Annotated in this window: 57 protein-coding genes, 1 tRNA gene and 2 pseudogenes; 29 read left to right on the top strand and 31 right to left on the bottom strand. The window is 72.6% G+C overall.

The window, feature by feature from the left end:
• Positions 1-117: 117 nt before the first annotated feature.
• Positions 118-543 (bottom strand): ATP-binding protein, encoded by a 426-nt coding sequence (locus ACL02R_RS25945; protein WP_412799390.1) that lies wholly within the window; start codon positions 541-543, stop codon positions 118-120.
• A gap of 152 nt (positions 544-695) precedes the next feature.
• On the opposite strand from ACL02R_RS25945, the gene ACL02R_RS25940 reads away from it, so the two are divergent.
• From ACL02R_RS25940 to ACL02R_RS25920, 5 genes are all read left to right on the top strand, one after another.
• Positions 696-1,472, top strand: a complete 777-nt coding sequence (locus ACL02R_RS25940; protein ID WP_412799389.1) for a helix-turn-helix domain-containing protein — start codon at positions 696-698, stop codon at positions 1,470-1,472.
• A 150-nt stretch (positions 1,473-1,622) separates the two neighbouring features.
• Entirely contained in the window at positions 1,623-1,829 is a 207-nt protein-coding gene (locus ACL02R_RS25935) for a DUF397 domain-containing protein (RefSeq protein WP_412799388.1), read from the top strand.
• Positions 1,830-2,145: 316 nt separating this feature from the next.
• Positions 2,146-2,526 (top strand): hypothetical protein, encoded by a 381-nt coding sequence (locus ACL02R_RS25930; protein ID WP_412799387.1) that lies wholly within the window; start codon positions 2,146-2,148, stop codon positions 2,524-2,526.
• Positions 2,523-2,771, top strand: a complete 249-nt coding sequence (locus ACL02R_RS25925; RefSeq protein WP_412799386.1) for a type II toxin-antitoxin system RelE family toxin — start codon at positions 2,523-2,525, stop codon at positions 2,769-2,771. The genes ACL02R_RS25930 and ACL02R_RS25925 overlap by 4 nt, the downstream gene beginning before the upstream one ends.
• Positions 2,772-3,146: 375 nt before the next feature.
• Positions 3,147-3,671 carry a DUF6879 family protein gene (locus ACL02R_RS25920; RefSeq protein WP_412799392.1) on the top strand — a complete coding sequence of 175 codons (525 nt, stop codon included), beginning with the start codon at positions 3,147-3,149 and terminating at the stop codon, positions 3,669-3,671.
• A 66-nt stretch (positions 3,672-3,737) separates the two neighbouring features.
• Here the strand turns inward: ACL02R_RS25920 and ACL02R_RS25915 are convergent, their stop codons facing one another.
• Genes ACL02R_RS25915 through ACL02R_RS25905 form a run of 3 tightly spaced genes read right to left on the bottom strand, consistent with a single transcriptional unit; the run spans position 3,738 to position 5,361 of the window.
• Positions 3,738-4,592, bottom strand: a complete 855-nt coding sequence (locus ACL02R_RS25915; RefSeq protein ID WP_412799385.1) for a helix-turn-helix domain-containing protein — start codon at positions 4,590-4,592, stop codon at positions 3,738-3,740.
• Positions 4,593-4,595: 3 nt separating this feature from the next.
• Positions 4,596-5,117 (bottom strand): DUF6879 family protein, encoded by a 522-nt coding sequence (locus tag ACL02R_RS25910; protein WP_412799384.1) that lies wholly within the window; start codon positions 5,115-5,117, stop codon positions 4,596-4,598.
• The gene (locus ACL02R_RS25905) at positions 5,098-5,361 is read right to left on the bottom strand and encodes a hypothetical protein (RefSeq protein ID WP_412799383.1); all 264 of its coding nucleotides are present in this window, start codon (positions 5,359-5,361) and stop codon (positions 5,098-5,100) included. The genes ACL02R_RS25910 and ACL02R_RS25905 overlap by 20 nt, the downstream gene beginning before the upstream one ends.
• Positions 5,362-5,771: 410 nt before the next feature.
• Between ACL02R_RS25905 and ACL02R_RS25900 the strand changes: the two genes are divergently transcribed.
• The gene (locus ACL02R_RS25900) at positions 5,772-6,227 is read left to right on the top strand and encodes an NUDIX domain-containing protein (protein ID WP_412799382.1); all 456 of its coding nucleotides are present in this window, start codon (positions 5,772-5,774) and stop codon (positions 6,225-6,227) included.
• 5 nt (positions 6,228-6,232) lie between these two features.
• Entirely contained in the window at positions 6,233-6,703 is a 471-nt protein-coding gene (locus ACL02R_RS25895) for a hypothetical protein (protein ID WP_412799381.1), read from the top strand.
• Between the two features lie 73 nt (positions 6,704-6,776).
• Here ACL02R_RS25895 and ACL02R_RS25890 read toward each other — a convergent pair whose 3' ends face one another.
• Positions 6,777-7,337 carry a dihydrofolate reductase family protein gene (locus ACL02R_RS25890; RefSeq protein ID WP_412799380.1) on the bottom strand — a complete coding sequence of 187 codons (561 nt, stop codon included), beginning with the start codon at positions 7,335-7,337 and terminating at the stop codon, positions 6,777-6,779.
• A 371-nt stretch (positions 7,338-7,708) separates the two neighbouring features.
• On the opposite strand from ACL02R_RS25890, the gene ACL02R_RS25885 reads away from it, so the two are divergent.
• On the top strand, positions 7,709-8,257 hold the full coding sequence (locus tag ACL02R_RS25885; protein ID WP_412799391.1) for a choice-of-anchor C family protein: 549 nt from the start codon (positions 7,709-7,711) through the stop codon (positions 8,255-8,257).
• 55 nt (positions 8,258-8,312) lie between these two features.
• Here ACL02R_RS25885 and ACL02R_RS25880 read toward each other — a convergent pair whose 3' ends face one another.
• The gene (locus ACL02R_RS25880; protein ID WP_412799379.1) at positions 8,313-9,125 is read right to left on the bottom strand and encodes a serine hydrolase domain-containing protein; all 813 of its coding nucleotides are present in this window, start codon (positions 9,123-9,125) and stop codon (positions 8,313-8,315) included.
• A gap of 70 nt (positions 9,126-9,195) precedes the next feature.
• Here ACL02R_RS25880 and ACL02R_RS25875 point away from each other — a divergent pair, with 70 nt between their 5' ends.
• Together ACL02R_RS25875 and ACL02R_RS25870 are read left to right on the top strand one after the other, a co-directional pair.
• Positions 9,196-9,672: a MerR family transcriptional regulator gene (locus ACL02R_RS25875; RefSeq protein ID WP_412799378.1), complete on the top strand. Its 477-nt coding sequence runs from the start codon at positions 9,196-9,198 to the stop codon at positions 9,670-9,672.
• A gap of 8 nt (positions 9,673-9,680) precedes the next feature.
• The gene (locus ACL02R_RS25870; RefSeq protein ID WP_412799377.1) at positions 9,681-10,700 is read left to right on the top strand and encodes an aldo/keto reductase; all 1,020 of its coding nucleotides are present in this window, start codon (positions 9,681-9,683) and stop codon (positions 10,698-10,700) included.
• A 41-nt stretch (positions 10,701-10,741) separates the two neighbouring features.
• On the opposite strand, the gene ACL02R_RS25865 is transcribed toward ACL02R_RS25870, so the two are convergent.
• The 3 genes from ACL02R_RS25865 to aceE form a co-directional block, all read right to left on the bottom strand.
• Positions 10,742-11,674, bottom strand: coding sequence for a DUF4429 domain-containing protein (locus tag ACL02R_RS25865; protein ID WP_412799376.1), 933 nt, complete (start codon positions 11,672-11,674; stop codon positions 10,742-10,744).
• 60 nt (positions 11,675-11,734) lie between these two features.
• Positions 11,735-12,991, bottom strand: coding sequence for an alpha/beta hydrolase (locus tag ACL02R_RS25860; protein WP_412799375.1), 1,257 nt, complete (start codon positions 12,989-12,991; stop codon positions 11,735-11,737).
• A 188-nt stretch (positions 12,992-13,179) separates the two neighbouring features.
• Positions 13,180-15,918 carry a pyruvate dehydrogenase (acetyl-transferring), homodimeric type gene (gene aceE / locus ACL02R_RS25855; RefSeq protein ID WP_412799374.1) on the bottom strand — a complete coding sequence of 913 codons (2,739 nt, stop codon included), beginning with the start codon at positions 15,916-15,918 and terminating at the stop codon, positions 13,180-13,182.
• A 553-nt stretch (positions 15,919-16,471) separates the two neighbouring features.
• Here aceE and ACL02R_RS25850 point away from each other — a divergent pair.
• The 5 genes from ACL02R_RS25850 (at position 16,472) to ACL02R_RS25830 (ending at position 20,932) form a co-directional block, all read left to right on the top strand.
• On the top strand, positions 16,472-16,906 hold the full coding sequence (locus tag ACL02R_RS25850; RefSeq protein ID WP_412799373.1) for a DUF3052 domain-containing protein: 435 nt from the start codon (positions 16,472-16,474) through the stop codon (positions 16,904-16,906).
• A gap of 147 nt (positions 16,907-17,053) precedes the next feature.
• Positions 17,054-17,512, top strand: coding sequence for a peroxiredoxin (locus ACL02R_RS25845; protein ID WP_412799372.1), 459 nt, complete (start codon positions 17,054-17,056; stop codon positions 17,510-17,512).
• A gap of 128 nt (positions 17,513-17,640) precedes the next feature.
• Positions 17,641-18,762: a DUF475 domain-containing protein gene (locus ACL02R_RS25840; protein ID WP_412799371.1), complete on the top strand. Its 1,122-nt coding sequence runs from the start codon at positions 17,641-17,643 to the stop codon at positions 18,760-18,762.
• 110 nt (positions 18,763-18,872) lie between these two features.
• A complete protein-coding gene (locus tag ACL02R_RS25835) occupies positions 18,873-19,625 on the top strand; it encodes a Tellurium resistance (RefSeq protein WP_362956502.1) in 753 nt (250 codons plus the stop codon).
• A gap of 185 nt (positions 19,626-19,810) precedes the next feature.
• A complete protein-coding gene (locus ACL02R_RS25830; protein WP_412799370.1) occupies positions 19,811-20,932 on the top strand; it encodes an NAD(P)-dependent alcohol dehydrogenase in 1,122 nt (373 codons plus the stop codon).
• Positions 20,933-20,953: 21 nt separating this feature from the next.
• Here ACL02R_RS25830 and ACL02R_RS25825 read toward each other — a convergent pair whose 3' ends face one another.
• Complete coding sequence (locus ACL02R_RS25825; protein ID WP_412799369.1) at positions 20,954-21,703, bottom strand: TerD family protein; 750 nt, start codon at positions 21,701-21,703, stop codon at positions 20,954-20,956.
• Between the two features lie 117 nt (positions 21,704-21,820).
• Between ACL02R_RS25825 and ACL02R_RS25820 the strand changes: the two genes are divergently transcribed.
• From ACL02R_RS25820 to ACL02R_RS25810, 3 genes are read left to right on the top strand one after another with little or no spacing between them, the layout of a single operon-like run.
• On the top strand, positions 21,821-22,993 hold the full coding sequence (locus ACL02R_RS25820) for an HpcH/HpaI aldolase/citrate lyase family protein (RefSeq protein ID WP_412799368.1): 1,173 nt from the start codon (positions 21,821-21,823) through the stop codon (positions 22,991-22,993).
• Complete coding sequence (locus ACL02R_RS25815) at positions 22,990-25,422, top strand: phosphoribosyltransferase (RefSeq protein ID WP_412799367.1); 2,433 nt, start codon at positions 22,990-22,992, stop codon at positions 25,420-25,422. The genes ACL02R_RS25820 and ACL02R_RS25815 overlap by 4 nt, the downstream gene beginning before the upstream one ends.
• A 41-nt stretch (positions 25,423-25,463) precedes the next feature.
• Positions 25,464-26,315, top strand: a complete 852-nt coding sequence (locus ACL02R_RS25810; RefSeq protein ID WP_412799366.1) for an HAD family hydrolase — start codon at positions 25,464-25,466, stop codon at positions 26,313-26,315.
• 25 nt (positions 26,316-26,340) lie between these two features.
• Here ACL02R_RS25810 and ACL02R_RS25805 read toward each other — a convergent pair.
• Positions 26,341-26,904 (bottom strand): annotated as a pseudogene (locus tag ACL02R_RS25805) (DUF4383 domain-containing protein); the annotation flags it as partial.
• A 55-nt stretch (positions 26,905-26,959) separates the two neighbouring features.
• Positions 26,960-28,312 carry a hypothetical protein gene (locus tag ACL02R_RS25800; protein ID WP_412799365.1) on the bottom strand — a complete coding sequence of 451 codons (1,353 nt, stop codon included), beginning with the start codon at positions 28,310-28,312 and terminating at the stop codon, positions 26,960-26,962.
• 111 nt (positions 28,313-28,423) lie between these two features.
• On the opposite strand from ACL02R_RS25800, the gene ACL02R_RS25795 reads away from it, so the two are divergent.
• Positions 28,424-28,495 (top strand) — tRNA-Val (locus ACL02R_RS25795).
• 136 nt (positions 28,496-28,631) lie between these two features.
• Positions 28,632-28,790 (top strand): hypothetical protein, encoded by a 159-nt coding sequence (locus ACL02R_RS25790; protein ID WP_412799364.1) that lies wholly within the window; start codon positions 28,632-28,634, stop codon positions 28,788-28,790.
• 59 nt (positions 28,791-28,849) lie between these two features.
• On the opposite strand, the gene ACL02R_RS25785 is transcribed toward ACL02R_RS25790, so the two are convergent.
• The 7 genes and pseudogenes from ACL02R_RS25785 to ACL02R_RS25755 form a co-directional block, all read right to left on the bottom strand.
• Entirely contained in the window at positions 28,850-29,167 is a 318-nt protein-coding gene (locus ACL02R_RS25785) for a hypothetical protein (protein ID WP_412799363.1), read from the bottom strand.
• Positions 29,164-29,688 carry a hypothetical protein gene (locus tag ACL02R_RS25780; RefSeq protein WP_412799362.1) on the bottom strand — a complete coding sequence of 175 codons (525 nt, stop codon included), beginning with the start codon at positions 29,686-29,688 and terminating at the stop codon, positions 29,164-29,166. Before ACL02R_RS25780 ends, ACL02R_RS25785 begins: the two co-directional genes overlap by 4 nt.
• Positions 29,685-30,107, bottom strand: coding sequence for a hypothetical protein (locus tag ACL02R_RS25775; protein ID WP_412799361.1), 423 nt, complete (start codon positions 30,105-30,107; stop codon positions 29,685-29,687). Before ACL02R_RS25775 ends, ACL02R_RS25780 begins: the two co-directional genes overlap by 4 nt.
• 91 nt (positions 30,108-30,198) lie before the next feature.
• Complete coding sequence (locus tag ACL02R_RS25770) at positions 30,199-31,047, bottom strand: helix-turn-helix domain-containing protein (RefSeq protein WP_362968823.1); 849 nt, start codon at positions 31,045-31,047, stop codon at positions 30,199-30,201.
• A gap of 14 nt (positions 31,048-31,061) precedes the next feature.
• Positions 31,062-31,607: a DUF6879 family protein gene (locus ACL02R_RS25765; protein WP_412799360.1), complete on the bottom strand. Its 546-nt coding sequence runs from the start codon at positions 31,605-31,607 to the stop codon at positions 31,062-31,064.
• Positions 31,594-31,839 (bottom strand): annotated as a pseudogene (locus tag ACL02R_RS25760) (hypothetical protein); the annotation flags it as partial. The pseudogene ACL02R_RS25760 and the gene ACL02R_RS25765, both read right to left, overlap by 14 nt.
• Before the next feature lie 287 nt (positions 31,840-32,126).
• Entirely contained in the window at positions 32,127-32,729 is a 603-nt protein-coding gene (locus ACL02R_RS25755) for a hypothetical protein (protein WP_412799359.1), read from the bottom strand.
• 124 nt (positions 32,730-32,853) lie between these two features.
• Between ACL02R_RS25755 and ACL02R_RS25750 the strand changes: the two genes are divergently transcribed.
• Together ACL02R_RS25750 and ACL02R_RS25745 are read left to right on the top strand one after the other, a co-directional pair.
• Positions 32,854-33,729: an NAD(P)H-binding protein gene (locus tag ACL02R_RS25750; RefSeq protein ID WP_412799358.1), complete on the top strand. Its 876-nt coding sequence runs from the start codon at positions 32,854-32,856 to the stop codon at positions 33,727-33,729.
• Between the two features lie 150 nt (positions 33,730-33,879).
• Positions 33,880-35,115, top strand: coding sequence for a PP2C family protein-serine/threonine phosphatase (locus tag ACL02R_RS25745; protein ID WP_412799357.1), 1,236 nt, complete (start codon positions 33,880-33,882; stop codon positions 35,113-35,115).
• A gap of 39 nt (positions 35,116-35,154) precedes the next feature.
• Here ACL02R_RS25745 and ACL02R_RS25740 read toward each other — a convergent pair whose 3' ends face one another.
• From ACL02R_RS25740 to ACL02R_RS25725, 4 genes are all read right to left on the bottom strand, one after another.
• Positions 35,155-35,319 (bottom strand): hypothetical protein, encoded by a 165-nt coding sequence (locus tag ACL02R_RS25740; RefSeq protein WP_412799356.1) that lies wholly within the window; start codon positions 35,317-35,319, stop codon positions 35,155-35,157.
• Between the two features lie 221 nt (positions 35,320-35,540).
• Entirely contained in the window at positions 35,541-36,416 is an 876-nt protein-coding gene (locus ACL02R_RS25735) for a helix-turn-helix domain-containing protein (protein WP_412799355.1), read from the bottom strand.
• Between the two features lie 21 nt (positions 36,417-36,437).
• Entirely contained in the window at positions 36,438-36,962 is a 525-nt protein-coding gene (locus ACL02R_RS25730; protein ID WP_412799354.1) for a DUF6879 family protein, read from the bottom strand.
• A complete protein-coding gene (locus ACL02R_RS25725; RefSeq protein ID WP_412799353.1) occupies positions 36,922-37,176 on the bottom strand; it encodes a hypothetical protein in 255 nt (84 codons plus the stop codon). The genes ACL02R_RS25730 and ACL02R_RS25725 overlap by 41 nt, the downstream gene beginning before the upstream one ends.
• Positions 37,177-37,423: 247 nt before the next feature.
• Here ACL02R_RS25725 and ACL02R_RS25720 point away from each other — a divergent pair, with 247 nt between their 5' ends.
• Genes ACL02R_RS25720 through ACL02R_RS25700 form a run of 5 tightly spaced genes read left to right on the top strand, consistent with a single transcriptional unit; the run spans position 37,424 to position 41,080 of the window.
• Positions 37,424-37,948 carry a DUF2243 domain-containing protein gene (locus ACL02R_RS25720; protein WP_412799352.1) on the top strand — a complete coding sequence of 175 codons (525 nt, stop codon included), beginning with the start codon at positions 37,424-37,426 and terminating at the stop codon, positions 37,946-37,948.
• Positions 37,948-38,790, top strand: a complete 843-nt coding sequence (locus tag ACL02R_RS25715; protein ID WP_412799351.1) for a cytochrome c oxidase assembly protein — start codon at positions 37,948-37,950, stop codon at positions 38,788-38,790. Before ACL02R_RS25720 ends, ACL02R_RS25715 begins: the two co-directional genes overlap by 1 nt.
• 53 nt (positions 38,791-38,843) lie before the next feature.
• Positions 38,844-40,010: a threonine synthase gene (locus tag ACL02R_RS25710; protein WP_412799350.1), complete on the top strand. Its 1,167-nt coding sequence runs from the start codon at positions 38,844-38,846 to the stop codon at positions 40,008-40,010.
• Positions 40,007-40,675 carry a transcriptional regulator gene (locus tag ACL02R_RS25705; RefSeq protein ID WP_412799349.1) on the top strand — a complete coding sequence of 223 codons (669 nt, stop codon included), beginning with the start codon at positions 40,007-40,009 and terminating at the stop codon, positions 40,673-40,675. Before ACL02R_RS25710 ends, ACL02R_RS25705 begins: the two co-directional genes overlap by 4 nt.
• 18 nt (positions 40,676-40,693) lie before the next feature.
• Positions 40,694-41,080 carry a RidA family protein gene (locus tag ACL02R_RS25700; RefSeq protein WP_412799348.1) on the top strand — a complete coding sequence of 129 codons (387 nt, stop codon included), beginning with the start codon at positions 40,694-40,696 and terminating at the stop codon, positions 41,078-41,080.
• Here the strand turns inward: ACL02R_RS25700 and ACL02R_RS25695 are convergent.
• Positions 40,969-42,075, bottom strand: a complete 1,107-nt coding sequence (locus tag ACL02R_RS25695) for a DUF5937 family protein (protein ID WP_412799347.1) — start codon at positions 42,073-42,075, stop codon at positions 40,969-40,971. The two genes, ACL02R_RS25700 and ACL02R_RS25695, sit on opposite strands and share 112 nt — an antisense overlap.
• 88 nt (positions 42,076-42,163) lie before the next feature.
• On the opposite strand from ACL02R_RS25695, the gene ACL02R_RS25690 reads away from it, so the two are divergent.
• On the top strand, positions 42,164-43,072 hold the full coding sequence (locus tag ACL02R_RS25690) for an oxidoreductase (RefSeq protein ID WP_412799346.1): 909 nt from the start codon (positions 42,164-42,166) through the stop codon (positions 43,070-43,072).
• On the opposite strand, the gene ACL02R_RS25685 is transcribed toward ACL02R_RS25690, so the two are convergent.
• A complete protein-coding gene (locus ACL02R_RS25685; protein ID WP_412799345.1) occupies positions 43,020-43,631 on the bottom strand; it encodes a TetR/AcrR family transcriptional regulator in 612 nt (203 codons plus the stop codon). The genes ACL02R_RS25690 and ACL02R_RS25685 overlap by 53 nt on opposite strands.
• Positions 43,632-43,664: 33 nt before the next feature.
• The gene (locus tag ACL02R_RS25680; RefSeq protein WP_412799344.1) at positions 43,665-43,862 is read right to left on the bottom strand and encodes a hypothetical protein; all 198 of its coding nucleotides are present in this window, start codon (positions 43,860-43,862) and stop codon (positions 43,665-43,667) included.
• 65 nt (positions 43,863-43,927) lie between these two features.
• Here ACL02R_RS25680 and ACL02R_RS25675 point away from each other — a divergent pair, with 65 nt between their 5' ends.
• A complete protein-coding gene (locus ACL02R_RS25675; RefSeq protein WP_412799343.1) occupies positions 43,928-44,707 on the top strand; it encodes an aminotransferase class IV in 780 nt (259 codons plus the stop codon).
• Between the two features lies 1 nt (position 44,708).
• On the opposite strand, the gene ACL02R_RS25670 is transcribed toward ACL02R_RS25675, so the two are convergent.
• The 5 genes from ACL02R_RS25670 to ACL02R_RS25650 all read right to left on the bottom strand — a co-directional run bounded on the left by ACL02R_RS25670 (position 44,709) and on the right by ACL02R_RS25650 (position 48,958).
• On the bottom strand, positions 44,709-45,464 hold the full coding sequence (locus ACL02R_RS25670) for a phosphotransferase family protein (RefSeq protein WP_412799342.1): 756 nt from the start codon (positions 45,462-45,464) through the stop codon (positions 44,709-44,711).
• A 77-nt stretch (positions 45,465-45,541) separates the two neighbouring features.
• Entirely contained in the window at positions 45,542-47,047 is a 1,506-nt protein-coding gene (locus ACL02R_RS25665; RefSeq protein WP_412799341.1) for a PH domain-containing protein, read from the bottom strand.
• Positions 47,048-47,139: 92 nt separating this feature from the next.
• On the bottom strand, positions 47,140-47,556 hold the full coding sequence (locus ACL02R_RS25660) for a hypothetical protein (RefSeq protein ID WP_412799340.1): 417 nt from the start codon (positions 47,554-47,556) through the stop codon (positions 47,140-47,142).
• 365 nt (positions 47,557-47,921) lie between these two features.
• Positions 47,922-48,143 carry a DUF397 domain-containing protein gene (locus tag ACL02R_RS25655; RefSeq protein WP_412799339.1) on the bottom strand — a complete coding sequence of 74 codons (222 nt, stop codon included), beginning with the start codon at positions 48,141-48,143 and terminating at the stop codon, positions 47,922-47,924.
• A complete protein-coding gene (locus ACL02R_RS25650) occupies positions 48,140-48,958 on the bottom strand; it encodes a helix-turn-helix domain-containing protein (RefSeq protein ID WP_412799338.1) in 819 nt (272 codons plus the stop codon). Before ACL02R_RS25650 ends, ACL02R_RS25655 begins: the two co-directional genes overlap by 4 nt.
• Between the last annotated feature and the right edge of the window lie 171 nt (positions 48,959-49,129).

Below are 49,129 nucleotides of genomic sequence, written 5' to 3'. Positions count from 1 at the left end.
TGTCCTCCCCCAACACCCGCAGCAGCCAGAGGAACAGGACGGTCATCCCGAGCAACACTCCCGCACCGACGAGCGCGACGGCTCCCAGCACGGTCCCGGTCCACCGAAGGACATCCGTCACCTGGCCTCCTCCGCACCGAGGCCCAGCGCGAACCACATCGCCTTGCCGCCCACTTCGAGCTCGCACCCGAAGTCCAGGCACAACGCCCGCAGCATCCACAGGCCGCGCCCGGCCTCGGCGTCCAGGGCCGGTTCGGCGACGACCGGCACACACGGGGACCGGTCCGCCACCCGCACGATCACCCGCTCACCGTCCGGCACCACCGACAAACGGCAGTGCGAATCCCCCACGTGCCGCAGCACGTTGGCGAGCAGCTCACTCAGCCCCAACCGGGCCACCTCCACCGTCACATCGGACGCCCCCCACGCCCGCAACACCAACGCAACCGTCCGCCGCCACGTCTCAATCCCCCGCGCATCGGCCAAGAAGTCCCACGCGTAGACGCACTGCCGCGCCTCGGGGAACTGCACCCGAACCGTCATCACACCTCCTGGGCCATCCACGTACGGGTCCGAACGCTCCGTACCCGCTGGTTGGCCGAGAGTGCCCGACCACGCCGGGCAGCGCCACTGCCACCCGTCGCCATAACCGTCCTTTCTTTGCTACCGTCCAAAGTGTCTGAAATGACGAAGGAGTGGACTTGAACGAGGCACTGAGGCGGGCTATCTCCGAAGCGGGAACTACCGCCCACATGCTGGCCAAGGCATGCGGTGTCGAGGATCGCACCGTCGATCGCTGGTTGTACGAAGGCCGAGTGCCGCGTCCAGGGACGCGCGTGAATGTTGCCGAAGAGCTGGGAGTTGATGAGGAAGTGTTGTGGCCCGGCGCGGCGAAGGCAGTGCTCAAGGTGGGAGCGGACCGGGAGGTCGTCTCGGTGTATCCCTACCGCTCCGCCTGCCCTTCGTCGGTGTGGCGGGCTCTGATCACCGACGCGGCCGAGGAGTTGACGTTCGCCGGGTACACCAACTACTTCCTGTGGCTGGATCACCCGAACCTCGCCGATGTGCTGAGGAAGAAGGCCCGCGCCGGTGTCTCCGTACGCTTCCTGCTGGGCGATCCCGACGCCGACCTGACCCACCGCCGCGAGGCCGTCGAGCAGACCGCCCTCACCGTCTCGACCCGCATCCGGATCACCCTGGAACACCTCCAGCGACTCACCGGCACAGCCGGAATCGACGCCCGCCACAGCGACCATGAAGGGCACATCAGCCTCTCAGTCTTCCGGTTCGACGACCAGATGCTCGTCACTCCCCACCTGGCCAACCTCGTCGGCCACGACTCCCCGATGCTCCACCTGCGCCGCCACCAGGACGACGGCATGTTCGACCGCTTCGCCTCCCACGTACAGACGCTCTGGGACGAAGGCCGCCCGGTCACCCACTCGGAAGAAGACCCCGCCACGCTCCCCTGACCAAGAGACCTGCCCCTGTCACCCACGGCCTGTCAGATCACCGCCGCCGGATCGCCCGCCTTCCGCACTTCTGCCGACGGCCTCCTTCTCGCGGCAATGGCAAGGACAGTTCATCGAAGCGGACGCCATCGATGACACAAGGAGACGACCATGGACACGCGGAACCCCAGCAGGGAATCAGCCCCCACCCACACGGTCTGGCGCGCATCACGTCGCAGCATGGGCAACGGTGAGTGCGTCGAGGTCGTAGACGGCATCCCCAACGTCGTGCCCGTGCGGGACAGCAAGAACCCCGGCCCGACCCTCCTGGTGCCCGGCGCGGCCTGGACGACGTTCGTGGATCACCTCAAGCGCTGAGGACGACATCTCCGCAGAAGAGGAGCCTCACCACCGCCACCCACGGCACAGGTCGGGCTCCTCCTTCACCCCGGCCCCCTCCACCCCTCCGCCCGAGTCACCACAATCGGTGTGACGACACAACGGCAACGGCAACTGCCTTGAAGTAGCCCGGTACGCGCTTCCGGCCTGATAGCGGCCTTCACCGAGTGGACCGGAAACGCCGGGCCCGCCTGACAGCCACCCGTCCGGGGCCGTCCAGCGGTCCCGGACAGCGCTACGCCGCGTCCGGAGTCGTAATTGTCCGCATGCGCAGCGTCATGCAAGGGTTACCGTCATGGACCCAGCGCAGTTTGATGGTTATGTCCGCCGTGGCTCGGTGGACACCCTCTCGGTGGCGGATGCGGCCCGCCAACTGGAGGCTGTGACCCGCTACGTCGCCCAGGACCGGGAAGTTCTTGCCGAGCGGGAGAAGCGGGGTGACCCGCCGGCCCTGGACGGGGAGAAGGCGTTGGCCTTCGCCTACGAGGCGCATTCCCTGTCTCTGACCGACGCCACGGGCGAGACGGTCGCCGTCCTCGTCTCCCCGGCCGTCCTGGAAGTTCTGGAAGACGCCGTCGGCCTGCTCCAAGGGGAACTGGACCGTCTGCGCGGCACCGCTGCGCCGGTGACCACCGAGGAACTCCGTGACGAGCTGAAGGGCCGGATGACCTCATGAGCCAGATCCACTGGGAGCCCGCTGCGAAGCGGGCACTGGCGCGGTTCGGCAAGGACGACGCAGCCGGTGTCGATCAGGTCCTCGACAGCGTCAACGCGCTCTCCCGCAACCCCCGGCCTTCCGGCGCGCTGGACTGCGGTGGTGGCAAACACCGCATCCACGTCGGACGCTACCGGGTCTGGTACACGATCAAGCAGGAGAAACCTGTCGTGATCGCCATCGACCTTGTCGGCCGCCTCCAATGATCCGTCTTCGGGTCGAGTGGCGCCGGGCCCCCGCCTCACACGCAGTACGGACACCGGACCCGCTCGCCGGACAGCGTGGCGGAAGGGCTCTCTTGACGTGGTGGACCACGGGAGGCGAAGGCCGTGGAATCTTGTAGAACTCGCCGCGGGCTGGAGGAAGCCATGGCATTACGGTTCATCGCAAAGGACCCGAACACTGACGGTGCGAACTGCCCCACGGTGTGGGTGGACGAGGAGCGACAGGAACTGGTGTTCCAGGGCTGGAAGGCGAAGGGGGAGGCTCGTGCCGACTGTCTGACAACCGGTCCGATCCCGGACAGCGAAGAGGCCGTACGGCTGCCCATGAGGATGGTGCCGCCATTCGGGAGGCATGTGATGTGGCGGACCGCTCCACCCTTCGGTGAGCTGCTGGCGGGATGCAGGCGGTCGGCTCTGCATCTCGAAATGCGTGACCATTACGACGACCCGGACGAGGCCCCGAGGGTCGAGGCGTGGAAGTCCGGGTACCGGCCGGACCCCGCCGACCGCGCGACGTGGTGGCGGCCGTGGCTGGACCTCGTGGCCGAGACTGTGGGCAGGGGAGTGGAGATCCGCCGGGGGCGCATCGTCTCGGAGCCGGTCAGCGAGTACACCCGGTACCTCCACGACGGGACGTTCACCGACATCGCGGCCGGTGAGCAGATCCGGTGGCTGCCTCGCAAAAAGGCGGCCGCCCTCGCGTTGCCTGGCAACGACTTCTGGCTGTTCGACGGACGCCTGGTCCGCTTCGGGTACTTCTCGGGCGAAGGCACCTACCTCGGCACGGAAGTGACCGACGAGCCCGCCATCGCCGAACTCTGTGCGACAGCCTTCGAGAACGTGTGGAACGAGGTCGCGCCCCACGCGGACCACACCATCTGACCGGACTGCACAAAGCATGTCAGGTGTGTTGTCCCACCGCGCCCTTCACAGGCGAACGCGTGCCGGTCACACGAGGGAGTCGCGGGCCCTGGACAGCAGCGCACGGGCCTTGTCGCCGTAGACGGCCATGTCCGCCAGCGTGGCGAACGTGGTGGCGTAGGCCGCTATTTCACTGGGCTGCGTGATGGTGAGATAGCCGGACACAAGCTCGACGTTCACCTGCGCGGTGTCGTAGATCCAGAACCCCTCGACGGGCATGCGCGCCCGCCCAAGCCGTGTGGGGACCACGCCCAGGGTCACGTTGGGCAACGCGCCCCCGGCGAGGGAGCGCAGCCGCTCCAGCTGTTCCACCTGGATGTCCGCGTCGGCATAGCCGTTCCTCAGCACGGCCTCTTCCACCAGCAACGCGAACGTGCGTCGTCCGTCGGCGAGCACCCGCTGCCGTTCCATCCGAACGGCCACCGCGTCGGCCACGTCATCGACGGGTACTCGGCGTTGCTGGACGGCGCGCAGGACGGCTTCGGTGTATCCGTGTGTCTGGATCAGGCCGGGCACGAGCCAGGAGGAGTAGGCCCGGAACCAGCGGGTGCGCTCGAACAGTGGCCGTACGGACTGCTGCGCCCCTCGCAACCCGGCGCGTTCCATCCGACGCCAGGACAACCACATGCCCTCGACGGCACGCAGGGACGCGATCAGGTCCGCCGCCTGTTCCTCGGCGCCGCAGGCCGCGCACCACGCGCGGATGTCGCTTTCGCTGGGCCGCGCCTTGGCTGTCGAGATACGGGACACCTTCGACGGATGCCAGCCGCACAGCGCGGCCAGGTCCTTGCCCTTCAGCCCGGCGTCCTTGGCCAGCTCGCGGAGGCGGTCGGCAAGGACCTGCCGGGCCTGCCGGACGCTGGATGACGCTGACGGTGGCATCGATCAGGGGACCGGCTCGTACTCCTCGTGCGGCGTGGCCCGTTCCCACACCGTCCCGAAGGCGGACGTGACCAGTCGGACCACTTCCGGTTCCGTCCGCCATTCGCGGTCCACGACTTCGCCGATGCCGGAGAAGTAGGTGAAGAGCACCGATTGGCCGTCGAACATCCACAGGTCGGTACCCGGCAGTGGGATGTCGGCGGCCCGGCGCCGGGGGAGCCAACGCACCAGCTCGCCCGCCGCGACGTTGGCGAACGTCATGTCGTGCTCGTACCTGATGTACTCCGTGACCGGCTCGGAGACGATCCGGGCCCGCCGCATGACGACGCCGCGCGTCGTCGTCTCCCGCACCAGGTCACGCCAGGGGGCCCACCACTCCGGCAGCCTGGCCGGATCGCCGCCGTACCTGTGGCCCGCGCGCCAGCGGGCGAACTCCGGATCGTCCGGGGTGTAGCTGTCGCGCATCTCCAGGTGCACGGCGGAGTGCCGTGCACGGGAAATTGCTTCACGCACGGGGTGCGTCACCGTCTCTGCCCTCCGGCTGCGGGATGTACTTCAGCATTGTCGCGGGGAGCCGGATGATCGTCTCGTGTTCCGGCACGGCCGTGCTGTGACCGGGGATGGAGCCGATCTCCTGGCACGCTTCCACTTCCGCGTCAGTGGCCCTGTAGGACTGGATCAGCAAGTCTCCCGTGTCCTCGTCCAGCCAGATCGTCGGCGAGTCGTCCACCGGTGTGTTCGGAATGATCCCGAGGAACCGCAGCCTCATGTGCAAGCCCTCTCTCTGCCGATCTCTGCCGAGCTGATTGCAGCTGATTGCTCAAACTTCATTCATGAGCGGGAGCGTGCCAAGACCGCCCGCTCGCGCGGTACTTGTCTCCCACAGAACTGGCGATGGCCCGGCAGCCGGCCCAGCGAGATCAAGGACCACGCGGACGATGCGGCGCCGCGAGCGCTTGTGGGAAGCCCACGACGCGGCGCGTGTGCAATCAGAAGCAATCCGGTGGGCGCCCGCCCCGCGTGCCTCCTACCGTGGTCATCGGACGCGCCGGCCACACCACCGTGGCCCATCGGTCGGCTTCACGTCCGTCGTGGCGCAGAGCCGACCGGTCACGACTGAGAGAATGCGCGCTCACTGTCGGCGCGCGACTGTGTGCTCAGAGAGAGTGAAGGTGTGTCATGAAGCGACTCGCTGCCCGGCTCTGGCGGCTCATCCGGGGACCCTTGCAATGGCGGGTCCTGTGGTTCGCGCACGCCAAGTTCATGGTCGGCGTCACCGGGGTCGTGCGGAACGACGCCGGGCAGGTGCTGCTGCTCAAACACCGGATGTGGCCGCCGGAGAAGCCATGGGGCCTTCCCACCGGCTACGCCGTCAAGAACGAGGAGTTCCCCTTCACCGTCGTGCGTGAGGTGAAGGAGGAGACCGGCCTCGATGTGAAGCCCGGCGCCCTGGTGAGCGTCACGAGCGGCTACAAACTCCGGGTGGAAGTCGCCTACGAGGCGCTGCACACCGGAGGAACCCTCACGATCGACAAGTTCGAGATCCTGGAGGCACAGTGGTTCAGCCTCGACTCGCTGCCGGCGGGGATGCAGGAATCCCACCGGCGGCTGATCCTGGGCACGAGTCCGTCCTGACACCCTTGGCACCCAACGAGACCGTCGTCGGCGCGCAGGTCGCGGCCACTCTCGGTGCCTTGCGCGCCGACCCGTCCGAACACCTCACCCGGCACCCGGAGTACACCTTCCGGACCGTCCCCGACCGGCTGGCGGAGTGGCAGGCCGCGGGCGCCGACACGGCCGTGTTCCACGGCGGGCGCTACGCCGCGCGGTGCCGCTTCGCCGAGCTGGGCCTTTCCCACCTCCTGCCGCTCGCACGCATGCTGGTCGGGGCGGAATCGCGCAGGGAAGCCTTCGCCTGCGAGGCGCGTTCGCTGTCGCTGACCGACGCCACCGGGGAGACGATTGCGGTCATCGTCTCCCCGGCTGTCCTCGAAGTGCTGGAAGACGCCCTCGGCCTGCTCCAGGGCGAACGGGAACGCCGTCGTGGCCGCGCAGCCCCGCCGACCACGGAGGATTTCCGCGCCGAGCTGAACGGCCTGACGACCTCATGAACCAGACCCAGCGGGAGCCGGCCGCGTCCGCTGATCCGCGCCTCTGGGGCCGTTGGGCGGGAGGCGACGGAAGCTAACGCGCCACGCGGTAGCGGAGCTGGATGACCCCCGAGTCGAAGGTGCGGGTCTCGACGAGTCCGAGGTTCACGTGGCGTTCCTCCTTGGGCAGGAACGGGATGCCGCCGCCGACCAGCACGGGGTAGACCCTGGCGCGGTACTCGTCGATCAGGTCCAGGGCGGCCGCCTGGGCGGCCAGGGTCGCGCCGCCGATCGCGATGTTGCCCTCGCCCGGCTCGGCCCGCAGCCGCTCGATCTCCTCGGCCAGGCCGCCGGACGCCAGGCGGGCGTGGCCCTGGACCTCCGGCAGCGTGGTGGAGAACACCACCTTCGGGAGCGGGTTCCACAGCTCGGTCCACTCGCGCTCGGCGTCGTCGAGCGAGTCGGGGTCAACAGTCTCCCAGTACAGCATCGCCTCGTACAGCCGCCGCCCCAGCAGGTAGGCGCCGACCTCCCGGGTCTCCTCGATCCAGGAACGGAAGACATGGTCGTCGGGCACCGTCCAGTCGATGCCGCCGTCCGGTCCGACGATGTAGCCGTCGAGTGAGACGTTCATCGAATAGGTCACTTTGCGCATCAGAAGTCCTCCTGGGCAGTGGGCTCCACCGTATGACCGCCCGAGCCGCGGAACTCATCGGTGAGCGCGTGGTTTTCCGCGCCGGATCAGTGAGGAACGAGCCACCGGTCCGCCCTCTTTCGGCGCCCGCCGGGTGTGGTGCGGGGGCTTGGATCGTGTTCTGGGGCGCGTGAGGGGGTGTGCGCGCCGGTGTACGGGTCCGCACCACCGGTGAGTGATCCCGTGCTCTGGCTGGGTGTCATGGTCAACCCAGTGGCTTGCCGGGAGAGTTGAGGAGCCCTGGCCTGTGGGTCACCGGCTGGGGTTCGTTCTCCGAGGAGGTAGACGTGGCAGTCAAGCGAATCCTGAGCACCGCAGCGGCTCTTGTCGGGATGTGCGCCGCCGGGGCCGGTACGGCCGTGGCGGGGACCGGTGTGCTCGTCAGCCGCTTCGACGACGGCAGTTTCGAATATCCGGTCGCCCGTGCGAACGCGTTCGACACGTATCAGGCGGGTCAGTCCATCGGGCCCTGGACGGTGACCAGCGGGGCCGTGGATCTCGTGGACGACGGGCTCTGGCAGGCCGCCGAGGGCAGCCAGTCGCTCGACCTCAACGCCACCGTCCCCGGCGCCGTGGCGCAGACCTTCACCACCACCCCCGGGCAGACGTACACCGTGACGTACTCGCTGGCCGCCAACCCCGCCGGCGGCCCGGTGGTCAAGACCGGCCGCGTCCTCCTGGACGGGCAGAACATCCAGGACTTCTCCTTCGACATCACCGGCAAGTCGTTCGCCGACATGGGCTACGTCAGGCGGCAGGTGACGTTCGTCGCCACCGCCGCGACCACGACCCTCGGCTTCGCCAGCACCACGGCCAACAGCGCCTACGGGCCGGTCGTGGACGACGTGCTGGTGACCGCCTGTCCCCCCTGCCCCTGCTGATCCCGGCACCGAGAAGGCCCGGCCCCGGGCCACTGACGCCCGGGGCCGGGCCGGCTCAGCCGCGCAGTTCCGAGAGCACCGCGTCCGTGAAGCGTGGCCATGCCTCGGCCGCCCACGGGCCGAAGAGGCGGTCGGTCAGCGCCACGCACGCCGCCCCCGCGTCCGGGTCCACCCACAGGAACGTCCCCGACTGCCCGAAGTGCCCGAACGTGCGCGGCGACGACGTCGCGCCCGTCCAGTGCGGCGACTTGTGGTCACGCAGCGAGAAGCCAAGACCCCAGTCGTTCGGCCGCTGGTGCCCGAAGCCGGGCAGCACGCCGTCCAGCCCGGGGAAGACCACGGACGTCGCCTCGTCGAGCGTCTCGCGGGCCAGCAGGCGCGGCGCGAGCAGTTCGGCGGCGAAGCGCAGCAGGTCGTCCGGCGTGGACGTGCCGTCCTTGGCGGGGGAGCCGGCGAGCCCGCTGCCGCTCATGCCCAGCGGCTCCAGCACGGCCTGCCGCAGGTACTCGGGGAACGGTATGCCGGTCGCCGCCGCCAGGTGCGCGCCCAGGACCTCGAAGCCCGCGTTCGAGTACAGGCGGCGGGTGCCGGGCGGCGCGACGACGCGGTCCTCCTCGAAGGCCAGTCCGGACGCGTGCGCCAGCAGGTGCCGTACCGTCGAGCCCTCGGGCCCGGCCGGCTCGTCCAGCTCGACCGCGCCCTCCTCGACGGCGATCAGCACGGCGTACGCCGCCAGCGGCTTGGTCACCGACGCCAGCGCGAACGGCCGGTCGCCGGGTCCCCTCGCGGCGCGCCGCCCGTCCGCCGTGACCACTCCCGCCGCGGCCGTCGTCACCGGCCAGCCGTCGATCAACTCCAGGCTCTGCATACGTGCGAGCCTAACGCGCCACGACAGGGGGGCTTGCCTGGAGTGCACTCCAGCTCTTTAGCGTTCTCACATGACCTCGGCGCCACTGCGGGAACCAGAGCTCGAACGAGTCGACCTGTGCGCGTCCGCCGACCTGCCGCCTCCCCGGCCGGACGGCCAGGACCACTACACCATCAGCGAAGTCGCCGCCCACACCGGCCTGAGCGTCCACACCCTGCGCTGGTACGAACGCATCGGGCTCATGCCGGACGTCGACCGCTCGCACACCGGCCAGCGCCGCTACACCAACGCGGACCTCGGCTGGCTCTCCTTCGTGAACAAGCTGCGGCTCACCGGCATGGCCGTCGCCGACATGGTCCGCTACGCCGACCTCGTCCGGCAGGGCGACCACACCACCGCCGAACGCCGCGCGCTGCTGAGCACCACCAGGGACGACGTGCTGCGTCGCATCGCCGAACTCACCAGCACGCTCGCCGTCCTCAATTTCAAGATCGACCTGTACACCGAAGCAGACGACGACACCGCCCGGGTGTCCGAAGGGACGTGACCCCTCACATGACCACCGCCACCCCGATCGCCACCGCCCCCCTCGGTACGGGCGGCCCCCACGTCGGCGTCCAGGGCCTCGGCTGCATGGGCATGAGCTTCGCCTACGGCCCCACCGACGCCACCGAGGCCCGCGCCACCCTGGAACGCGCCCTGGAGCTGGGCGTCACCCTCTTCGACACCGCCGACCTGTACGGCATGGGGGAGAACGAGAAGTTCCTCGCGCCGTTCCTCGCGGCCCACCGGGACGAGGTGACGATCGCGACGAAGTTCGCCCTCAGCTACGACCCGGAGCGGCCCGCCGAGCGGCCCATCCGCAACGACCCGGCCTACATCCGTTCCGCCGTGGAGGCTAGCCTGCGGCGCCTCGGCGTCGATGTCATCGACCTCTACTACATGCACCGCTACACCCCCGAGGTGCCGCTGGAGGACAGCATCGGCGCGATGGCCGAACTGGTCGCCGAGGGCAAGGTCAGGCACCTCGGCATGAGCGAGGTGACGGGCGCCGAGCTGCGCACCGCGCACGCCATCCACCCCATCGCCGCGCTCCAGTCCGAGTGGTCGCTGTTCTCGCGCGACGTGGAGCGCACCGCCGTCCCGGCCGCCAAGGATCTTGGCGTCGCGTTCGTGCCGTACTCGCCGCTCGGCCGCGGCTTCCTGACCGGGGCCTTCGCGGACGCCTCCACCGACCTCGGCAGTGACGACTTCCGGCGCGGCCAGCCCCGCTTCAACGGGGAGAACGCCGCCGCCAACCGCGCCCTGCTCGACCCGATCCGCGAGGTGGCGCGGGCCCACGACGCCACGCTCGGACAGATCGCGCTCGCCTGGGTCCAGCAGCAGGCGCAGCTGCGCGGCATGACCGTCATCCCGATCCCCGGTACGCGCCGCCGCACCCGGATCGAGGAGAACACCGCCGCGACCCGCGTCACGCTCGGTGACGACGAGCTGGCGGCGCTCGACGCGATCGGCCCCCGTGTCGCGGGCGACCGCTACGCCGACATGGGCTTCACCCAGGCCGGACGCGAGTGACCCACCCCGCGCGGCGGGCCGCGAGGCCCGTCGCGCCGGGCTCACAGCTCGGCGAGCAGCTCCGTCTTCTTCGCCGTGAACTCCTGGTCGGTCAGCAGACCGGCGGTGTGCAGGTCCCCGAGGTGCCGGATGCGGTCGGCTATGTCCGCCGGGTCCGCCCGGTGCCCGTTCCTGCCGTGCTGGCCGTGCTGCCCGCGCCGGTCGTGCCCGCCCCGCGGGTCGTCGTCGTCCTCGTCGGGCTCGGCCGCCCGTATCGCCTCCAGCACCGCCGCCGCCAGCGGCAGCGACTCGTGCACGGGCCCGTAGCCGCGCCCGAGCACCACCGACGCCGGGTCCTGGTCCGCGGCCCCCTCGCCCGCGTCGCCCTCGCCGTGCCCGTGCCCGTCCCCGGCGCCGTCGCGCAGCAGCCGCAGGTGCCCCACCGACACCTCGGGGGACTGCCACTCGACGCCCGTCAGCTCGCTCACCCGGAACGCCTGGTCCCCCGCCTTCCACTTCGCCGACGACGCGGCCGTCCAGAACCAGCGGAAGGACACCTCCTTGCCGTCGAACGCGACCTTCCCGTCGTACGCCTTGAACGCGGGCGGCGCGGGCGGCGCCGCCACCAGGTACGCCGCCGCCTCCTCGCCCGCCGGCGGCCCGAGCGCGCTGCGCAGCTCGGCCGCGTAGTACCCGGCGAGGTTCTCCCGCTCCGCGGGCAGGACGAGCCGGTACGGGTCCGCCGCCTCGCGCAGCTGCCCCCCGGCGGCGTCGAACAGCGGATCGGCCCCCCGCCGCGGCACGGCGTGCAGCACCACGGTCCCCTTGCGTCTCCCCGGTGCCAGGTCGACCGTGCTCAGCGCCTCGTACGGGATACGGCGCTCCCCCAGCACCTGGAGGAGGCGCGGCGTGCGTATTCCCCGTTCGAAGCGGATGAGCACGGAATCGGTGTCGAACTCCCACGTGGAGTGGATTCCGGCCAGCACATCACCCATGCGGGTCATCGTAAGCGCCTGCACTGACGAAAAGGGGTCGCCCCGACTGCTGTGTTCCTGTCACAATCCGCCGACCGCCGCGCAGGGGGCGGACGCGGCGCATCCACGCACGTCCGGGGCGCACACCGTGTCGTCCACGCGCCCCGCGTCCCCCGTGCCGATCGCCGCCATCGAGGCCAGGCCCACCCCGCCCGGCTCGAAGTACGCGCTGTGCCCCTCGGCCGCGCCCGCGTCCAACAGCCGCGCGCCGAACGACGGATCGAGCGGGTCGGTCCCGAACCCGAGCGGCCCCAGCTCCATGTGCGGCACGTCCTCGATCCAGTCGCCGCGCGCCCGCATCGCCCACACCCGCGCGTCCGTGCCCAGCTCGGAGACGTGCGACGCCCGCATGCCGGGGCTCCCGGCGACCGTGATGTCACTGACCCGCGACGGCAGTTCCTCCGCCGCGACGCCGCACACCACCGACCCGTACGAGTGGCAGAACAGCGCGACCCCGCCGTCCCCCGGCAGCGCCGCCACCGCGTCCACCAGCCGCTCCGCGCCCGCCTCGGCACGGCCCGCGGTGGCCGCCGACATGGCCATCCCGGCGGGCGCGTCGTAGTCCGCCCACGCCACGACGGCCGTCGAGCCGCCCGCGGGCAGCCGTTCCAGCTCCGCCGCGTACAGCGCCTGCGCCATCCCCGCGGGCGCCGTCCAGCGGCCCTGCGTGCGCTCGTACGTGAGCAGTTCCGTGTCCACGCCGGGGACGACGACGGACACCCGGTCCGCCGTCTCCAGGTCGCCGAACACCTCGGCGACCCGGCCGCGCCCGGTCGGGTCGAAGGCGAGGAGCTGCCGGCCCGGCCGCAGCAGCGACTCGAAGCGGTGCATCCGCCGCCCCGCCTCGCGCTGCCCGGCCTCCGACAGGCGCGGGTCGGACATCCTGGCGCGCTCGGCGTCGCGCGCGTCCACCAGCGCCGCACGGTTGGCGCGGAAGCGCAGCCGTACGGGGGCGCCCGCCATGTTGCCGACGACGAGGGGGTAGCGCTCGGCGAGGCGCCGCCGCTGGGCGGGGAGCAGGCCGGCGAAGAACCGCGCGGTGCGCTCGGGAGGCGCGTCCGCGGCGGGCAGCGGCTCGCCCGCCACCGTGCCGCGCTCCCAGGCGGCCAGCTCGGCGTCGTACGCGTCGGGCCGCGGGGTGTCGGCGCCGGCGATCCAGCCCGCCGTGGCCAGCACGGCGAACACCACGGCGAGCGGCAGCAGTACGCGGCGCAGCGTCGCGGCGGGCGAGGGGCGTTGCGGGACGAATCGCGGGGGAAAGAGGTGAATGTTCAGCACTGCCGCGTCATCATACGGGGCTCGAACGGCCCGCCGCGCCGCTGCCCCCGGGCGCCGGGACCGGCTGCCCGCACGCCCCTGACCGGCCGTTCGGCCCCCGGCACGCCGAACGGCCGCCGTACCCGCGGGGGATACGGCGGCCGTCTCGTCACACCGCGCCGGGGCGCGGGCTCAGCGTGTGGTGTGCGTCACGCGTCGCCGCCCGCCGAGCCCGGGTCCGCCGCGGCCACGTCGAGCAGCTGGTACCGGTCGATGGCCTGCTTGAGCACGGAGCGGTCGATCCGGCCCTCCTTGGCCAGCTCGGTCAGCACGCCGAGCACGATCGACTGTGCGTCGATGTGGAAGAACCGCCGCGCCGCGCCGCGGGTGTCGGCGAAGCCGAACCCGTCGCCGCCGAGCGACTGGTAGGTGCCGGGCACCCAGCGCGCGATCTGGTCGGGCACGGCCCGCATCCAGTCGGACACGGCCACGAACGGTCCCTCGGAACCCCGGAGTTTCGTCGTGACGTACGGCACGCGCTGCTCCTCCTCCGGGTGGAGGAGGTTGTGCTCCTCGGCCGCCACCGCGTCGCGGCGCAGTTCGTTCCACGACGTGACGGACCACACGTCCGCCTTCACGTTCCACTCGTCGGCCAGCAGCCGCTGCGCTTCGAGGGCCCACGGGACGCCGACGCCGGACGCCATGATCTGCGCCGGTACGGAGCCCGAGGTGCCCTCGGAGAGCTTGTACACGCCGCGCACGATGCCCTCGGCGTCCACGTTCTCGGGCTCGGCGGGCTGGACGATCGGCTCGTTGTACACCGTGAGGTAGTAGAAGACGTCCTCGGCGTCCTCGCCGTACATACGGCGGAGGCCGTCCTTGACGATGTACGCGATCTCGTACCCGTAGGCCGGGTCGTAGGCCACGCACGCCGGGTTGGTCGAGGCGAGCAGGTGCGAGTGCCCGTCCGCGTGCTGGGTGCCCTCACCGGTCAGGGTCGTGCGCCCGGCGGTCGCGCCCAGGACGAAACCGCGCGCCAGCTGGTCGCCCATCTGCCAGAACTGGTCACCGGTCCGCTGGAAACCGAACATCGAGTAGAAGATGTAGATCGGGATCAGCGGCTCGCCGTGCGTCGCGTACGCGGAGCCGGCGGCGATCAGCGACGCCGTACAGCCCGCCTCGGTGATGCCGTCGTGCAGCATCTGCCCGGTCGGCGACTCCTTGTAGGCGAGCAGCAGCTCACGGTCCACCGACTCGTACTTCTGCCCGAGCGGGTTGTAGATCTTCGCGGACGGGAACATCGCGTCCATGCCGAACGTGCGGTACTCGTCCGGCGCGATCGGCACGAAGCGCTTGCCGATCTCCTTGTCGCGCATCAGCTCCTTCAGCAGCCGGGCGAACGCCATCGTCGTGGCGACCGCCTGCTTGCCCGAGCCCTTCTTCACGCCCGCGTACGCCTTGTCGCCGGGCAGCTCCAGCGCCTTGGCGCGCACCACACGCTGCGGCACGAAGCCGTCGAGCGCCTGGCGCCGCTCCTTCATGTAGCGGATCTCCGGCGAGTCCGGGCCCGGGTGGTAGTACGGCGGTACGCCGCCCTCCAGGGCGCTGTCCGGGATCGGCAGTTCCAGACGGTCGCGCAGGCCCTTGGCGTCCGCGACGGTCAGCTTCTTCATCTGGTGCGTGGCGTTGCGGCCCTCGAAGGCCGGGCCGAGCTTCCAGCCCTTGACCGTCTGCGCGAGCACGACGGTCGGCTGCCCCTTGTGGGCGAGCGCGGCGCTGTAGGCCGCGTACACCTTGCGGGCGTCGTGGCCGCCGCGGCCGGACGCCAGGCGGACGAGGTCCTCGTCCGACAGGTTCTCGACCATCTTCGCCAGCCGCGGGTCGGAGCCGAAGAAGTGCTCCCGCATGTACGCGCCGGACTCGGTCGCGTACGTCTGGAACTGGCCGTCCGGCGTGCTGTTCAGCCGCGCGACCAGCACGCCGTCGGTGTCCTGCGCGAGCAGGGCGTCCCAGGAGCTGTCCCAGGCGAGCTTGACGACGTTCCAGCCCGCGCCGCGGAACTGGCCCTCCAGCTCCTGCATGATCTTGCCGTTGCCCCGCACCGGGCCGTCGAGGCGCTGGAGGTTGCAGTTGACGACGAAGGTCAGGTTGTCCAGGCCCTCGCGGGCCGCGAGCGACAGCTGGCCGAGCGACTCGGGCTCGTCCATCTCGCCGTCGCCGAGGAACGCCCACACGTGCGACCTCGACGTGTCGGCGATGTCCCGTGCCTGCATGTAACGGTTCATGCGCGCCTGGTAGATGGCGCTGATCGGGCCGAGGCCCATGGAGACGGTCGGGAACTCCCAGAAGTCCGGCATCATCCGCGGGTGCGGATAGCTGGACAGGCCGCGGGGGGCCTTGGACTTCTCCTGGCGGAACGCGTCGAGGTTCTCCTCGGACAGCAGTCCGTGCAGGTAGGCGCGGGCGTACATGCCGGGCGACGCGTGACCCTGGAAGTACACCTGGTCACCGCCGTCGCCGGCGTCCTTGCCGCGGAAGAAGTGGTTCCAGGCGACGTCGTAGAGCACGGCGGACGAGCCGAAGGTGGCGATGTGACCGCCGACCCCGATGCCGGGCCGCTGGGCGCGCGTGACCATCACGGCCGCGTTCCAGCGGGTCGCGTTGATGATCCTGCGTTCGAGTTCCTCGTCGCCGGGGTACTCGGGTTCGTCCTTGGTCGCGATGGAGTTGAGATGGTCCGTGACGCGTGCCTGGGGCACGGCCACCTGCTTCTCACGGGCGCGCTCGATCAGGCGGAGCATGAGATAGCGGGCCCGTTCCCGGCCTCGCTCGTCGACGGCCGCGTCGAGCGAGTCGAGCCATTCCTGAGTCTCCTCAGGATCGAGATCCGGGACCTGGCTGGGAAGGCCGCCCATGACGATCGGGTTGCGATCTGATCCGGAAGCCACGCTGTTCCTTCACTGTGAGTTGTCTGCTCTGCATGTGTCGCGCCGCCTCCATCGTGGACCCACGACGGCGAAACGTCATCTCTACCGGACGGTAATCAGGTGGCCACGGCGTGCGGGCCACTCCCGTCCGGCCCGCGACCGGCACGGCCCGGGTCCCCGGGCCGCCGGTGCCCGCTCCGCGCCGGGGCCGCGGCTCCCCGGTGGCTCGGGCCGACCGGCTCACCCTACGCCCCCGCCCTCCGACCACCGCGAACGCCTGTTCACCGCGTCCGCCGCGTGAGCGAACGCGCCGCGTCGCCGTGCCACGCCCGGACGCCGCGCGGAACACGGCCGATGCGTCAACGTTTGGGCGGGCTCGGCCGCCGGGTACTTGCGCGATCCGCCCCGCGCGTGTGGACTACGCCCCAAGCCGCGCGCGCACGCGCGGCATGCCCGTACCCTTTTTCCAGGGTACTTCCCCGTAAGTTTCACCAGCAGTTCTCCACCAAGCACTACCCGCAGCGCGGCGGTCCCCACCGACGACGAGCTGCCCGACACAGGACAGGAGCAATCCGTGAGCGCGACCGCGGACCACGCGGAGGAGCGGACCAACCCCGCCGCGAGGCTGGGTTTCCAGGCCGGACAGGTGGTCCAGGAGCTCGGCTACGACGACGACGCCGAGCAGGAACTCCGCGAGGGGATCGAGGCCGTCACGGGCCAGGATCTCGTCGATGAGAGCTATGACGACGTGGCCGACGCGGTGGTGCTGTGGTTCCGCGAGGACGACGGCGATCTGACCGACGCGCTGGTGGATGCCACCACCATGATCGACCCCGGGGCCCCCGTCTGGCTGCTGACACCGAAGACGGGCCGTGACGGCTACGTCGAGCCCAGCGAGATCGGCGAGGCCGCCCAGACCGCGGGCCTCGCCCAGACCAGCACGGTCAACGCGGGCCGGGACTGGTCGGGCAGCCGGCTCGTCACGCCGAAGGCGGCCGGGAAGAAGTAACCGCGGCGGGCCCGCCCGGGAACCCCGCGGGAAACAGGCGCACCGCGCGCGTACGCCGGTCCCTGGGGGCACCAGTCGGCCCACCAGGGGCCGCGTCGTACGCTGGGCGGTGACTTTACCTCCCGCTGAGAAACGGATGACGCGCTCATGGCCATCGAGCCGGGCACCAAGGCCCCTGACTTCACGCTCAAGAACCAGCACGGTCAGACCGTCTCGCTCGGTGACTACCGGGGCGAGAAGAACGTCGTCCTGCTCTTCTACCCGTTCGCCTTCTCCGGGACCTGCACGGGCGAGCTGTGCGCGCTGCGCGACCAGCTGCCGGCCTTCGTCAACGACGACGTGCAGCTCCTCGCGGTCTCCGCCGACTCGTTCTTCTCGCTGCGCGTCTTCGCCGAGCAGGAGGGCCTGGAGTACCCGCTGCTGTCCGACTTCTGGCCGCACGGCGACGTTTCCCGCGCCTACGGCGTTTTCGACGAGGAGAAGGGCTGCGCGGTGCGCGGCACCTTCATCATCGACAAGGAAGGCGTGGTGCGGTGGACGGTTGTCAACGGGCTGCCGGACGCGCGCGACCTCGACGATTACGTCGCCGCGCTCCAGGCGCTCTGACCCGTACGCGCCGCACACGCGCCGACCGCACCTGATCCGGCCGCCGGACCCGGGACGACGGATCGGCCCCCGGGCGCCCCACGGCAACCGCCCGCATCCTGCCCGTCCCGCGGAAGACTGGACAACACGTGGTACTGAAAACCTTCGGCTGGTCCTTCGGGTTCACCGTCATCGGACTCGCCGCCGCCTTCCTCTTCTGGGGCTGGGCGGGCTTCGCCGTCGTGGCGATCCTGGTCGTCCTGGAAGTCTCGCTCTCCTTCGACAACGCCGTCGTCAACGCCGGTGTGCTGAAGCGGATGAACGAGTTCTGGCAGAAGATCTTCCTCACCGTCGGCATCCTGATCGCCGTCTTCGGCATGCGGCTGGTCTTCCCGGTCGCCATCGTGTCGCTGACGGCGCGCGTCGGGCCGATCGAGGCCGTGCAACTCGCGCTGGACGACCCCGACCAGTACTCGGAGATGGTCACGGACGCCCACCCGGCGATCGCGGCGTTCGGCGGCATGTTCCTGCTGATGATCTTCCTGGAGTTCATCTTCGACTCCCGCGAACACCACTGGATCGGCTGGCTGGAACGCCCGCTGTCCAAGCTCGGCCGCATCGACGCCGTCTCGGTCGGCATCGCGCTGCTCGCCCTGCTCATCACCGCGAACACGATCGCGACGGAGGCGTACCAGCACGGCGGCGGGCACGCGGACAAGTCGCAGACGGTGCTGCTCGCCGGTATCGCGGGCCTCCTCACGTACCTGGTGGTCGGCGGCCTGTCCGGCTACTTCGAGGACCGCCTGGAGGACGACGAGGAGCGCGTGGACGAGGGGCGGGAGGCCCAGCAGCGGGCCGCGGGCGGCCCCACGGCGGTCGGCCTGGCGGGCCGGGCGGCGTTCTTCCTCTTCCTGTACCTGGAGGTGCTGGACGCGTCGTTCTCCTTCGACGGCGTGATCGGCGCGTTCGCCATCACCAACGAGATCTTCGAGATGGCGCTCGGCCTCGGTATCGGCGCCCTGTACGTCAGGTCGCTGACGATCTACCTCGTCCGGCAGGGCACGCTCGACAACTACCGCTACCTGGAGCACGGCGCGCACTACGCGATCGGCGCCCTGGCCGTGATGCTGCTGGTCAGCATCCGCTGGCACCTGCCCGAGGTCGTCACCGGCCTGGTCGGCGTCGCGTTCATCGGCGCCTCCTTCTGGTCGTCGGTCCGCGCCAACCGGCTCGATCCGGAGCACGCCAAGGTGACGGCAGGGGCGGGCTGACCGTGCGCCGCCGCCCGCCGTGTCCGTCCTCCGTACCGGGGGATTGAACAGGCGGGCGGCATGGGAAGTCTTCACACGGCGGCGGCACGACGGAAGAGGGGTGGGCGGCGATGGCGTCCCTGTGGTCGTACGTGCGGGGTGGCGGCTCGGCCCGGCAGAAGTTCGACACCGTGGGCGGCATGTCCAGCTACGCGGTGGAGCTGACGCGGCGCTCGCCCACGGCGCCGCTGACCGCCGCGGGCGCCGACAGCGGCACGTTACGTATCGAGCTGTCCTGGCGCATGCGCAGCAACTCCGACTTCGACCCCGCCGCCCGGCGCGTGTGGCGGCAGCCGTGGAAGATCTTCAAACCGGCGGAGATCCAGGGGCATTCGCAGGGCGTCGCCAGCCTCGACTTCGACCTGGCCTGCCTGTACGAGCTGGCGGACGGCAGCCGCGGCGTCGTCCAGTCGGTCGGCGGGCTGCTCGGCGACTTCAACGACCCGCCGTACATCAAGCTCAGCGGCGACGACCGCTTCGGCACCGCGTCCGGCGAGCACCTCTACGTCAACCTGGACCACAAGGACGACTTCAAGCGCCTGCTGGTCTTCGTCTACATCTACGACGGTGTCCCCGCGTTCGACCGCGCCGACGCCGTGGTGACCGTCTCGGCCGCCGACGGCAAGAACATAGAGATCGGCCTCCAGGACGCGCCCCCGCACGCCAGGTCCTGCGCGGTCGCGCTGATCGAGCACCACAAGGGCCGCCTGGTGGTGCGGCGCGAGGTGAAGTACGTCTACGGCTTCCAGGCGGAGATCGACCGCCTGTACGGGTGGGGCATGTCCTGGGGGTACGGGAGCAAGCCGAGCCGTTCGCGCGCCTGACCGGGCGTGCCCCACGTCCGTGGGTATTCCGGACAAAGGCGGGGAAAGTCGCCTCGGTGCCGCCCCGGCGCTCCTACCATGCGGGCAAGCGGGATTCGCGGTCCGCAGGCGCTCGCCGGCCCGGCGGGCGCGGAGCATGCACAGCCCCGGCGCGATGCCGTGTCCGGGACCGAGGAGTGCCACCCATGACCACCACCACAACCGCCGCCCTCGCCATACCGGGCGAGGAGAAGTACACGCTGCGGGACATCGTCGTGGACGATCCGCGGCCGCACGAGGTCCTGGTCCGCGTGGTCGCGGCCGGGCTGTGCCACACGGACGCGACGTACAAGGAGGCGTGGGCCGATCCGTCGCTGCCGCCGCTGGTGCTGGGGCACGAGGGGGCGGGGGTCGTGGAGGCGGTGGGGGAGCGGGTCACCGGGGTGCGGCCCGGCGACCGGGTGCTGCTGACGTTCAACTCGTGCGGGGAATGCGCGGCCTGCCGCACCGGGCACCCGGCGTACTGCGCGCGGTTCACCGACCTCAACACCAGTCCGACCGGCAGCGTCCGCGCGGACGGGTCCTCCGGGCTCACGGGTGTGGACGGCAGTCCGATCGCCGGGGCGTTCTTCGGGCAGTCGTCGCTGTCGGGTCACGCCATCGCGCAGGAGCGCAACGTGGTGCCGATCGGCGCGGCGGACGACGAGGAGCTTGCCCTGCTGGCGCCGCTGGGCTGCGGCATCCAGACGGGCGCGGGCGCGGTGCTGAACGAGCTGCGGCCGGAGCCGGGCAGCGCCGTCGCCGTGTTCGGCACCGGGGCGGTCGGCCTCGGCGCGCTGATGGCGGCCCGGCTCACCGGCGCCTCGCGCATCGTGGCCGTGGACATCGTGCCGTCCCGGCTCGACCTGGCGCGTGAACTGGGCGCGACCGACGTGATCAACAGCGCGGAGGCCGATCCGGTGGCCAGGCTGCGGGAGATCGGGGACGGCGCGGGCGTGCAGGCGGCCGTGGAGACGAGCGGTGTGCCGCAGGTGCAGGCGCAGGCGCTGGAGTCGCTGGCGCCGCGCGGGGTGCTGGGGCTGATCGGGGTGCGGCTCGGCGCGGAGTTCAGCGTCCCGGCGCTGTCGCTGCTGAGCGGGCGCCGGGTGCACGGGATCGTGGAGGGGGACAGCGACATCGTGACGTTCCTGCCCGCGCTGGTCGGGCTCGTGCGGTCGGGGCGGATGCCGCTGGGGAGGCTGATCAGGCAGTATCCGCTGGAGCGGATCAACGACGCGGCGCGGGACGCCCACAGCGGGGTGACGGTCAAGCCGGTCGTGCGCTTCTGACCGCGGGGCCGCCTGGGCGGGTCAGCCGGCCGGGTGGTCCTGGGGCAGGAACTGTGGTCCCTGGGGCGGGAGCGTGAACCCCGGGTCGGGCTGCGGGTGGTCGGAGTGGGGGTAGCCGTACGCGGGGGCCTGGTGGGGAACGGGCGCGACCGGCGGCGGGGCGGGCGGTGCGGAGGGCGGTGCGGGCGGCGTGGCGGGCGCCGCCGGGGCGGGGGCCGCCTGCTGCGGCGGCCGGGCCGCGTTGACGCCGAACTCGCGGGCCAGCGCGACCAGTCCGCCCCGCACGCCGCGTCCCAGCGCGCGGAACTCCCAGCCGTCCCCCGCCCTGGCCAGCTCGCCGCCCACCACCGCGGTCTCCGCGGGTCCCGGCGCCAGCGGGAACGCGGCCAGCACCGCCGCGCCCGCCGCCTCCTGGACGAGCAGCCGCGGCGCGCTGTCGGGCGCCTGGAAGCCCGCGTCGGCCGACGCCGCGAGCACCACCCGTGTCACCGCGGCGTCGAGCTGCGCGAGGTCCATCTCGACCGTCTCCCGCAGCCCCGCCGCGTCCCGGCGCCTGGGCAGGCGGCGGACCAGGCCGCTGGGGTGGCGCGGCTGGTTGTAGAAGACGAAGTCGCCCTCCGAGCGCACGCGTCCGCCGTCGCCGAGCAGCAGGGCCGACAGGTCGATGTCCGGGACCCCGGGTCCGGCCGCGGTGGGTGTCCACCGCAACACGGCGCGTACCACCGTGACGGGGAGGTGAATTGCTGCCCCTTTGTCCAACGGGTGCGTCATGGGGGGAATCCTGCCTGTCGCCATACTTCCGAAACATTGGCGCGATTACGATTGTCGAAAGGGTGTCCGGATCAGCCAGTGGGGCGACCGGCGCCGCTGGGGAGAGTGGGGTACACCATGCGGCATTACGGGCATCTTCCGCCCGCGCGCCGTCGCGCGCTGTTCCACCAGGAACCCGCCGAGTTCGGCCCGTCCTCACCCGTCGGAACCCTGGGGGTCGCTCTCGGGGCGACACTCTACAGTCCGGCGACCCGCCCCCGGCTCGACGCCGACATCCGCAGGCAGGCCGCCGTCGGTGTCGTGTCCATGGTGCTCTGCCTGGAGGACTCCATCAGCGACGCCGAGGTGCCCGGCGCCGAGGAGAACCTCGTCCGGCAGCTCCAGCGGATGCTGCGCGACGCCGCCCTGCCTGAGGAGCCCGCCGCCGCGCCCCTGCTGTTCATACGCGTCCGCGCGCCCGAGCAGATCACCGGCCTCGTCACGCGCCTCGGCCCCGCCGTGCGGCTGCTCACCGGCTTCGTCGTCCCGAAGTTCACCGCCGTCACCGGCCCGCCGTTCCTGGAGGCGCTGCTCGGCGCCGAAGCGGTCTGCGGGCAGCGGCTGCTGGCGATGCCCGTCCTCGAATCGCCCGAACTGCTGCACATGGAGACCCGCGCCGAGGGCCTGCGCGCCGTCGCCCGCGTCCTCGACAAGCACCGCGACCGCATCCCCGCCGTACGCCTCGGCGTCACCGACTTCTGCTCCGCCTACGGCCTGCGCCGCACCCCCGACATGACCGCCTACGACGTGCACGTCGTCGCGTCCGTGATCGCCGACGTCGTCAACGTCCTGGGGCGCGCGGACGGTTCCGGCTTCACCATCTCGGGCCCGGTCTGGGAGTACTTCCGCCCGCAGGAGCGCATGTTCAAGCCGCAGTTGCGCAACAGCCCGTTCACCGGCCGCGCCGAGGCGCTCCGCACCCGGCTGATCGAGCACGACATGGACGGCCTCCTCCAGGAGATCGAGCTGGACCGCGCCAACGGCCTCCAGGGCAAGACCTGCATCCACCCCTCCCACGTCGCCCCCGTGCACGCGCTGTCCGTCGTGACGCACGAGGAGTTCAGCGACGCCGTGGACATCGTCGGCACGGGCCCGGACGGCGGCGTCCTGCGGTCCGCGTACACCAACAAGATGAACGAAGTGAAGCCCCACCGCGCCTGGGCCGAACGCACCCTGCTGCGCGCCGAGGTCTTCGGCGTGGCCCGCGAGGGCGTGGACTTCGTCGACCTCCTCGCGGCGGGAATCGCATGAACGACACGGCACACGCCCAGCACGCGCCCGTCTGGCCGGGGGAGTGGGTCGCCCGCCGCCTCGGCGTCGCGCTGCACGGGCCCGGCATCCGCGACCTCCTCGGCCTCGCGCTGCGCCACAACCCGAAACGGGCCCACCTGCTCGTCTCCGGCGTCCTCGGCAAGCACGTCCCCCAGGACCCGCACATCGTCCACGGCACCGGACTGCGCCTCGGGGAACGGGTCCGCGACCTGCTCGGCCCCGACGCCGCCCGCGCCGTCGTCCTCGGCTACGCGGAGACCGCCACCGGCCTCGGCCACTGCGTCGCCGAGGCCATCGGCGCCCCCTGCCTGCACTCGACGCGCCGCCCGGTGCGCGGGCAGGCCCCCGCCGGGGGCTTCGAGGAGGAGCACAGCCACCACACCTCCCACCTGCTGCTCCCGGCGGACCCCGCGCTGCTGGCCGGCGACGGGCCGCTCGTGCTGGTGGACGACGAGCTGAGCACGGGCCGCACCGTCCGCAACACCCTCGCCGCCCTGCACCGCGCCCATCCCCGCGCGCACTACGTCGTCGCGACCCTGGTGGACATGCGCACCGACGCCGACCACGCCGAACTCGCCAAGTGCGCGGCCGAACTGGGCGCCACCGTCCAGGTCGCCGCCCTGGCGCGCGGGCGGGTCGAACTGCCCGCCGACATCCTCGAACGGGCCGCCGCCGTCGTCGCCGAGGTGGAGGCCCGCATCCCCGCCCAGCGGCACCCCGCCCAGGACCCCACCGCACAGGCGGCCCCCGCCGTGCGGGTCGAACTGCCCTGGCCCGCCCGCGTCCCCGACGGCGGACGCCACGGCTTCACCCCCACCCATGCGGACCGCCTCGCCACCGCGCTCCCCGCCCTGGCCCGGACCCTCACCGACGCCTTGCCCGCCGGCGCACGCGATGTCCTGGTCCTCGGCACCGAGGAACTGATCTACGCGCCCCTGCGCCTCGCCCGCGCACTCGCCGACGCCACACCCGGCACCCGCGTCCGCTTCTCCACCACCACCCGCAGCCCCGTCCTCCCCGTGGACGACCCCGGCTACGCGATACGCACCCGCCTCACCTTCCCCGCCCACGACGACCCGGCGGACGGGCCAGGCCCCCGCTACGCGTACAACGTCGCGGGCCACCCATGGGACGCGATCCTCGTCGTCACCGACACCCCCGGCGACACCCCCGCCCTCCACGCCCCCGGCGGCCTCCTCCACCAGCTGACCGCCCACACCCCGCACGTCCTGCTGTCCGTCGTCCCCGACCGCAGACTGCCAGAACCACTGCGCGGCCCCGCGTTCTCCTCGTACGCGCCCGACGAGGTCGGCTGGCTCCTCCAGGACCTCTCCGACGTCACCCTCGAAGCCCCCGCCGAGGAACGCGAGGAGGCCATCCAGTCAGGCGGCGCCCACTACGCCGAGTCCCTGCCCGTCGAATACCAGCCGAGCGCCGAATACCAGGCGCTCTACCACTCCGCCCTCGCCGCCTCCGCCGGACGCGTCGCCCGCGCCGTCGGCACCGTCACCGAGGCCGTCCTCGCCGAACGGCCCGGCCGCCGCCCCGGCCGCCCCGTCCTCGTGTCCCTCGCCCGAGCCGGGACACCCGTCGGCGTCCTCATGCGCCGCTGGGCCCAGCACGCCCACGGCGCCGACCTGCCGCACTACGCCGTCTCCATCGTGCGCGGCCAGGGCATCGACACCACCGCGCTGCGCTGGCTCGCCGCCCACCACGACCCGGCCGACGTCGTGTTCGTGGACGGCTGGACGGGCAAGGGCGCCATCACCCGCGAACTCGCCGACGCCCTCGCCCCGTTCCCCGGCTTCGACCCGTCCCTCGCCGTCCTCGCCGACCCCGGCGGCTGCGTCACCACCTACGGCACGCGCGACGACTTCCTCATCCCGTCCGCCTGCCTCAACTCCACCGTGTCCGGGCTGATCTCCCGCACCGTCCTGCGCGCCGACCTCGTCGGGCCCGACGACTTCCACGGCGGCAAGCACTACCGCGACCTCGCCGCCGCCGACGTGTCCGGCGCGTTCCTCGACGCCGTGGCCGCCCACTTCACCGACCCCGGGACCGCCGCCGGGATCGCCGCCGACACCGCCGCGCTGCTCGCCGCCGACCGCACCCCCACCTGGGACGGCTGGCGCGCCGTCGAGCGCATCAGCGAGGAGTACGGCATCGGCGACGTCAACCTTGTGAAACCCGGCGTCGGCGAGACCACCCGCGTCCTGCTGCGCCGCGTACCCTGGCGCGTCCTCGCACGCCGGGGAGCCGGAGCCGACCTGGACCACATCCGGCTGCTCGCCGCCCAGCGCGGCGTGCCCGTCGAGGAGACCGACGACCTCCCCTACAGTTGCGTCGGGCTGATCCACCCCCGGTACACCAAGGGCGCCACCGGCGCCGACGGAAAGGCCGCCACGTGACATCCCCGATCGACACAGCCCCGCCCCCTGCATCCCCGACCGTGATCGCCAGCGATCTCGACCGCACCCTCATCTACTCGCCCGCCGCGCTGGCCCTGCCCATGCCCGACGCGGACGCGCCCCGGCTGCTGAGCGTCGAAGTCCACCAAGGGCGGCCCCAGTCGTTCATGACGGAGACCGCCGGAGACCTCTTCGCCGCACTCACCGAAGACCCGCGCGCCGTCCTGGTCCCCACGACCACGCGTACCCGCAAGCAGTACCTGCGCATCAACTTCCCGGGCCGCGCCCCCCAGTACGCGATCTGCGCCAACGGCGGCCACCTGCTGATCAACGGCGTCACCGACTACGACTGGCACGTCTCCGTACGCCGCGCCCTCGCCGCCGACTGCGCCACCCAGGCCGAGGTCGCCGACCACCTGCGCACCACCGCCGACCCCGCCTGGCTGCTCAAGGACCGCGATGCCGAAGGCCTGTTCCGCTACCTCGTCGTCGAACGGGCCCTGCTGCCCGACGCCTGGGTCAAGGACCTCACCGACTGGGCCGAGCCGCGCGGCTGGACCGTCTCCCTCCAGGGCCGCAAGCTGTACGCCGTCCCCGCGCCGCTCACCAAGTCGGCCGCCGTCGCCGAGGTCGCGCGCCGCACCGGCGGCGGCACGGTGCTCGCCGCCGGCGACTCACTCCTCGACGGCGACCTGCTGCGCGCCGCCGACCACGGCTGGCGCCCAGGACACGGCGAACTCGCGGCGGACGGCTGGACCGCCCCCCACGTCACCGCTCTGCGTTCGCACGGCGTTCTGAGCGGTGAGGAGATCCTGCGGGCGTTCCGGGCGCACCTCGATCGTCACGGCCCTGCGGACCGCTCCGCCCGTCCCGACCGCCTCGCACCTGCCTGATCGCGCGGCCCCGCGTCTCGTTGAGCCGGCGCCGCCGCAGCTCGTCGCGCAGCGCGTCGGGGTGCCGCGCGCGCCAGTAGGGGTTGTCGTGCGGCAGGTTGCCGGAGATCCGCCCGTACATGCCGATCGTCAGCAGCACCACGCCGATCGCGAAGCTGAAGATGACGTTCTGCATCCGGAAGTCCAGGAAGTTCACCGAGGTCCGCAGCACGGCGAGGTTGAAGAACCCGCTCAGCACGAACAGCACGCCGAGGACGAGGATCAGGTTCGACGCGAAGTTGCCGCCGATCATGACACCCACCGCGAGCAGCGCGCCGACGACGATGGACAGCACGCTCAGCGCGCCGTTGCTGTTCAGGCCCCAGACGGTGTTGTTGCCCGTGTCGAAGAAGCCGATGGTGTCGAACAGGCCGAAGATGCCGAACACCACGAATCCGAGCCCCATCAGCCCGGCGCCGAGCCGGTAGACCATGCTCAGCCGGTGGTCGGGGCGCGCCGACTCGTCCAGCCTCGCCTGCGTGAACAGCGAGCGCGGCCCGACGGGCAGCCGGGGCAGGGCGCGCGGGTCCGTACCCGGGGGTGCGGTCATGGGGGCCTCCTCACATCGTGTCCGAGGCCGCGTACCCGTTCCGGGAACGGACAAATCAGGCGCGCCCGGCGCGGATCTCCTCCACGACGGCGGCGGCCGTGGCCCGTACGCCCTCCGTCTCGCTCAGGAACCGCCAGTAGTCGGGGTGCCGCCCCCCGCGCTCAAGATCCGCCACCGCACGCTCCAGACGCGCCACCGCCGCGTCCAGCGGCCCGGCGTGGCGCGGATCGGGCACCGAGCGGCCCGCCATCGCGAGGCGCTGCGCGTCCCGTACGGCGAACTGCGTCCGCTCGATCTCGCGTGACGGGTCGGACGACACCTCGTTCAGCAGCCGCAACCGCTCGCGCGCGGCCCCGACCGCCTCGTCCGTCCTGCCCAGCAGCGCGTGCACCGTCGTCAGGCCCTCGGTCGCCGCGCCGAACCGCTGCTCGTCCCGCGCACGCCCGGCGCGCGCCAGCAGCTCCCGCGCCTGAGCCACGGACGCGGCGGCCTGCTCCGGCACGTGCTGGAGGTCCTGCCAGCAGGGGGCCGTGAAACGCCGCCGCAGCTCGCTCAGCACCGGCTCGACCTGCTCGGCGCGGTTCGCGATGGCGTCGGCCCGCGTCCGCAGCGACGACAGGCGCCGGTCGATCTCCGCCGCGCGCTCCGGCAGCCGCGCCACGTCGGCCGCCAGCGCCGTCGCCCGGCGGCTGACGTCCTCGGCGCGCCGGATCGTCGCCTGCACGCCGTGCCGGCCCGCGCCCTCGTTCAGCAGCCGCAGCTCGGGGCCGAGCGCGGCCAGCGCGGCGGCCGGCTCCTCCGCCCGCGTCCCGGCGGCGCGGGCGGCGTCCAGGGCCCCGGTGGCGGCCCGCAGCGCCTGCCTGGCCCGCTCGACGGCGGGCGCGACCTGCGCGAGCTGCGACTCGGCGCGTTCCTGGAGGGGCGCGAGGCGCTGCGCGAAGCGGGCCAGCTCGCCCTTGACGGCCCCCAGCTCGGTGCGGGCGGCGGTGAGGGCCTGGCGGGCGCGGTTCGCGCCGTCCGCGTCGAGCTGGGCGCTGTCCAGGTCGTGCGCGTCTACGACGGTGATGTAGTGCGCGCTCACGCTGTCCACGCGGTCACTGAGCGTGGCGAAGTCCGCCGCCGCGCGCGCCGCCTGCGGGGAGCTGTCGGCGGCGGCGATCGTCTCCAGCGTGATCCGCAGCTCGCGCTGCGCGGTGTCCACCTCGTAGAACGCGGCGGCGGCGCCGTCCTTCGCCTCCTGCGCCGACGCCCGCAGGTCCTCGACACGCCCGCGCCGCCACGGCCGCGTCCCGCCGCCGGTGAACACCCCGGGCAGCACGGAGACGGCGAGGACGGCCACGGAGAGCGACGAGACCAGTACGGATGAGGCGTACGAGACGTAACCCTTCGCGAAGCGCGGTGCGAGCACGCGTCCCTCTCCCCACGGACGATCCGGCCGGTACGAGTCCGTCCATTCTCCCACCGCACCCCGAGTTTGCGGGGGCGGGCGGGAGGCCATGTAGGCTTTGGCCTCACTTCCGGGTGCATAGCTCAGCGGTAGAGCGCCGCCCTTACAAGGCGGATGTCGGCGGTTCGAACCCGTCTGCACCCACCCTTCGCCCGACCGGACGGAACTCCCCACCGCTGCCGGGCAGTCACCATCTCATCACGTCGAGGCACACCGAATCGCCCGCCGATCGGCGCCGGACGAAGTACCGTGCCCGGAACCGGCGAGAGAGGCGGACGAGATGAGCACCGAGCCTGGCGAGGACGGGTCCGAGGGACTTCGCGAGTGGACCGACCCGCGCTACGCGGACCTGGTGGAGGCATACGACAGGACGAGGCGGAACGGGCGGCCGACGCGGTTCTTCCTGTACGAGCTGCCTGCCCCCCCGTCGCCCGAGTAGCCGTCACGACCGAAGCCCCGCCTTGCCGTGATGGGTGGGCGGGGCTTGGGTGTTGTTGTTCAGGTGGTGGCCCAGAGGCAGAGGCCGTCGGGGGTGTGGGCGATGCCGTAGGTGCCGGACGAGGGGCCTTTGAGGGCGGGGGTCCTGGCTGCGCGCCCTCGGAGGATCTGGGCGTGGACGGTGCCGCCGTGGTCGCGGAGGCTGAGCCACCACGGCCGCCGGGTGCGGGCGGCGTCGATCAGGGCGTCCACGACGGGTACGGCTTCCGCCCGTCCCCACACCGCGAGTGTCTCCCGCACCCAGTCCCGGGCGGCCCCGACGTCATCCGCCCCTCCGCCGCCGGGGAAGAGCCGGTCGGCGTACGGGCGGTGGCTCACGGCTGGTGGTCCGGGACGGCGGCCCACAGGGCGGCCACTGCGGCCTCGGCCTCGGACGCGGCGGCGCCCCGCTCCCGCTCGTCCACGGTCCTGGACGCCGCCACCGCGACGGCGGGGAACAGCCGGTCGGACACGGCCTTCAGATGCGGTGCGTCACCCAACTCGGCGAGCCGCACGACAAGTTCGCGCGGCACGATGTGCGGCCAGTAGTGCAGTCCGCCGCGTGAGCCGGAGGGGTGTGCGGCCAGTGGCACGAGGGGCGCCCCGATCCGGCAGGGCGTGCAGGCGTGGGAGGTCCAGTGCACGCGGCCGTCGCCGACCGGCGTGCGGGCGACAGCGACCAGATCTTCGGTGGTCGCCTCGCAGTACATGCAGCGCGGCGGCAGTGTCACGATCTCTCGCCCCTGTCCGCGCCATGCCGGGCGGGGGAGCGCCCCCTCCAGGCCGGTGATGACGGTGATCTCGGGATTCGGGTCGCGCACGGGTGCGGGTTCCGGCGGCCAGAAGCGGTCGTCGGTCATGGCGCCTCCCCGAACACGCGGGCCAGTGCGCCGTACAGGGCGTCGGGGTCGGTGAGGCAGTCGCCGTGCGGGCGGACGACCAGCCACCGGACCTCGCTCCCGCCGTCACCGTCCCACGGGTCGCTGACACGGTCGCGCGGCGGGACCGCCAGCGAGGCGCCACGCCCCAGCGGGATGACGCCGACGGGCCACCAGCGGGCCGTCGCGTCCCCGGGCGGGATCAGCCAGTGGAGCACACGCTGTACGGGGTCTTCCACGACCGGCCCGGACAGCCCGGTCAGCGCAAAGCGCGGCAGGACGTACAGCCCTTGGAACAGAGGCACACGCACCGCGTCGAACTCCTCCCCCAACGGCCTTATGCGCACGCGGCCGTCGGGCGGCAGCCAGGCGGGCAGTGACAAGGGGGCGGTCGTCGCCATGCGGCGCTCCTCACGTACCGACGAGGTCGTGCCCAGACGGTAAGGAGCGTCCCTCGCCCGCCGCCATCTGCTTACACAGATTTGCACCACGTCACCCCAGAGAGGTGATCGCCTCGGTGATGAGGTGGCGCGCCGCACGCCCGTGGACCGCCATCCCGGCCAGCTCGCCGAAGGCCCTCGTGTAGAGCGCGATCTCGCTCGGCGCCGATACGTTCACCGCGGCGGACAGCAGTTCGGAGCTGACCCGTTTGTCGTCGAACACGTAGAACGCCTCCAGTGGCCAGAGCGTCCGAGGGGCGGAGAAGGGGATCACGCCGAGGCTCACGTTGGGCAGCGCCATCACAGCCAGCAGGTAGCCGAGCTGATTGGCCATCGTCTCGGCGTCTCCGATGCGGTACCGCAGCACGGTCTCCTCCAGCAGGAAGGCGAACGTGTGGCGTCCCTGGTGCAGTACCTGTGAGCGTTCGATGCGCGAGGCCGCCGCGTCCTTCGAGTCGTCGGGAGTGCCCTGGAACGCGGCGATCCTGGCCAGCAGCGCGGCCGCGTACTGCTGGGTCTGGAGGAGGCCCGGGATGACGTTGGAGACATAGACCCGCAGATGCCGGGTCCGCTCGTAGAGGGGCAGCACCTCTTCCTGCGCGCGGCGCATCCCGTGGCCGTGCAGTTTCCTCCACCGCACATACAGCTCGTCGGCGCGGCGGTTGACGGCGATCAGCTCTTCAGCCTGCCCTTCCGCTCCGCAGGCGGCGCACCATGCGCGGATGTCGCCATCGGACGGCGGCGTCTTGGCGTGCTCGATCCGGGAGGTCTTGGCGTCGCTCCAGCCGCAGCGCACGGACAGGTCCCGGCCGGTCAGCTCTGCGTCCAGCCGTAGGTCACGCAGGCGACCGGCCAGTACCTGTCGTGCTTCCTGAGCGGATGACGAAGGGGTGGAGGGCATTGGTGAGTGCGCAGTCAGACCTTGAACTCGTCGTGTGGGACAGCCCGGTCCCAGACGGCCTCGAACGCCGCACGCACCTGGCTGATCAGGGCTGGCTCGGTGCGCACCTCCCACCGGGGCCGGGACCAGTTGCCCGCACCGTCGAAGTGGTTGAACAGCACGGCGTCATGGTCGAAGACCCACAGGTCGTTTCCGGGCAGCAGCAGGTCGGATGCCCGTCGGCGTGGCAACCAGCGCACGTCCTCACCGGCCGAGACGTTCACCGGCGTGGCGGCGTGCTCATAGCGGATGTAGTCACTCACCGGCTCGGAGACGACGCGTGCGCGCCGCACAGCTACGCCACGGGACACGGTGTCGCCGATCAGGCGTACCCAGGGAGCCCAGTACTCCGACGCGGGGTCGGTGTCGCGTTCGCCGGTGCGCCTCCAGTGCTCGAAGTCGGCGGCCTCGTCACCCACGCCGTAGGTGTCGCGCATCTCCAGGTGCATCGCGTGATGCTGGGCCCGAGCCAGCAGGTCGAGGAAGCTCGGGCTGCTCGTTGACGTCTCGCTCCGCGACATCACACGCCTCTCTCAACAACGGCACCATGCGGGCGGGAATACGGACGACGGCCTCGTGTGCCGGGATTCCACGAGCATGACCCGGGGCCGGGTTCTCCGCGCACATGGCCTCCAGCTCTTCCGACGGCCGCCATCCCTGGACGACGATCTCGCCGTTCTCCGTGTCCACCCACACCGTGGGCGACCCCTGCTGTCCGGTCTTGGGGTCCACGCCGATGAACTGTAATTCCACGGTGGTCTCCCGGGCCTATGGGGGTTACGTCACCTTGCACGACGATGGCCCTCAGGACAGGCGAGCGTCAAGGGCGTCCGATGCCTGCGAGGCCATCGGCAAGGGGAGGCCGCTCGTCGTGCTGCCGTGCGTGAACAGTTCCTATGCGACGCATCCGCAGTTCGCGCGGTCCATCGGGACGTTGCGCGAAGCCGGGGTGCGCGTGCTGTACGGGCCGGGGCGGGGGCGGGCGGAGGAGTTTCCGTGGCCGCTCGCCCTTGATGCCGCCGGGGAGTTCACGGCAGGGGTCAGAAGACGAAGCCTATGAGGCCGTGGCGTGGGTTGGCGGACGCGTGGTGCAGCCAGGTGAGGCACTGGTCGGCGGCTTCCGCCGTCTCGGGGTCCAGCGAGGAAGGTGTCTTCCCCGCGGCCTCGTACTGCTCCAGTGCCTTCGCTATCTGCTCCGGCGTCCACTCGCCGCAGCCCGGTATCCAGGTGTACGGCAGCGGTGCGGGCAGGCCGCCGTAGCCGAAGGACGCCACGGACACGGCGGTGATGCCGAGGGCCTCCAGGCCGTCGTCCACGACGGACAGCCAGTCGCCCCGGTGCGGCGTGAAGCGGTCGTTGGGCAGGAACGAGCCGGTCAGTTCGCACAGCTGCATGTAGGCGTAGCCGTACTGGGAGGCGTGGGACTCGCCCTCGGAGAACGGGCCGCCGTGGACGACCGCGCGCAGTGCCTCGTACGCCGTGGGCGCGCCCTGCTCGATCTCCCAGCTGTGCGACCGGTCGGCGCGGGCGAGGTCGTCGCCGAAGCGCGTCCTGATCATGTCGAGCAACTGGTCGTCGCGGGACCCGACCAGGGCCCGCGTGGCGGCGGTGTCCAGCAGATAGGCACTCAGCGAGGAACTCATGAGGTGAGCCTAGAGGCGACCACTGACAACGCGGACGTGTCCCCCGACACGCGCCCATCAGGACGGGAACTGGCCTGATGGGTTCCTACCGTGGGGCACCTCAGGAAGACGGGAGAGCGGTGCGATGGAACTGGTGGTCACGACTCCGACCGGGCATGTCGGTTCGCGTGTGGTGCGGTTGTTGCTCCAGGCGGGGGTGCGGCCCCGCGTGCTGGTGCGCGACCCGGCGCGCCTCGACGCGGACACCCGGGCACGCGTGGACGCGCGGCGCGGTGATCTGACGGACGCGGCGTTCGTCCGTTCTGCGGTGGAGGGCGCTGACTGCGTCCTGTGGGTCGATCCGACGCCGCACACGGCCGACGGCGCGGTGGAGCTGTCGCGGCGCACGGTCGCCGGGCTCACGGACGCGCTGCGCGCGGGCGGGGCCGGGCGGGCGGTGCTGCTCAGCAGCGGCGGCGCGGAGAAGCGGCACGGCGCGGGCCACATCGACGGCCTCGCCCGCGTGGAGGAGGAACTGGACGCGACGGGCGCGGATGTCCTGCACCTGCGCTGCGGCTACTTCTTCACCAACCTGCTGATGAACGTGGAGGAGTTGGCGCAGGGCGTCCTCACCACGTCTGCCGACCCCGACGCGCCGATGCCCTGGGTGGACCCCCGGGACATCGGCGACATCGCGGCCGCCCGGATGCTGGCGGGCTCGTGGCGGGGGCGGGAGGTGCAGGGGGTCCACGGCCCCGAGGACCTGACGTGGCGACGCGTCGCCGAGGTGCTGACGGGCGCGCTGGGGCGGCCGGTCGGGTTGCGGGTCGTGCGCGACGACGACGTACGGGAGGCCCTGCGGGCGGCGGGGCTGTCGGCGGAGGCGGCGGAGAACATCGTCGGCATGACGGCCGGGCTGCGGGGCCACACCCTCGAACAGCCGCGCACCGCCGTCACGACGACCCCCACCGCCCTGGCCGGCTGGGCGTACACCCACCTTCGGCCCCTCGTCGCACGCTGAGCGCCCGGCGCGCGGGCCCGGGAGCGCGCTCGGCGCGTAAGGTGACGTGCGCGGGCTGATGCCGGATTGATCCATGTTTGCCCTCCGGGTGGACGGCACGGGGTACCCGGTGACGGGGCGCAGGGCCCCGAGTGGAGAGGGAAGGCCGACATGGACGAGCCGGAGCGCATGCTCGACGCACTGACCGGAATCCTCGGCGAGGAACACCTGGTCAGTTTCGGCGAGTTGCCTGACCTGGTGGCACGTTACGCCGGGCGGGCCGGGCTGGACGACTGCCGCCTGTACCTGGTGGACCTGCGCCAGCAGACCCTGCGGGAGGTGACCGGGCGGGGGCCGGACGGCGCGGAGGGCGGCGACACGTTCCCCGTGGAGGGCACGCTGCCGGGGCGCGTCTGGGCCAGCAACCACCCGCAGCGCGGCGCGGAGGGCGAACGCGAACGCTGGTGGGTGCCCGTGCTGGACGGCACCGAGCGCCTCGGCGTGCTGCGGGCCGACGTCCCGCCGGGCGCCGGGCCCGAGCGGGTCGGCGTGATGGCGTCGCTGGTGGGCCTGCTGGTGGTCAGCAAGCGGCCGAGCAGCGACGCCGCCGCCCGCCTGGTGCGCACGGAGACCATGAACGTGGCCGCCGAGATGCAGTGGAACCTCATGCCGCCGCGCTCGTTCGCCAACCGCGATGTGGTGATCGCCGCCGCGATGGAGCCGGCGTACGAGATCGGCGGGGACGCGTTCGACTACGCCGTCGCCGGGGACGAGGTCCACCTGGCCGTCTTCGACGCGATGGGGCACGACAGCCGGGCGGGGCTCGTCGCGAACCTGGCCGTCGCCGCCTTCCGCAACCAGCGCAGGCAGGGGGTGGGTCTGGTCGACACCGGCGAACGCGTCGAACGGGTGCTGCTCGACCACTTCGGCCACACCACGTACCTCACCGCCGTGCTCGCCCACCTCGACACGCGGTCCGGGGTGTTCAGCTGGATCAACCGCGGCCACCACCTCCCGGTGCTGATCCGCGGCGCCCGCTGGACCACGTCCCTGAGCTGCCCGCCCGCCCACCCCCTCGGCACCGAACTCGGCATGCCCGCCAGGCTGTGCCAGGAGCAGCTGGAGCCGGGCGACCGCGTCCTGCTCTACACGGACGGTGTGATCGAGGCGCGGGACGCGCGCGGCCGTGAGTTCGGCCTGAACCAGTTCACCGACTTCGTCATCCGCCACCACGCCGACGGCCTGCCCGTGCCGGAGACCCTGCGCCGCCTCATGCGGGCCGTGCTGGACCATCACAGCGGCAGGCTGGACGACGACGCGACCGTGCTGTGCCTGGAGTGGCACGGCCCGAGCCGCAACACGGAGATGAGCCCCACGGCCCCGCCCACCGGCACGCGCGAGGCGTGAGCGCGGACCCCGCGCACCGGCCGCCCAGGAGCCGGGGGATCAGTCGGCGTCGGCGCGGGGTGGGTCGTCCTGTGGGGGTTCGGGGGGCATGCGCCAGATCGGGCGGGGGAGGGGGCCCTCCAGGCCCGTGATGACGGTGATCTCGGGGTTCGGGTCGCGGACCGGCGCCGGTTCCGGGGGCCAGTAGCGGGACGGGTCAGGCACGGCCGCCGCCCCCGGGGCGCTGCCCTGGCGGCTCCCCGTCTAAGTCACGCCGAACGGTGCCCGAGGTGGTCTTGCACGCCATGGCGACGTCCTTCCTGCCGGCCTTCCCCGCGTGCGGTCCGCGACGTCGCCCCAGGCGTCCCTCGCGGACCAAGGTCGTTCACAGACGGTAGGTATCACGAGGTACCGCTGGCCATGACATTGCGGGAAGTTGCGCGCGGTCAGTCCCACGCGTCGTGCGCGTCCTGCGTGTCGAGGGCGTCGAGCGCGGCGGTGATGAGGCGGCGCGCCCGGTCGCCGTGGACCGCGAGGTTCAGCAGCCGCGCGTGCGCACGCACGTAGAGGTCCACCTCGCCGGGCGCCGTCACCGTCACCTGCGCCGCGAGGAGTTCGACGTGCACCCGGTGGTCGTCGAACATCGTGAACGCCTCCAGCGTCCACTGGTCGCGCGCCCGCGCCGCGAACGGCACGATCCCCACCGACACGGCGGGCAGCGCCATCACCGACAGCAGGTGCCCGAGCTGTCCCGCCATCACCGCCGGGTCGCCTATCTGGTAGCGGAGAACCGATTCCTCGATCAGCATCACGAACCGCGCCCGCCCCTGCCTGACGACCGCGGAACGCGCCATCCGCGCCTCCACGGCCGCGGCCACGTCGTCCGGGGTGCCCCGGAAGTCCGTTATCGCGTGCAGCAGCGCCCCGGCGTACTCGGGCGTCTGGAGGAGGCCGGGCACGACGTGCGAGGAGTACGTGCGGAACAGGCGCGTCCGTTCGTACAGCGGCACGCGGGACTCCTGGAGGCGGCGCAGCCCGCCGCGCTGGAGGCGCCGCCACTCGATGTACATCGAGTCCGCGTCGCGCGAGGCGCTGACGAGGTCGCCGGCCTCGTCCTCCGCGCCGCACGCGGCGCACCACGCGCGGATGTCGGCGTCCGACGGGGCTGCCTGGGCGCGTTCGAGGCGGGTGGTCTTGGCGGGGTGCCAGCCGCACCGGGCAGCCACCTCACGCCCGGTCAGCCCCGCGTCGAGGCGGAGTTCACGCAGGCGCTGGGCGACGGCCCGGCGCGCTGCCTGGGCGCTGGATGACGGCTCTGTCATGGGCGGCTGCTCGGCAACTGGTCAGATCCTGAACTCGGTGTGCAGTAATGCCCGTTCCCACACCGTTTCGAACGCGGTCGCGCACAGGTCGACAACAGCGGGGGAGTCCGTCACCTCGGGCCCCCCGCTCGCGCCGTCACCGGTGAAGTGGTTGAAACGGACGGCAGTCCCATCGAACAGCCAGAAGTCGTTCCCTGGCAAGGCGATGTCGGAGGCGCGGCGGCGCGGAAGCCACCGGACGTCCTCACCCGCCTCGATGTTGAGCTGTGTGCCCGCGTGTTCGAAGCGTATGTACGCGGACACCGGCACGGAGACGATACGCGCCCGCCGGAAGACGACGCCCCGGCCGGTGGCCGCGCGCACCGTGTCGAGCCATTCCCTGCGCCGCCCGCCGGGGTCGAGGCGGCTGACGTCCTCGCCCGCGCGCCAGGCGGCGAACTCCTCCGCCTCCGCCGCTATGGCGTAGGCGTCCCGCATCTCCAGGTGGACCGCCGATCTTCGGCAGTCAGCCAACTGCTCTGTGAAGCTCGGCTGCATCGGCTGCATCGGCTGCCATCCTCAGAATCGACGCCATGCGGGCGGGGATGCGGACAACGGCCTCGCTGTCCGGGATCCTGCCCGTCTCCAGGCACTCGTTCTCGGTCGCCACGTCGGCCTTCCAGCCCTGTACGACGATGTCGGCGGTCTCCTCGTCCACCCAGACCGTCGGGCATTCGTCCCCGTCCGTGCTGGGGTCGATGCCCATGAACCGTAGAGCCATTCTTCGATCTCCTGTCGAGTAGCTTGGGCGCTTTGGGGGGCTTTCACCCTGCGCGGACTCTCACCCTGAGCGGACATGCTGTCAAGTACGCATCACTGAGGGTCACATCGCGCCCGCGCGACCCCCCGGGCCGGGGTAGCCCAGGCGTGGGAAACTCGCGTGTCGGCGCGCGGCTGCGCTTGTCCCGGCGGGGAACCCGCACACGCTGGGAACCCGCATCGACGGAGCCGACGGGACGGAGACAGCCATGGCCACCACCGGGGCCGGCGTACGGGCGGGCGTGGAGCCCGCCGGACTGCGACTGCCGGGGATCGTGCTGGGGGTGGGGCTCGGCGGTTTCGTCGACGGCATCCTGCTGCACCAGCTGCTCCAGTGGCACCACATGCTCAGCAGCACGGACGCGGATCACATCGGCGTGAAGTACTACGACCCGGACACGGTCTCCGGTCTGGAGATGAACACCGTCTGGGACGGGATCTTCCACACGGTCTGCTGGCTCGCCGTGCTGCTCGGCCTGGCGATCCTGTACTCCCGCGTCACGCACGAACGGCGCCGGGTGTGGACCTCGCGCGTGCTGTGGGGGTGGGTCCTGGTGGGGTGGGGGCTGTTCAATCTGGTCGAGGGTGTCCTCGACCACCACGTCCTCGGTATCCACCACGTCTACGCCGGTGACGGTCAGGTCTGGTGGGACATCGGCTTCCTCGTCCTCGGCGCCCTGCTGGTGGCGGGCGGCTACCTGCTCCAGCGCGGCGGCCGGGTACGGGACCTCTGATGGATCACGACTCGCATCACCACCGCGCCCCCGGTGACATGGCGTACGGCGACCTGCTCGCCCCCGTGCTGACCGCTGCGGTCCTGCTGCTGTGCCTCGCCTGCTATCTCCGCCTCGCCCACCGGGCCAGGCGCCGCAATCCGGCCCTCGGCTGGAGTGGCCGGCGCGCGGCGAGCTTCACTGCGGGGCTCGCCCTGCTGGGCGCGGCGCTGCTGCCGCCGCTCGCGCCGTTCGCCCACGCCGACTTCCGCGGCCACATGCTCCAGCACCTGCTGATCGGCATGTACGCACCGCTGGCCCTGGTGCTCGGCGCCCCCGTCACCCTGCTGCTGCGCACCCTGCCCGCCCCGCGTGCCAGGAAGCTGACGGCCGCGCTGCACAGCCGCCCCGCCCGGGGGCTCGCGCACCCGGCGACGGCCTGGCTGCTGTCCACCGGCAGCCTCGTGCCGCTGTACTTCACGCCGCTGTACGACACCCTCGCGTCCCGGCCGCCGGGGCACTGGCTGCTGCACCTGCATTTCCTCGCCGCCGGATGCCTGTTCGCGTACGTCATCGCGGGGCCGGACCCCGCCCCGGCGCGGCCGGGTGTCCGTACGCGCCTGGTCTGGCTCGGCTGCGCCATCGCGCTGCACGCCGTGGTGTCCCAGCTGATGTACGGCGGCTACTGGACGCACATCCACGCGCCCATCCCGGAGGTGCGGGGCGGCGCCGAGCTCATGTACTACGGCGGTGACATCGCCGAACTCCTGTTGGCCGCCGCCCTCGTGGCCACCTGGCGTCCCGCGCGCCGTCCCCGGCCCGCCGCGCGCCCTTCGTTTTACAGTCTGTCCAAAGCTGGATAAAGTGTCTGACGGCCGGTGGGCGTCCCACGCCACCGGCGGGAGGAGCGTGTGCCATGGGAGTCCAGGAACCGTCCGGCGCGCCGGACACGGGGGCGGTCCGCCTCCTCGACCAGCGGTCCGGGCGGACGTACCCGCTCGACGCCCTGCGGTGGCGGGGTGACGACGGCGCGCCGCTGACCGTTCCGCCGCTGCCCGCGCCCGTGCCGGAGCGCATCGACACCGGTACGCGCTCCCTGTGGCGCTACCGCGCCGCCCTGCCGCTGCCTGCCGGGACGGCGCCGGTCAGCCTGGGGGAGGGCGTCACGCCGCTGGTGGAGCGGGAGTGGGCGGGGGTGCCCGTCCGGTTCAAGCTGGAGTGGTTCAATCCGACGGGCAGCTTCAAGGACCGGGGCGCCAGTGTGATGATCTCCGCCCTGGCCGCGCACGGGGTGACCGAGGTCGTGGAGGACAGCTCGGGCAACGGCGGCTCGGCCGTCGCCGCCTACTGCGCCGCCGCCGGGATCGCCGCCGAGATCCTGGTCCCCGAGGGCACCTCGGCGGCCAAGGTCCTCCAGACCAGGGCGTTCGGCGCGCGCATCACGACCGTGCCCGGCGCCAGGGACGCCACGGCGGCCGAGGCCCTGCGCCGCTCGGAACGCGTCCCGTACGCCGGGCACAACTGGCACCCCTACTTCCTCCAGGGCACCAAGACCCTCGCGTACGAGCTGTGGGAGGACCTCGGCTTCACCGCCCCCGACGCCGTCGTCACCCCGGCCGGGGCGGGCAGCATCGTCCTCGGCCTCGACCTCGGCTTCTCCGAACTCCTCGCCGCCGGGCTGATCCCCCGCCCGCCCCGGCTGCTCGTCGCCCAGCCCGCCGCCTGCGCGCCGCTCGACGCGGCCGTACGGGGCGTGCCCGTCCCGCCGTTCGGGCCGACGATCGCCGAGGGCACGGCCATCCGCGCGCCCGTGCGGCTGCCGGAGGTGGTCGCCGCCGTCCGCCGCTCCGGCGGCGCCACCGCCGCGATCCCCGAGGCGGACATCGCCGCCGCCCTGCGCGGCCTGGCGGCGGCCGGGCTCTACGCCGAGCCGACGAGCGCCACCGCCGCCGCGGCCGTGCGCGTCTTCGCGGAACGCGGCGACCTCCGCGCCGGGGAGACGACGGCCGTCGTCCTGACCGGCTCGGGGCTCAAGGCGGCGGGCACGATGGGCGCGCTGTTCACCGAGGACGCCGCCGCGTGACGGACACCGGCGGCGGCGCGGACACCGGCGGCGGCGCGGACACCGGCGCCGAGGACGCCCTGCTGCTGCGCGAGGCGGAGAAGATCGTCACGGCGCTCGGCCGCACGTTCCCCGGCCTGTGCGAGGTGGTGCTCCACGACCTGCGCGACCCCGAGCACGCCGTCCGCGCCATCGAGAACAACCTCTCGGGACGCGCCGTCGGCGACCCGGCCACCGAACTCGGCCTCGCCCGTATCGAGGACCCCGGCTACCCGGACGTCCTCCAGAACTACCCCAACCGCTTCCCGGACGGCCGCCCCGCCAAGAGCACCTCCATCGGCATCCGCAACAGCGCGGGCGTCTACATCGCCGCCATCTGCCTCAACCTGGACGTCTCGCTCTTCGCCACCGTCTCGCGGAGCCTGGCCCGCCTCGTCGCCACCGAGGACGCCGGGCTGCCCGTCGAGGAGACGCTGAGCAGCCGCACCGCCGGTGAACTGCGCGCACTGGTCGAGGAGTTCGCGGCGGCGCGCGGGACCACACCGCGCGGTCTCGACGCCGCGGCGCGGCAGGCGCTCGTCCGCTCCCTCAAGGAGCGCGGCTTCCTCCAGGTCAAGCACGCAGTCCCGACCCTGACCGACCTCCTGGGCGTCTCCCGGGCCACCGTCTACAACTACCTGCGCTGAGAAGGAGATCCACCTCCCATGACCGATCACCCGGCGGGCCTCAACCGCCCCGGGGGCCACTACCGGCACACCGTCACCGTCCCGGCCGGTGCCAGGACCGTGCACATCTCCGGCCAGCTGCCCGTCACCCCGGACGGACAGCCCCTCGCCGGCCGGCCGTTCGCCGAGCAGGCGGGCCGCGTGCTCGCCAACCTCGACGCCTGCCTCGCCGCGGCGGGCGCGAACCGCGAGCACCTCACCAAGGTCCGCGTCTACGTCACCGACATCGGCGACTGGCCCGCGTTCGACCGCGTCTACGCCGACTGGCTCGGCCCCTGCCCGCCCCCGGCCCGCGCGGTCGTCGGCGTCGCCTCGCTGCACCACGGCGTACGCGTCGAGATCGAGGCGGAGGCGGCGATCCCCTGATTCCCCGACGCGGCCGCCAGCAGCGCCTCGGCCGCCGCCGTCCGCGCGTACAGCACGCTGCGGCCCGCCCGGTGCGCGCTGACGAGCCCCGCGTCGCGCAGCGCCGTCAGGCACTGCGACACCCGGGCGGCGGACAGGCCCGTCCTGCGGGCGAGTCCGGTGGTGGACGCGGGGGAGTCGAGCCCGGTCAGCAGCGCCGTCCGCGTACGCCCCAGGACGCCCGCGAGGGCCGCCGCCCCGGTCACGGGCCGCGCCTCCCACAGCGTGCCCGTGCCCCGGGCGGGGTACGTCAGCTGCGGCGGCTCCGGCGGCGTCACGCGCGTGAACGGGCCAGGCCCCGTGAAGACCGACGGCACGAGCAGCAGCCCAGGGCCCGCCGTGCTCCGCGACAGCGCCGCGCGCCGGCTGGCCAGCCGCAGCACGCTGTTGTCCCACGTCACCGACGCGTGGAGGTCGCCCAGCAGGTGGCCCGCGCCGTGCTCGGTCACCTGCCGGGCGCGGTGCAGCACGTCGGCGTCGAGCACCGCCCGGATGCGCGCCCAGTACGGCGCGAGGGCCAGCTCCCAGTACGCCTCGATCTCGTCGGTGACGGACGGCAGGCAGGCGGCCGGGTCCGCGTGGAGGGCGCGCAACCGGGGTCCGAGGCGCCCCTGTTCGCCGGCCATCCGGTCGAGTTCCGCCCGGACGCGGGCCGCCGGGGTGGCGCGGATACGGGCCAGCTCCCCGGCCAGCGCGGGGTGCGGCCCGTCGGGGGCGGGGTTCAGGAAGTCCGGCACGTACCCCGCCGCCGGGACCAGCCCGGCCAGCCACCCCCGGTCGAGCCCGGCCGCCGCCAGCCGGGGCCGCACCTGCTCGGTCCACGGCCGGTGCACGGGGTGCGTGCGGCGCGACGCGAGGAGCCGCAGGCTCGGCCCGACCTCCCACATCGGCGACACGGCGAAGCGCACGCGCGCCAGGTCGTCCGCCGAGAACGCCAGCTCGGCCCGCGCGGCCATCCCGTCACCCCCACCCCGTCGCCCCGATGGATTCACCCATACCTTAACCAGTGGGCCCCGGGGCCGGCCGGGGCGGATGATCCCCGCCATGACCCAGCACACCCTCACCGCCGACGCCGCCGGGACCTGGCGGCTCGGCGACCGCACCGTCAACCGCCTCGGGTTCGGCGCCATGCGCCTGCCGCAGACGGGGCCCGCGCTCGTGCCCGACGCGGTGCCCCGCGACCGTTCCCAGGCCGTCGCCGTCCTGCGCCGCGCACGTGACCTCGGCGTCAACCACATCGACACCGCCGCGTTCTACTTCTCGCCGCTGCGCTCCGCGAACGAGCTGATCAACACCGCCCTCGCCCCCTACCCCGACGACCTGGTCATCACCACCAAGGTCGGCCCCGCGCGCGGCCCCGCGGGCGACTGGACCGCCCACGCGGGCCCCGCCGAGCTGCGCGGCCAGGTCGAGGAGAACCTGCGCCAGCTCGGCCGCGACCACCTCGACGTCGTCAACCTGCGTGTCAACGGCACCGGTTCGGTCGCCGAACGCTTCGGCGCGCTCGCCGACCTGCGGCAGGCGGGACTGATCCGGCACCTCGGCCTGTCGAACGTCCACCCCCACCAGCTCGCCGAGGCCCAGGCCGTCGCGCCCGTCGTCTGCGTGCAGAACCGGTACGGCATCGGCATACGGCCCGACCACGACGCCTTCGTGCGCGCCTGCGGCGAACAGGGCATCGCGTACGTGCCGTTCTACTCGATCGCGGCCACCGGCGGGCAGTACGGGCGCGGCGGCGCGGAGGACCCCGCCCTGGCCGCCGTCGCGCGGGCGCACGGCGTCGGCACGGCGGAGCTGCGCCTCGCGTGGACGCTGCACCGCGGCCCGAACGTCCTCGCCATCCCCGGCACCGGCGACCTCGCCCACCTGGCGGCCAACGTCGCGGCGGCGTCGCTGCGGCTCAGCGCGGAGGAGCTGGCGGCGCTGGAGGCCGTCCACCGGGCGGGGGAGTGACGGCGGCCCCCGCCAGCAGCCCGAGCGCGCCCGTCACCGCCTGCGCGAACGGCTCGGCCGAGCCCTCGGCGCGCGCGATGACGTAGCCGCCCTGGAGGACCGCGACGAGCGCGGCGGCCGTGGCCCGCACGTCGAGCGCCGGGTCCAGCTCACCGCGTGCGCGCCCCTCCTCCAGGACCCCGGCCAGCCGCCCGCGCAGCCAGCCGAGGGTCTCCTCGACGGGCGCGCGCAGCGACGCGTCCGCCATCACGTCCGGGTCCTGCGTCAGGCGCCCGATCGGGCAGCCGCGCAGGACGTCGCGCTCACGCCGCAGGTACGCCGTGACGCGCTCGACGGCCGTGCCGGGCGCGGCGAACTGCGCCTCGGCCGCCGCGCGCATCTCGGCCGCGGTCCGCTCGATCGCGGCGCGCGCGAGGTCGGGCTTGCCGGTGAAGTGGTGGTACATGCTGCCCTGCCCGGCCCCGGCGCGCTGCTGGATGGCCTTGGGGCTGGTGCCGGTGTAGCCGCGTTCCCAGAGGAGTTCGCGGGTGCTCTCGACGAGGCGGTCTGCGGTGCTCACCCGGCCATCGTACGTACGCGTCGGTACAGGCCGTCACGCGACCGACGACGCCTCCACCGCGTACGGCGCCGCCGCGCTCGCCCCCGCCGGGCACCCGCAGGCCCGTCGGCCGACCGGAGGCCCGCCGGTGGTGACGCCCACCAGGGCGCGTGCGACGAGGACCGTGCCGAAGCCGGGCGCGGCGGCGGTGCGGTGTGCGTGGTGGCGACCTCGGCTCCCGGCCGGGGGCATGCGCGCACCAGCTCCCCGGCGGGAATCCGGCGGCGACGGCCCGGCGCGTGCGGCAGACTGCCGGGATGGTCCTCCTCGACGGGCGCCCGGCCGCCGCCGGCGAACTGGCGGCGCTCGGGCTCACCAACTACGGGCACTACACGAGCATGTACGTGACGGACGGCCGGGTGCGCGGGCTCGCGCTCCACCTGGCGCGGCTCGTACGGGACTGCCGCGCGGTCTTCGGCGCGGACCTCGACCCGGAGCGCGTACGGGAGTTCGCGGGCGCGGCGGCGCGCGGCGCGGGCGGCGGCGCGTACGTGGTGCGCGTGACCGTCTACGACCCGGCGCTGGACCTCGGCAGCACGCACCGGCGGGCGGAGCCGCACGTCCTGGTGACGGCCAGGCCCGCCGGGGACGGCGCGGCGACGCCGCTGCGGGTGCGGACGGCGCGGTTCCAGCGGGACGTGCCCGAGGTGAAGCACACCGGTCTTTTCGGGCCGCTGCACGAGCGGCGGGCCGCGCGCCTCGCGGGCTGGGACGACGCGCTGTTCGTGGACGGCGCGGGGAACGTCTCGGAGGGCACGACGTGGAACGCCGGGTTCTTCGACGGGCGCGGCGTCGTCTGGCCGCGCGCCGGGGTCCTGCCCGGCGTGACGATGACGCTGCTCCAGCGCGCGTACCCGCACACCGTCAGGCCGGTCCCGGCGGAACTGGACGGGATGGAGGCGGCGTTCGCGACGAACAGCTCCTTCGGCGTGCGGCCGGTCGGCGGCGTGGACGGCCGGGACTTCCCGGCGGACCACCCGGTCCTCGACGCGCTGCGCGCCGCGTACCTGGCGATCCCGCCCGAGCCGCTGGCCTGACTCACATCCGGGCCCTCAGCACGTCCACCTCGCAGCCGGGCGCGAACGGGTCGAAGCCGTGCGCGGCCAGCCAGCGGACGTTCAGCAGGCTCCGCAGCGACCACCACCCGCGGACCACACCGGGCTCGACGCCGGGACCGTAGCCGACGGCGACGTCGGCGAGGCGTTCCTCGTGCCCGAGCGTGAGGGTGGCGAGGTCGAACTGGGCGTCCCCCGGGCCCGCTTCCGACCAGTCGATGATCCCGGTGACGGCGTCGCCCTCGGTGAAGACGTGGGTGAGCTGGAGGTCGCCGTGCGTGAACACCGGTGTGTGCGGGCGGAACACGGCCTCGGCGATCCGGCGGTTGCGGGCGACCAGGTCGGCGGGCAGCACGCCGTCCGACACCAACGCCGCGCACTCCGCGTCCAGTTGGGCGGCCAGCGCGCCGGGATCGCGGCCGCCCCACCCACCCCGCCCCGGCCATGGCGGCAACGGCGCGTCGTGCAGCCGCCGTACGGCCGCGCCCGCCGCCGCCCACGCCGCCGGGGACGCGGGCGACGGCTCACCGAGGCGGCCCAGCGCCGTCCCCGGCACGGCGGCGATCGCGAGGACGGGCGGCTCGCGCCACAGGACCTCGGGAGTCGGGACGGGCGCGAGGGCCATCGCCTCGACCTCGGTGGCGGTGCGCGCCTGGTCGGCGTCCACCTTCAGGAACACGTCGCCGACGCGCAGGGTGGCGCGCTCCGAGTGGGCGACGACGACTTCGACCTCATCCATGGGCGGCCAGTATTCCCGCGACGGCCGCCCCCGTCGCCGGAATATCGTCCGGGCCGTCAGCCGTCAGCCGTCAGCCGTCAGCCGCCCGCCCGCTCCAGCGCGCGGACGACGCGCGCCAGGTCGTCCGGCGCGGCGGCGAGGCGTACGGGCCGCCCGGCGTCGTCGAGTTCGGCGACGTGCCAGCCACTCGGCACGGGGTCCCCGCCCCGGGCGCGCCGCACCGCCGTCACCGTCAGCCGCTCGACGGGTATGCGTTTCGCCGCGAACATGCCGGGCCCATGGTGCGGCGTCACGGCGGGGCCGCCGTCGCCCAGGAAGACATGGGTGCCGAAGTGGTGCGGGTTGTAGTCGGTGTGCTCCAGGAAGCGGGCGGCCAGGAAGACCGGCCCGCCCTCCGGCGCGTCAGCCGCCACCGCCCCCGGCGTCCTGACGCGCGACGCGCGCCAGGCCCAGGCGGACAGCGCCGCCGTCACCGCCACGCCCCCCGCCGCCCAGGCGGCCGTCTCCGGCGAGCCGAACGCGTCGAGCGGGTGCAGGTAGCCGAGCGGCAGCAGCCACACCGCCGTGCCGCCGAGCGCGATCCACAGCGGGTACGGCGACGGGATCAAGTCGTCGGCCGGCAGCCCGCGCGCCCTGCGCCGCTGCACCAGCACACCGCCGGGCAGGCCCGCCCCCAGGGCGAGCACGATCGCGACGGCCGCGACGTCCCCGCCGCCCGGCGTGTGGTCGCGCCACACATAACCCTCCCGGGCGATCTCCTTCACCTGGCCGCGCCAGACGGTCAGTTCGACGCGCTGCCCGGCCGAGAACCGCCCGGCGGCCTCGTGCGACACGGTGACGCGCCCCCACGTGTCCCCGAGGTGCAGCGCGCCGCCGCTGCGCGGCGACCCCTCGTCCACCTCCTCGACCACGGCGTCCACCACCGACACGCAGTCGCCGTACTCCCCGGCGGCGCACGGGACGGCCGCCCGCCACGCCTCCCGCCCCGCCTCGGCGTCCGGCACGAACCACGCCGCCGTCACGGCCGCCGCCAGCAGCAGCGCGCACGTACCCGCGGCCAGGGCCGAGCCGCGCCCGGCCGTGGCGTAGGAGATGACCGGCACGTGGTCCGCCGCCTCCGGCGCACCGTGGCGGCGGTGGAGCGCCCGGAGCGCGTCCACCGTGGCCAGGAAGCCGGCGCGGTCCCTGCCGCCGCCGTCGTGCGGCAGCGGCAGCCGCAGCCGTCGCCCGCCGCGCAGCATGACGACGGTGCTGCGGTACGTCTCGCCGTGCCGTCCCCGGTGCACGTAGACGCCGAGGTCGGCGACGTCGGACCACGGGACGCGGCGGCGGCGCAGCGGCGTGCGGACGCGCAGGCCCGCCGCGTCCGCGTCGACGCGCGCCACGGCGGCGTACGCGCACATGAAGGCGGCCACCAGGCCGACCGCACTCGCGAACGCCCACGCCAGGCCGGAGTCGCTGCCGACGCCGCTGCGCACCGCGCCCACCGCCGCCAGAACGGCCACGGCGGCGCCGACCGCCGCACCGCTCCACAGGGCGGGGGCACGCTGGGAGCGGCAGATCACCTGCCGGGTCATGTCCATGAGACCCATTCTCGTCCCTGCCACCACGGGCGTTCTTGTGGTGTTTCCGGCAGGGAACGGCGCGGCTCGCTGCCTGGCGCGCCCGGTGCGTGCTACCCGCCCAGGCGGACCGCGTAGCCCTCGGACGACCCCTGGAACGTGACGGTGGCCGGGAGCGGCGGGAAGCCGAAGTGCTCGGCCGCCCAGCCCGTGATGGCGAGGGCGGCGGCCTCCGGCTGGTAGTCGGTGAGGGGGTAGTCGAGGCGCTCGACCGTCACCGTCACGGTCACGTCCTGTTCCCCGACGGTTTCCCGGATGCGGGGCGCTGCGTACCGCAGGCCGTGCGCAAGCTGCTCCCTGTCCTCGGCCGTGGCGTCGGGGTCGCGGACATCGAGGCGTACGCCGGGCGCGACCGCCTCGCCCGCGTCCCCGCCGTCCGCCGCCGCTGCTGCTTCCGAACTGGTGGCGGTCAGATCGACGCGCAGGCCCCAGGGACCCGAGATGTGCCGGAATCGGTAGGGGGTGGTCATGCGGGTCCTCCGTGCGTTTCCCTCGGGCCGGACCTCAGTTCAAGACCCCGCCCGACCACCCGCGCAGCCCCGTGGGCCCGACGGCCCGTCACCGGCAAGGCCGAAGCCTGCACCTGCCGACACTGCAACGGACTGCCCATCGGAGAAATGCCCGCTCGGCTTCCCTCTCCGCCCGCTCCGCCCGCTCCGCCTCGACCGGACCAGGCCCTGCCCTCACCACAGGGAGCACCCCCGCGGCTCCCGAGCCGGCGCGGGACAGGATCGGACATCACTGACAGACACCCGAGGCGCCCGTCAGGGAGAGATGCCCCGCAGTTCATAAGAACTGCGGGGCTCAGTGTCGGTTGGCCGGTAAGGCGCGTAGGTCAGTTCGGCAGCTTCGCGTGCGCCGCCGCGCGCACGAAGCGGCCCCACGCGGGCCCGTCGAAGCTCAGGGGCATCCGGTCCGTGTCCTTGCTGTCGCGGACCCTGACCTCACCCGTCGCGGCGGCAAGCGCCGGGGCCCACTCGATGCACTGGCCGCCGTGTCCGTCGCTGTATGTGCTCTTGACCCACTCATCGGAACGGGGGCCGTGCGTGTTGCTCATCGGTCGTACTCCTCCGCGACTTCTAGGACCAGCGATCGGGACTCGTCGGAGTCACGTGCGGACATTCGCAGCCGCTCAAACGTCGAGCGCGCCTGGCTCACCGCGTGCGCAGCGTCCGTTACGTGCCCCTGCCCTATGGCTTCGGTGTACAGGACTGTTGCCCCGTCGTCTGGTGTAAGCAGCGTAAAGGGTGAACCGGACGCGGGGGCACCCGTGTGGGACCGGAGAACTTGAAGCGTGACGCGTGGCTTTCCTGCGTCGGTGGCAAGTTGCCGGAGCTGGTCAGCCATAACGGCCCGGCTGCCGACCACGGTGCGCAAGGTTGCTTCGTGCAGGATCACCCAGAGCAAGGGCGGCGCCTCCCGCTCCAAGATCTCACGGCGGGCGAGCCGAGCTTCGACCCTGGTCCTGATCTGGTCATCGGTCTCGTACGGGAAGGTTGCCCGGAACGTGGCTTCTGCGTACGCCCTCGTCTGAAGCATGCCCATGAGCAGAGCGTTGGAATAGTCCTCAACGCAAGCCGCCTCAGCCTCAAGGCGGATGTAGGGCACGAACCAGGCAGGGTGGCCGGCCTGACTCACTCTTTTCAACAACCGTACGAAGTAGCCAGAGGTGTTGAAAAATGTGTCACACCCTTGCGCGAAGTGAACGCTTGCACGTGCCTGCCCGGATTTCACCTTGCTCACGTAGGGAGGGCCGTATCCCACGGCGTCGGCAAGCGCCTGTTGCGTCACTCCCGCGTGCCTGATCGCCGCCTCTACTTCCTGGCCGAACCACTCCAGTCCGGTACCGGGTTCCGACTGTTGCTCGGTCATTTGTTCAACGGCCCGCCTTTCTAAGTGCGTTGGCAACCTCTAACTACTGGTCAGCGTACGCGCCACAGGGCAAACCTGTTGCTACATCGCCCGAAGCGAGAGGGGCAGCCAATGGGCCAGATCGACTGCACGACCACCGGTAGGCCGGTTCACCACCTGCCTGCCCGACCT

The organism is Streptomyces sp. MS19 (assembly GCF_047200595.1).
Lineage (GTDB): Bacteria > Actinomycetota > Actinomycetes > Streptomycetales > Streptomycetaceae > Streptomyces.
The sequence above is the reverse complement of the archived record's forward strand: the minus strand, read 5'-3'. Positions and strand labels throughout refer to the sequence as shown.

Bases quoted from the DNA above. Each gene is read 5' to 3' on its own strand.
- ACL02R_RS25720 (WP_412799352.1), top strand. From the start codon at position 37,424: ATGGCCACCACCGGGGCCGGCGTACGGGCGGGCGTGGAGCCCGCCGGA.
- ACL02R_RS25665 (WP_412799341.1), bottom strand. From the start codon at position 47,047: ATGGACATGACCCGGCAGGTGATCTGCCGCTCCCAGCGTGCCCCCGCC.
- ACL02R_RS25820 (WP_412799368.1), top strand. From the start codon at position 21,821: ATGCGGCATTACGGGCATCTTCCGCCCGCGCGCCGTCGCGCGCTGTTC.
- ACL02R_RS25880 (WP_412799379.1), bottom strand. From the start codon at position 9,125: ATGCAGAGCCTGGAGTTGATCGACGGCTGGCCGGTGACGACGGCCGCG.
- ACL02R_RS25835 (WP_362956502.1), top strand. From the start codon at position 18,873: ATGGCGTCCCTGTGGTCGTACGTGCGGGGTGGCGGCTCGGCCCGGCAG.
- ACL02R_RS25890 (WP_412799380.1), bottom strand. From the start codon at position 7,337: ATGCGCAAAGTGACCTATTCGATGAACGTCTCACTCGACGGCTACATC.
- ACL02R_RS25755 (WP_412799359.1), bottom strand. From the start codon at position 32,729: ATGAGTTCCTCGCTGAGTGCCTATCTGCTGGACACCGCCGCCACGCGG.
- ACL02R_RS25745 (WP_412799357.1), top strand. From the start codon at position 33,880: ATGGACGAGCCGGAGCGCATGCTCGACGCACTGACCGGAATCCTCGGC.
- ACL02R_RS25770 (WP_362968823.1), bottom strand. From the start codon at position 31,047: ATGCCCTCCACCCCTTCGTCATCCGCTCAGGAAGCACGACAGGTACTG.
- ACL02R_RS25730 (WP_412799354.1), bottom strand. From the start codon at position 36,962: ATGCAGCCGATGCAGCCGAGCTTCACAGAGCAGTTGGCTGACTGCCGA.
- ACL02R_RS25870 (WP_412799377.1), top strand. From the start codon at position 9,681: ATGACCACCGCCACCCCGATCGCCACCGCCCCCCTCGGTACGGGCGGC.
- ACL02R_RS25765 (WP_412799360.1), bottom strand. From the start codon at position 31,607: ATGTCGCGGAGCGAGACGTCAACGAGCAGCCCGAGCTTCCTCGACCTG.
- ACL02R_RS25885 (WP_412799391.1), top strand. From the start codon at position 7,709: ATGTGCGCCGCCGGGGCCGGTACGGCCGTGGCGGGGACCGGTGTGCTC.
- ACL02R_RS25845 (WP_412799372.1), top strand. From the start codon at position 17,054: ATGGCCATCGAGCCGGGCACCAAGGCCCCTGACTTCACGCTCAAGAAC.
- ACL02R_RS25695 (WP_412799347.1), bottom strand. From the start codon at position 42,075: ATGGCCGCGCGGGCCGAGCTGGCGTTCTCGGCGGACGACCTGGCGCGC.
- ACL02R_RS25935 (WP_412799388.1), top strand. From the start codon at position 1,623: ATGGACACGCGGAACCCCAGCAGGGAATCAGCCCCCACCCACACGGTC.
- ACL02R_RS25815 (WP_412799367.1), top strand. From the start codon at position 22,990: ATGAACGACACGGCACACGCCCAGCACGCGCCCGTCTGGCCGGGGGAG.
- ACL02R_RS25825 (WP_412799369.1), bottom strand. From the start codon at position 21,703: ATGACGCACCCGTTGGACAAAGGGGCAGCAATTCACCTCCCCGTCACG.
- ACL02R_RS25930 (WP_412799387.1), top strand. From the start codon at position 2,146: ATGGACCCAGCGCAGTTTGATGGTTATGTCCGCCGTGGCTCGGTGGAC.
- ACL02R_RS25715 (WP_412799351.1), top strand. From the start codon at position 37,948: ATGGATCACGACTCGCATCACCACCGCGCCCCCGGTGACATGGCGTAC.
- ACL02R_RS25670 (WP_412799342.1), bottom strand. From the start codon at position 45,464: ATGGATGAGGTCGAAGTCGTCGTCGCCCACTCGGAGCGCGCCACCCTG.
- ACL02R_RS25700 (WP_412799348.1), top strand. From the start codon at position 40,694: ATGACCGATCACCCGGCGGGCCTCAACCGCCCCGGGGGCCACTACCGG.
- ACL02R_RS25680 (WP_412799344.1), bottom strand. From the start codon at position 43,862: ATGCCCCCGGCCGGGAGCCGAGGTCGCCACCACGCACACCGCACCGCC.
- ACL02R_RS25675 (WP_412799343.1), top strand. From the start codon at position 43,928: ATGGTCCTCCTCGACGGGCGCCCGGCCGCCGCCGGCGAACTGGCGGCG.
- ACL02R_RS25655 (WP_412799339.1), bottom strand. From the start codon at position 48,143: ATGAGCAACACGCACGGCCCCCGTTCCGATGAGTGGGTCAAGAGCACA.
- ACL02R_RS25735 (WP_412799355.1), bottom strand. From the start codon at position 36,416: ATGACAGAGCCGTCATCCAGCGCCCAGGCAGCGCGCCGGGCCGTCGCC.
- ACL02R_RS25920 (WP_412799392.1), top strand. From the start codon at position 3,147: ATGTGGCGGACCGCTCCACCCTTCGGTGAGCTGCTGGCGGGATGCAGG.
- ACL02R_RS25905 (WP_412799383.1), bottom strand. From the start codon at position 5,361: ATGAGGCTGCGGTTCCTCGGGATCATTCCGAACACACCGGTGGACGAC.
- ACL02R_RS25725 (WP_412799353.1), bottom strand. From the start codon at position 37,176: ATGGCTCTACGGTTCATGGGCATCGACCCCAGCACGGACGGGGACGAA.
- ACL02R_RS25710 (WP_412799350.1), top strand. From the start codon at position 38,844: ATGGGAGTCCAGGAACCGTCCGGCGCGCCGGACACGGGGGCGGTCCGC.
- ACL02R_RS25875 (WP_412799378.1), top strand. From the start codon at position 9,196: ATGACCTCGGCGCCACTGCGGGAACCAGAGCTCGAACGAGTCGACCTG.
- ACL02R_RS25690 (WP_412799346.1), top strand. From the start codon at position 42,164: ATGACCCAGCACACCCTCACCGCCGACGCCGCCGGGACCTGGCGGCTC.
- ACL02R_RS25660 (WP_412799340.1), bottom strand. From the start codon at position 47,556: ATGACCACCCCCTACCGATTCCGGCACATCTCGGGTCCCTGGGGCCTG.
- ACL02R_RS25945 (WP_412799390.1), bottom strand. From the start codon at position 543: ATGACGGTTCGGGTGCAGTTCCCCGAGGCGCGGCAGTGCGTCTACGCG.
- ACL02R_RS25780 (WP_412799362.1), bottom strand. From the start codon at position 29,688: ATGACCGACGACCGCTTCTGGCCGCCGGAACCCGCACCCGTGCGCGAC.
- ACL02R_RS25830 (WP_412799370.1), top strand. From the start codon at position 19,811: ATGACCACCACCACAACCGCCGCCCTCGCCATACCGGGCGAGGAGAAG.
- ACL02R_RS25790 (WP_412799364.1), top strand. From the start codon at position 28,632: ATGAGCACCGAGCCTGGCGAGGACGGGTCCGAGGGACTTCGCGAGTGG.
- ACL02R_RS25650 (WP_412799338.1), bottom strand. From the start codon at position 48,958: ATGACCGAGCAACAGTCGGAACCCGGTACCGGACTGGAGTGGTTCGGC.
- ACL02R_RS25915 (WP_412799385.1), bottom strand. From the start codon at position 4,592: ATGCCACCGTCAGCGTCATCCAGCGTCCGGCAGGCCCGGCAGGTCCTT.
- ACL02R_RS25775 (WP_412799361.1), bottom strand. From the start codon at position 30,107: ATGGCGACGACCGCCCCCTTGTCACTGCCCGCCTGGCTGCCGCCCGAC.
- ACL02R_RS25900 (WP_412799382.1), top strand. From the start codon at position 5,772: ATGAAGCGACTCGCTGCCCGGCTCTGGCGGCTCATCCGGGGACCCTTG.
- ACL02R_RS25865 (WP_412799376.1), bottom strand. From the start codon at position 11,674: ATGGGTGATGTGCTGGCCGGAATCCACTCCACGTGGGAGTTCGACACC.
- ACL02R_RS25925 (WP_412799386.1), top strand. From the start codon at position 2,523: ATGAGCCAGATCCACTGGGAGCCCGCTGCGAAGCGGGCACTGGCGCGG.
- ACL02R_RS25750 (WP_412799358.1), top strand. From the start codon at position 32,854: ATGGAACTGGTGGTCACGACTCCGACCGGGCATGTCGGTTCGCGTGTG.